The organism is Cognatishimia activa (assembly GCF_026016445.1).
GTDB lineage: Bacteria > Pseudomonadota > Alphaproteobacteria > Rhodobacterales > Rhodobacteraceae > Cognatishimia > Cognatishimia activa_B.
Window position 1 is genome coordinate 60,172 of sequence record NZ_CP096147.1, and the last position, 55,367, is coordinate 115,538.

Annotated in this window: 60 protein-coding genes, 1 tRNA gene and 1 riboswitch (2 of these 62 only partly in view); of the genes, 38 read left to right on the top strand and 23 right to left on the bottom strand. The window is 53.9% G+C overall.

What is annotated here, in order from left to right; all coding sequences use genetic code 11:
- Positions 1-969: the 5' portion of an ABC transporter substrate-binding protein gene (locus M0D42_RS00270; protein WP_265019628.1), read on the bottom strand. The gene continues 390 nt to the left of window position 1, outside the view; only the first 969 of its 1,359 coding nucleotides appear in the window; it begins with the start codon at positions 967-969; the stop codon falls past the left edge of the window.
- 223 nt (positions 970-1,192) lie between these two features.
- On the opposite strand from M0D42_RS00270, the gene M0D42_RS00275 reads away from it, so the two are divergent.
- The 5 genes from M0D42_RS00275 to M0D42_RS00295 all read left to right on the top strand — a co-directional run bounded on the left by M0D42_RS00275 (position 1,193) and on the right by M0D42_RS00295 (position 6,032).
- Complete coding sequence (locus tag M0D42_RS00275) at positions 1,193-2,224, top strand: LacI family DNA-binding transcriptional regulator (protein ID WP_265019629.1); 1,032 nt, start codon at positions 1,193-1,195, stop codon at positions 2,222-2,224.
- A 1-nt stretch (position 2,225) separates the two neighbouring features.
- Entirely contained in the window at positions 2,226-3,548 is a 1,323-nt protein-coding gene (locus M0D42_RS00280) for a GH1 family beta-glucosidase (RefSeq protein WP_265019630.1), read from the top strand.
- 29 nt (positions 3,549-3,577) lie between these two features.
- Positions 3,578-4,513 carry a glucokinase gene (locus tag M0D42_RS00285; RefSeq protein WP_265019631.1) on the top strand — a complete coding sequence of 312 codons (936 nt, stop codon included), beginning with the start codon at positions 3,578-3,580 and terminating at the stop codon, positions 4,511-4,513.
- Positions 4,514-4,624: 111 nt separating this feature from the next.
- Positions 4,625-5,371: a polysaccharide deacetylase family protein gene (locus M0D42_RS00290; protein WP_265019632.1), complete on the top strand. Its 747-nt coding sequence runs from the start codon at positions 4,625-4,627 to the stop codon at positions 5,369-5,371.
- A 49-nt stretch (positions 5,372-5,420) separates the two neighbouring features.
- Positions 5,421-6,032: a GntR family transcriptional regulator gene (locus M0D42_RS00295; RefSeq protein WP_265019633.1), complete on the top strand. Its 612-nt coding sequence runs from the start codon at positions 5,421-5,423 to the stop codon at positions 6,030-6,032.
- Here M0D42_RS00295 and M0D42_RS00300 read toward each other — a convergent pair.
- The 7 genes from M0D42_RS00300 to M0D42_RS00330 form a co-directional block, all read right to left on the bottom strand.
- Positions 6,029-6,790: a methyltransferase domain-containing protein gene (locus M0D42_RS00300; RefSeq protein ID WP_265019634.1), complete on the bottom strand. Its 762-nt coding sequence runs from the start codon at positions 6,788-6,790 to the stop codon at positions 6,029-6,031. The two genes, M0D42_RS00295 and M0D42_RS00300, sit on opposite strands and share 4 nt — an antisense overlap.
- Positions 6,787-7,407: a pimeloyl-ACP methyl esterase BioG family protein gene (locus tag M0D42_RS00305; protein WP_265019635.1), complete on the bottom strand. Its 621-nt coding sequence runs from the start codon at positions 7,405-7,407 to the stop codon at positions 6,787-6,789. Before M0D42_RS00305 ends, M0D42_RS00300 begins: the two co-directional genes overlap by 4 nt.
- Positions 7,407-8,687: an adenosylmethionine--8-amino-7-oxononanoate transaminase gene (gene bioA, locus M0D42_RS00310; protein WP_265019636.1), complete on the bottom strand. Its 1,281-nt coding sequence runs from the start codon at positions 8,685-8,687 to the stop codon at positions 7,407-7,409. The genes M0D42_RS00305 and bioA overlap by 1 nt, the downstream gene beginning before the upstream one ends.
- Positions 8,684-9,307 carry a dethiobiotin synthase gene (gene bioD, locus M0D42_RS00315; protein WP_265019637.1) on the bottom strand — a complete coding sequence of 208 codons (624 nt, stop codon included), beginning with the start codon at positions 9,305-9,307 and terminating at the stop codon, positions 8,684-8,686. The genes bioA and bioD overlap by 4 nt, the downstream gene beginning before the upstream one ends.
- Complete coding sequence (locus M0D42_RS00320) at positions 9,300-10,451, bottom strand: 8-amino-7-oxononanoate synthase (protein WP_265019638.1); 1,152 nt, start codon at positions 10,449-10,451, stop codon at positions 9,300-9,302. The genes bioD and M0D42_RS00320 overlap by 8 nt, the downstream gene beginning before the upstream one ends.
- Complete coding sequence (gene bioB / locus M0D42_RS00325) at positions 10,448-11,428, bottom strand: biotin synthase BioB (protein WP_265019639.1); 981 nt, start codon at positions 11,426-11,428, stop codon at positions 10,448-10,450. The genes M0D42_RS00320 and bioB overlap by 4 nt, the downstream gene beginning before the upstream one ends.
- Before the next feature lie 123 nt (positions 11,429-11,551).
- Positions 11,552-12,631, bottom strand: a complete 1,080-nt coding sequence (locus M0D42_RS00330) for a LacI family DNA-binding transcriptional regulator (RefSeq protein WP_265019640.1) — start codon at positions 12,629-12,631, stop codon at positions 11,552-11,554.
- A gap of 29 nt (positions 12,632-12,660) precedes the next feature.
- On the opposite strand from M0D42_RS00330, the gene M0D42_RS00335 reads away from it, so the two are divergent.
- Both M0D42_RS00335 and M0D42_RS00340 read left to right on the top strand, forming a co-directional pair.
- Positions 12,661-13,830: a phytanoyl-CoA dioxygenase family protein gene (locus M0D42_RS00335; protein ID WP_265019641.1), complete on the top strand. Its 1,170-nt coding sequence runs from the start codon at positions 12,661-12,663 to the stop codon at positions 13,828-13,830.
- A gap of 47 nt (positions 13,831-13,877) precedes the next feature.
- Positions 13,878-14,987: a THUMP domain-containing class I SAM-dependent RNA methyltransferase gene (locus tag M0D42_RS00340; RefSeq protein WP_265019642.1), complete on the top strand. Its 1,110-nt coding sequence runs from the start codon at positions 13,878-13,880 to the stop codon at positions 14,985-14,987.
- Here M0D42_RS00340 and M0D42_RS00345 read toward each other — a convergent pair.
- Positions 14,984-15,694, bottom strand: a complete 711-nt coding sequence (locus M0D42_RS00345) for a DUF1045 domain-containing protein (protein ID WP_265019643.1) — start codon at positions 15,692-15,694, stop codon at positions 14,984-14,986. The genes M0D42_RS00340 and M0D42_RS00345 overlap by 4 nt on opposite strands.
- A gap of 165 nt (positions 15,695-15,859) precedes the next feature.
- Positions 15,860-15,960: riboswitch (TPP riboswitch) on the top strand.
- A gap of 58 nt (positions 15,961-16,018) precedes the next feature.
- On the opposite strand from M0D42_RS00345, the gene thiD reads away from it, so the two are divergent.
- Genes thiD through M0D42_RS00400 form a run of 11 tightly spaced genes read left to right on the top strand, consistent with a single transcriptional unit; the run spans position 16,019 to position 24,060 of the window.
- Positions 16,019-16,816, top strand: a complete 798-nt coding sequence (thiD, locus tag M0D42_RS00350) for a bifunctional hydroxymethylpyrimidine kinase/phosphomethylpyrimidine kinase (RefSeq protein WP_265019644.1) — start codon at positions 16,019-16,021, stop codon at positions 16,814-16,816.
- Entirely contained in the window at positions 16,726-17,787 is a 1,062-nt protein-coding gene (locus M0D42_RS00355; protein ID WP_330221192.1) for an FAD-dependent oxidoreductase, read from the top strand. Before thiD ends, M0D42_RS00355 begins: the two co-directional genes overlap by 91 nt.
- Before the next feature lies 1 nt (position 17,788).
- Positions 17,789-17,986 (top strand): sulfur carrier protein ThiS, encoded by a 198-nt coding sequence (thiS, locus tag M0D42_RS00360; protein WP_265019646.1) that lies wholly within the window; start codon positions 17,789-17,791, stop codon positions 17,984-17,986.
- A gap of 2 nt (positions 17,987-17,988) precedes the next feature.
- Positions 17,989-18,762, top strand: coding sequence for a thiazole synthase (locus M0D42_RS00365; RefSeq protein WP_265019647.1), 774 nt, complete (start codon positions 17,989-17,991; stop codon positions 18,760-18,762).
- The gene (locus M0D42_RS00370; protein ID WP_265019648.1) at positions 18,759-19,355 is read left to right on the top strand and encodes a thiamine phosphate synthase; all 597 of its coding nucleotides are present in this window, start codon (positions 18,759-18,761) and stop codon (positions 19,353-19,355) included. Before M0D42_RS00365 ends, M0D42_RS00370 begins: the two co-directional genes overlap by 4 nt.
- Positions 19,352-20,323 (top strand): HesA/MoeB/ThiF family protein, encoded by a 972-nt coding sequence (locus M0D42_RS00375; protein ID WP_265019649.1) that lies wholly within the window; start codon positions 19,352-19,354, stop codon positions 20,321-20,323. Before M0D42_RS00370 ends, M0D42_RS00375 begins: the two co-directional genes overlap by 4 nt.
- A 21-nt stretch (positions 20,324-20,344) precedes the next feature.
- Entirely contained in the window at positions 20,345-21,280 is a 936-nt protein-coding gene (locus tag M0D42_RS00380) for an ABC transporter substrate-binding protein (RefSeq protein ID WP_265019650.1), read from the top strand.
- A gap of 2 nt (positions 21,281-21,282) precedes the next feature.
- Complete coding sequence (tenA, locus tag M0D42_RS00385; RefSeq protein WP_265019651.1) at positions 21,283-21,951, top strand: thiaminase II; 669 nt, start codon at positions 21,283-21,285, stop codon at positions 21,949-21,951.
- Complete coding sequence (locus M0D42_RS00390; protein ID WP_265019652.1) at positions 21,948-22,670, top strand: ABC transporter ATP-binding protein; 723 nt, start codon at positions 21,948-21,950, stop codon at positions 22,668-22,670. The genes tenA and M0D42_RS00390 overlap by 4 nt, the downstream gene beginning before the upstream one ends.
- Positions 22,670-23,323 carry a TenA family protein gene (locus M0D42_RS00395; protein ID WP_265019653.1) on the top strand — a complete coding sequence of 218 codons (654 nt, stop codon included), beginning with the start codon at positions 22,670-22,672 and terminating at the stop codon, positions 23,321-23,323. Before M0D42_RS00390 ends, M0D42_RS00395 begins: the two co-directional genes overlap by 1 nt.
- Positions 23,320-24,060, top strand: coding sequence for an ABC transporter permease (locus M0D42_RS00400; protein ID WP_265021068.1), 741 nt, complete (start codon positions 23,320-23,322; stop codon positions 24,058-24,060). Before M0D42_RS00395 ends, M0D42_RS00400 begins: the two co-directional genes overlap by 4 nt.
- Before the next feature lie 97 nt (positions 24,061-24,157).
- On the opposite strand, the gene M0D42_RS00405 is transcribed toward M0D42_RS00400, so the two are convergent.
- Positions 24,158-25,756, bottom strand: coding sequence for a phosphoenolpyruvate carboxykinase (locus tag M0D42_RS00405; RefSeq protein WP_265019654.1), 1,599 nt, complete (start codon positions 25,754-25,756; stop codon positions 24,158-24,160).
- A 347-nt stretch (positions 25,757-26,103) separates the two neighbouring features.
- On the opposite strand from M0D42_RS00405, the gene M0D42_RS00410 reads away from it, so the two are divergent.
- Genes M0D42_RS00410 through M0D42_RS00440 form a run of 7 tightly spaced genes read left to right on the top strand, consistent with a single transcriptional unit; the run spans position 26,104 to position 31,491 of the window.
- Positions 26,104-26,808 (top strand): response regulator transcription factor, encoded by a 705-nt coding sequence (locus M0D42_RS00410; RefSeq protein ID WP_265019655.1) that lies wholly within the window; start codon positions 26,104-26,106, stop codon positions 26,806-26,808.
- Entirely contained in the window at positions 26,808-28,502 is a 1,695-nt protein-coding gene (locus tag M0D42_RS00415; protein ID WP_265019656.1) for a sensor histidine kinase, read from the top strand. Before M0D42_RS00410 ends, M0D42_RS00415 begins: the two co-directional genes overlap by 1 nt.
- Before the next feature lie 2 nt (positions 28,503-28,504).
- Positions 28,505-28,963: an HPr kinase/phosphorylase gene (locus M0D42_RS00420; RefSeq protein ID WP_265019657.1), complete on the top strand. Its 459-nt coding sequence runs from the start codon at positions 28,505-28,507 to the stop codon at positions 28,961-28,963.
- 1 nt (position 28,964) lies between these two features.
- Positions 28,965-29,876 carry an RNase adapter RapZ gene (rapZ, locus tag M0D42_RS00425; protein ID WP_265019658.1) on the top strand — a complete coding sequence of 304 codons (912 nt, stop codon included), beginning with the start codon at positions 28,965-28,967 and terminating at the stop codon, positions 29,874-29,876.
- Entirely contained in the window at positions 29,873-30,265 is a 393-nt protein-coding gene (locus M0D42_RS00430; protein WP_265019659.1) for a PTS sugar transporter subunit IIA, read from the top strand. Before rapZ ends, M0D42_RS00430 begins: the two co-directional genes overlap by 4 nt.
- Before the next feature lie 7 nt (positions 30,266-30,272).
- Positions 30,273-30,551, top strand: a complete 279-nt coding sequence (locus tag M0D42_RS00435) for an HPr family phosphocarrier protein (RefSeq protein WP_265019660.1) — start codon at positions 30,273-30,275, stop codon at positions 30,549-30,551.
- A 52-nt stretch (positions 30,552-30,603) separates the two neighbouring features.
- A complete protein-coding gene (locus tag M0D42_RS00440; protein WP_265019661.1) occupies positions 30,604-31,491 on the top strand; it encodes a lysophospholipid acyltransferase family protein in 888 nt (295 codons plus the stop codon).
- A 9-nt stretch (positions 31,492-31,500) separates the two neighbouring features.
- On the opposite strand, the gene M0D42_RS00445 is transcribed toward M0D42_RS00440, so the two are convergent.
- Positions 31,501-32,376 (bottom strand): 3-hydroxybutyryl-CoA dehydrogenase, encoded by an 876-nt coding sequence (locus tag M0D42_RS00445; protein ID WP_265019662.1) that lies wholly within the window; start codon positions 32,374-32,376, stop codon positions 31,501-31,503.
- A 158-nt stretch (positions 32,377-32,534) separates the two neighbouring features.
- Between M0D42_RS00445 and M0D42_RS00450 the strand changes: the two genes are divergently transcribed.
- Positions 32,535-33,458: a DUF6473 family protein gene (locus M0D42_RS00450; RefSeq protein ID WP_265021069.1), complete on the top strand. Its 924-nt coding sequence runs from the start codon at positions 32,535-32,537 to the stop codon at positions 33,456-33,458.
- Between the two features lie 29 nt (positions 33,459-33,487).
- Here M0D42_RS00450 and M0D42_RS00455 read toward each other — a convergent pair whose 3' ends face one another.
- The 6 genes from M0D42_RS00455 to M0D42_RS00480 all read right to left on the bottom strand — a co-directional run bounded on the left by M0D42_RS00455 (position 33,488) and on the right by M0D42_RS00480 (position 37,698).
- Positions 33,488-34,417, bottom strand: coding sequence for an electron transfer flavoprotein subunit alpha/FixB family protein (locus M0D42_RS00455; protein WP_265019663.1), 930 nt, complete (start codon positions 34,415-34,417; stop codon positions 33,488-33,490).
- Entirely contained in the window at positions 34,417-35,175 is a 759-nt protein-coding gene (locus M0D42_RS00460) for an electron transfer flavoprotein subunit beta/FixA family protein (RefSeq protein WP_265019664.1), read from the bottom strand. The genes M0D42_RS00455 and M0D42_RS00460 overlap by 1 nt, the downstream gene beginning before the upstream one ends.
- A gap of 172 nt (positions 35,176-35,347) precedes the next feature.
- Positions 35,348-35,920, bottom strand: coding sequence for a cob(I)yrinic acid a,c-diamide adenosyltransferase (locus M0D42_RS00465; protein WP_265019665.1), 573 nt, complete (start codon positions 35,918-35,920; stop codon positions 35,348-35,350).
- On the bottom strand, positions 35,920-36,123 hold the full coding sequence (locus M0D42_RS00470; protein WP_265021070.1) for a twin transmembrane helix small protein: 204 nt from the start codon (positions 36,121-36,123) through the stop codon (positions 35,920-35,922). Before M0D42_RS00470 ends, M0D42_RS00465 begins: the two co-directional genes overlap by 1 nt.
- A gap of 84 nt (positions 36,124-36,207) precedes the next feature.
- Positions 36,208-37,035: an SDR family NAD(P)-dependent oxidoreductase gene (locus M0D42_RS00475; RefSeq protein WP_265019666.1), complete on the bottom strand. Its 828-nt coding sequence runs from the start codon at positions 37,033-37,035 to the stop codon at positions 36,208-36,210.
- Positions 37,036-37,104: 69 nt separating this feature from the next.
- Complete coding sequence (locus M0D42_RS00480; RefSeq protein ID WP_265019667.1) at positions 37,105-37,698, bottom strand: SH3 domain-containing protein; 594 nt, start codon at positions 37,696-37,698, stop codon at positions 37,105-37,107.
- Positions 37,699-37,852: 154 nt separating this feature from the next.
- Between M0D42_RS00480 and M0D42_RS00485 the strand changes: the two genes are divergently transcribed.
- From M0D42_RS00485 to M0D42_RS00495, 3 genes are all read left to right on the top strand, one after another.
- Positions 37,853-40,162, top strand: a complete 2,310-nt coding sequence (locus M0D42_RS00485) for a DNA topoisomerase IV subunit A (RefSeq protein ID WP_265019668.1) — start codon at positions 37,853-37,855, stop codon at positions 40,160-40,162.
- Between the two features lie 117 nt (positions 40,163-40,279).
- A complete protein-coding gene (locus M0D42_RS00490) occupies positions 40,280-41,521 on the top strand; it encodes a YjgN family protein (RefSeq protein WP_265019669.1) in 1,242 nt (413 codons plus the stop codon).
- On the top strand, positions 41,518-42,657 hold the full coding sequence (locus M0D42_RS00495; protein ID WP_265019670.1) for a M48 family metallopeptidase: 1,140 nt from the start codon (positions 41,518-41,520) through the stop codon (positions 42,655-42,657). Before M0D42_RS00490 ends, M0D42_RS00495 begins: the two co-directional genes overlap by 4 nt.
- On the opposite strand, the gene M0D42_RS00500 is transcribed toward M0D42_RS00495, so the two are convergent.
- Positions 42,654-44,000: a cytochrome P450 gene (locus M0D42_RS00500; RefSeq protein ID WP_265019671.1), complete on the bottom strand. Its 1,347-nt coding sequence runs from the start codon at positions 43,998-44,000 to the stop codon at positions 42,654-42,656. The genes M0D42_RS00495 and M0D42_RS00500 overlap by 4 nt on opposite strands.
- A 148-nt stretch (positions 44,001-44,148) precedes the next feature.
- On the opposite strand from M0D42_RS00500, the gene M0D42_RS00505 reads away from it, so the two are divergent.
- Positions 44,149-44,742, top strand: a complete 594-nt coding sequence (locus tag M0D42_RS00505; RefSeq protein ID WP_265019672.1) for a hypothetical protein — start codon at positions 44,149-44,151, stop codon at positions 44,740-44,742.
- 161 nt (positions 44,743-44,903) lie between these two features.
- The gene (gene tuf / locus M0D42_RS00510; RefSeq protein ID WP_265019673.1) at positions 44,904-46,079 is read left to right on the top strand and encodes an elongation factor Tu; all 1,176 of its coding nucleotides are present in this window, start codon (positions 44,904-44,906) and stop codon (positions 46,077-46,079) included.
- A 778-nt stretch (positions 46,080-46,857) separates the two neighbouring features.
- Here tuf and M0D42_RS00515 read toward each other — a convergent pair.
- A complete protein-coding gene (locus M0D42_RS00515) occupies positions 46,858-47,334 on the bottom strand; it encodes a fasciclin domain-containing protein (protein WP_265019674.1) in 477 nt (158 codons plus the stop codon).
- A 462-nt stretch (positions 47,335-47,796) separates the two neighbouring features.
- On the opposite strand from M0D42_RS00515, the gene M0D42_RS00520 reads away from it, so the two are divergent.
- From M0D42_RS00520 to M0D42_RS00530, 3 genes are all read left to right on the top strand, one after another.
- On the top strand, positions 47,797-48,285 hold the full coding sequence (locus M0D42_RS00520) for an HPP family protein (RefSeq protein ID WP_265019675.1): 489 nt from the start codon (positions 47,797-47,799) through the stop codon (positions 48,283-48,285).
- Positions 48,286-48,311: 26 nt separating this feature from the next.
- Complete coding sequence (locus M0D42_RS00525) at positions 48,312-49,688, top strand: ArsB/NhaD family transporter (protein ID WP_265019676.1); 1,377 nt, start codon at positions 48,312-48,314, stop codon at positions 49,686-49,688.
- A 166-nt stretch (positions 49,689-49,854) separates the two neighbouring features.
- A complete protein-coding gene (locus tag M0D42_RS00530; protein ID WP_265019677.1) occupies positions 49,855-51,819 on the top strand; it encodes a bifunctional 2',3'-cyclic-nucleotide 2'-phosphodiesterase/3'-nucleotidase in 1,965 nt (654 codons plus the stop codon).
- 106 nt (positions 51,820-51,925) lie between these two features.
- On the opposite strand, the gene M0D42_RS00535 is transcribed toward M0D42_RS00530, so the two are convergent.
- Genes M0D42_RS00535 through M0D42_RS00550 form a run of 4 tightly spaced genes read right to left on the bottom strand, consistent with a single transcriptional unit; the run spans position 51,926 to position 53,020 of the window.
- The gene (locus M0D42_RS00535; RefSeq protein WP_265019678.1) at positions 51,926-52,165 is read right to left on the bottom strand and encodes a hypothetical protein; all 240 of its coding nucleotides are present in this window, start codon (positions 52,163-52,165) and stop codon (positions 51,926-51,928) included.
- 45 nt (positions 52,166-52,210) lie between these two features.
- A complete protein-coding gene (locus M0D42_RS00540; RefSeq protein ID WP_265019679.1) occupies positions 52,211-52,450 on the bottom strand; it encodes a hypothetical protein in 240 nt (79 codons plus the stop codon).
- 45 nt (positions 52,451-52,495) lie between these two features.
- Positions 52,496-52,735 carry a hypothetical protein gene (locus M0D42_RS00545; protein WP_265019679.1) on the bottom strand — a complete coding sequence of 80 codons (240 nt, stop codon included), beginning with the start codon at positions 52,733-52,735 and terminating at the stop codon, positions 52,496-52,498.
- 45 nt (positions 52,736-52,780) lie between these two features.
- Positions 52,781-53,020, bottom strand: coding sequence for a hypothetical protein (locus tag M0D42_RS00550; RefSeq protein ID WP_265019680.1), 240 nt, complete (start codon positions 53,018-53,020; stop codon positions 52,781-52,783).
- A gap of 463 nt (positions 53,021-53,483) precedes the next feature.
- On the opposite strand from M0D42_RS00550, the gene M0D42_RS00555 reads away from it, so the two are divergent.
- The 4 genes from M0D42_RS00555 to secE all read left to right on the top strand — a co-directional run.
- Positions 53,484-53,559: transfer RNA gene (locus M0D42_RS00555), tRNA-Trp, on the top strand.
- 72 nt (positions 53,560-53,631) lie between these two features.
- Positions 53,632-54,288 carry a CatB-related O-acetyltransferase gene (locus M0D42_RS16015; RefSeq protein ID WP_330221181.1) on the top strand — a complete coding sequence of 219 codons (657 nt, stop codon included), beginning with the start codon at positions 53,632-53,634 and terminating at the stop codon, positions 54,286-54,288.
- Between the two features lie 176 nt (positions 54,289-54,464).
- Positions 54,465-55,127: a hypothetical protein gene (locus tag M0D42_RS00565; protein WP_265019681.1), complete on the top strand. Its 663-nt coding sequence runs from the start codon at positions 54,465-54,467 to the stop codon at positions 55,125-55,127.
- Between the two features lie 55 nt (positions 55,128-55,182).
- Positions 55,183-55,367: the 5' portion of a preprotein translocase subunit SecE gene (secE, locus tag M0D42_RS00570; RefSeq protein WP_265019682.1), read on the top strand. It continues 10 nt past the right edge of the window; the window shows 185 of its 195 coding nt (coding positions 1-185); it begins with the start codon at positions 55,183-55,185; the stop codon falls past the right edge of the window.

The window sequence follows — 55,367 nt, forward strand, 5'->3', positions numbered from 1 at the left end:
GAAATCAGTGTCGACACCAAATTCAACGTCTTCAGGGAAGAAGGCCGGAACGAAAGACGCCTGACGGTGCATGTAGCACTGAGGAGGAGAGGTGAAGAGGCCCTTCGGGCTGTCACGGAAGTCGGTTGTGCCAACAGCACCCGCGCCGCCTGCGACTTTTGCATCATCACGCGCAAACCAGCCGAACTCTTCGATCGCGGCTACAACGCGTGGATCGTCAAACGGAATGTCGTTTGTGGTCCATGCATCATATACATCAGTCGGCTGTGTGCGCAGCATCAGGTCTTCCACCCAGTCAGTTGCCGGCCAGCCAGTCGCCGCCCCAGAACCCAGGCCGATACACCATGGCACTTCACCGTCTGCAACGATCTGTTCGGTCAGGGCTTTCAGCTCTTCCATGGAGCCCGGCACGTCATAGCCTGCATCTTCAAAGTTTTCTGGGCTGTACCAAACCAGAGACTTAACGTTGACGTTATAGAAGAAACCATATGCTTGATCAGCGCCATTTGCATCCGCGTATGTGCCCAGATCAACCCAAGACTGGCCCGCCGCGTAGTTGTCCGCAACCCAGTCACCCATGCCTTCTGGTAGGGGATACAGTTGGCCTTTAGACGCCATAACGGCTGCCAGACCCGGCTGCGGGAAGACCGCGATGTTTGGCGCAGAGCCTGCTTCCGCGTCGATCACGATCTGCTGCTCAAAGGAATCAGAGCCTGTGTAGACCGCTTTCGCGCCGGTTGCGGCTTCAAAATATGCGAGCGCATTCTGGAAGTATTCGTTTTCAGGTGCCAGCCATGGACCGAACACGGTGACGGTTTGACCGGACAGGTCAGGCGCGGCCTCAGCCCAAGCATTATATGCATCCCAGCTGAATGGTCCCTCGCCTGGCGCAAATGCCAGGTGCCCATCAGCCATCGCCATATTGGCCGCCAGTGCCGCCGGGGCAACTGCCAACATCAGATTTTTCATGAATGATCCCTCCCTAGGATTACATGCTAGCTTCCGCGCTTGCAATTTATTCAAAGCGCTTTGGATGGCGCTAACATGTCAAATGAATCGACGAAGAGTCAATAATCATTTCAAAAAACCTTAGAAACATATCCTTATGGTCAAGTTTTTTGAGATTTTTCTTTGACGATTTTGAAACTCTGATCTATGCCTTTATAAAATTTGAAAGCGCTTTGGGTGAAAAATGAACCTTAAACAACTGTCAGAACTGCTGGGTTTGTCCCAAACGACAGTGAGTCGTGCGCTGAACGGTTACCCTGAGGTGAATCAAAAGACGCGAGAGCGTGTCATGGAGGCTGCCCGCCAGCATGACTACCGCCCAAACACGCGCGCCAAAGGACTGGCGACCGGGCGATCCATGGCGATAGGGCATATTATTCCGATTTCGACCAAGCATGAGATGGTAAACCCTGTTTTTGGTGATTTCATCGCTGGGACCGGGGAAACCTATTCCCGAAATGGTTACGATATGGTTCTTTCCGTCGTGCCGGATCAGGATGAGGAAAAGGCCTATCGAGACCTGCACCGCAAAGGCACGGTTGATGGCGTCATCGTGCATGGGCCACATATGGATGACTTCCGTATTCCCTTGCTGCTGGAGCTCGGCCTTCCCTTTGTTGTTCATGGTCGAGCCTCAAATATAGAGCGACCCTATAATTGGGTTGATGTGAACAATTATTCTGCCTTCCGGCGAGCGACAAATTTCTTGCTCGATCTGGGGCACAAGCGGATCGCTTTGATCAATGGCCTAGAGAATATGGACTTCGCCTACCGTCGGCGTAGGGCATTAGAATCAGCCCTGCTGGATCGCGGTGAGACGCTCGACACAAGTCTGCTGTTTCAGGGAGAAATGACAGAGGCTCTGGGCCATGATTGCATGCGCGAAATGCTCACCATGGCAAACCCACCCACAGCAGTGCTGACTTCTTCGATGATCACGGCAATCGGTGTGCGGCGCGCGATTGATGAAGCTGGGCTCAAGATGGGTAAAGATGTCTCGGTGATCACGCACGACGACGACCTCGGATACCTGAACAACGGTATCGATGAACCGCTCTTCACAGCGACGCGGTCATCCGTCCGCGCCGCGGGCCGACGTGCGGCTGAAATGCTGCTTGATGTGATCGAAAAGGGTGGTGACACCAAGAAAACAGAATGGTTGGAGGCGGATTTGATTGTTGGCAAATCAACCGGGCCGGCTCCGCAAAGGGGATAACATGGATTTTAAACGCAGCGACTTTCCTAAGGAGTTTATCTTTGGGGCCGCAACTTCATCTTATCAGATCGAAGGCCACAAATTTGGAGGCGCAGGCAAAACGCATTGGGATAGCTTTGCAGCGACCCCAGGCAATGTCGTGAGGTCTGAGACCGGTGATTTGGCATGTGATCATTTTCACCACTATGCAAACGATTACATATTGATGAAAGAAGCGGGATTTGACGCCTATCGTTTCTCAACAAGCTGGGCGCGTGTGTTGCCTGAGGGGCGCGGAGCGCCAAACCAAGAGGGGTTGGATTTCTACGACCGGCTGGTCGACAGTATGCTGGAAAATGATCTGAAACCCTGCGCGACGCTTTATCATTGGGAGCTTCCTCAGCCTCTCGCGGACTTGGGGGGGTGGCGCAATCGCGATATTGCCAAGTGGTTTGCCGATTTTGCAGAAGTCATCATGGGCCGCATCGGGGATCGCATGTATTCGGTCGCACCGATAAACGAACCATGGTGTGTTGCTTGGCTAAGTCATTTTCTGGGTCATCATGCTCCTGGGATGCGGGATATCCGAGCGACCGCGCGTGCGATGCATCATGTGCTACTGGCGCATGGAAGCGCCATTCAGGCGATGCGCGGATTGGGTATGTCAAACCTCGGAGGCGTTTTCAATCTGGAGTGGGCAACGCCTGTTGATGGCAGCAATGTCGCTCGCGCGGCTGCAGAACTTTATGACGGCTATTACAATCGCTTCTTCCTCGGTGGCGTTTTTAAAAAGGCCTACCCAGAGAATGTTTTGATAGGTCTTGGGCCGCATATGCCTGAGAATTTCGAGGATGATTTTGATGTGATCGGTACGCCGTTGGATTGGTGTGGTTTGAATTACTACACACGTAAAATCATCGCTCCCAACGATGGAGCGTGGCCGAGTCATGAAGAAGTGCCAGGACCATTGCCGAAGACCCAGATGGATTGGGAGATTTACCCAGAGGGCCTGTACAAATTCCTAAAGCGTACGCAGGCAGAATACACGGGTGATCTGCCATTGTTAGTGACTGAAAACGGAATGGCGAATCCGGATGTCCTGACAGATGGTCGGGTAAATGATGAATCTCGGATCGAGTATCTAAATCAACACGTGGCCGCGGCAAAACAGGCCATGACCGAAGGTGTGCCGCTTCAGGGCTATATGTTCTGGTCACTTCTGGATAATTATGAATGGGCGCTGGGCTACGAAAAACGCTTTGGATTGGTTCATGTGGACTTTGAAACACTGGAACGTACGCCAAAGCTGTCTTATGAAGCCCTGAAGATAGCGCTAACATCATGACCCTGGCACGCTAGAGTCGCGGAGCTTTTATGACTGATACATACCTCGTCGCTGACATAGGTGGCACAAATACACGCGTTGGACTTGCCGATGAGTCCGGTTTGATCGCTGAAACTACGCGGCGTTTCAAGAATCGCGAAAACATCAGCTTCGTTGCGGTCCTTGAAGCTTATTTGGATGAGTTCAAGCCTGGCAAACTGCGTGGCGCCTGTGCTGGAGCAGCAGGGCCGGTCAAAGACGGCGTTGCTGACCTCACCAATTTGGACTGGCAGATCAACCGTGATTCTATGCGACAGGTTACCGGAGTGGATGTTGCGGACGTGATCAATGACCTGCCTGCACAGGGATTGGCTCTGAACGATCTAAGCGAAGACTCCACACAGGTTCTAAAACCTGGTGATGTGTCTATGGGTCCGCGTTTGGTGGTTGGGCTGGGGACGGGGTTCAATATTGTGCCCGTCCATCAAGTTGGAGACACTCTTTTGGCGCCATCCTGTGAAGCAGGTCATGAGACTTTACCTTATCGGGCGGAACAGGCTGCGCTCTGCGATTGGCTGCGAGAAGAATGCAACTACCCATCGGTCGAAGTGGCCCTTGCAGGACAGGGGATTGAAAACCTCCATGCGTTCCACGCAAAATCCAGATTGCCTGCAGCTGAGGTGGTTGCCGGGTATCACAATGGCGACGCCAACTGCCAAGCGGCTATGCGCGACTATGTGGCATTGTTGGGGGCGGTCGTTGGCGATCATGCTCTCGTTCATTTGCCTTTTGGAGGAATTTACCTGACGGGGGGCGTCTCACGGTCCGTGGCTCCCATTCTTTTTGAACTCGGCTTTGAAGCGACTTTGAAAGACAAGGGGCGGTTTTCTGATCTGGCAGGATCATTTCAGATCAATCTGATCGATGATGACTTTGCCGCTTTGAAGGGGTGTGCCCGTCATTTACGCCAGTTGGTGGCTGCGTAGCACTAACTCTCGCTAAAGATGTAAGAATTGCAAATTGCCTGCGCTCCAATCAGATTGGTCGCAATCCAAACGGAAACTCGTTGTGTGAGCTATCCGATGTGAGGGCAGGCGATGAAGTTGGACTGGACACCAGTTCGAAATGAATTGGCGAAATGGCGTCGAGAAGGCCTCATGCTACCCATTTGGTGGCGTGATGATGACGCGACTGAGCCAACGGTCAAATTGGATCAGCTGATCCATATATCTGAAAAAATTGAGGTGCCATTGCACCTAGCCGTTATTCCGCGAGAAGCGACGCGCGCTTTGGGTGATCTGGTGTCTGACAATGAGATGGTCATCCCGGTGGTTCACGGTTGGTCCCACACCAATCATGAGGCACCAAAAGAGACGAAGTGCGAATTTGGAGAAGGCCGTTCCATCGAAACGCGTCGAGAGGAGGCGGCAGAAGGTCTGCGGCGTATTCAAACACTAATGGGTGATCGTGTGGCATCGATGTTTGTGCCACCTTGGAACCGCGTGCCGACCAGCTTTCTTCCAATATTGAAGGAGGTGGGCTATTCATGTTTCTCAACGTGTAACCCGCGATCGGAAGCAGAACCGATACCTGGATTGCTGCAGATAAACACACATATCGATCCGCTTTATTGGCGCCCATCCAAGAGGCTCTCCCACCCAGAATTGATCGTCGATAAGATCACTAATCTGTTGAAGCAAAGGCGTCAGGGTAAGACTGACAATTCAGAGCCATTTGGCCTCTTAACGCATCATCTCGCACATGAGCCTCAGGTTTGGGAGTTCTGCAATCAGTTTTGGCAGGAACTTTTGGAAGGACCTACAGAGGTTTATCGCGTCAGGTAACAGCGCTTCTAGGCTTGCGTCTTACCACAGTGCTTTCTAACAGTACTGCATGACGCAACCGACGAAATCGACAATTTCAGATCAAATCACGCAAGCGCTGACCGATCAAATCGTGCGTGGTGAATTGGCGTCGGACGAAAAACTGCGGCAGGACCATATCGCGAGGGAATTTAACACCAGCCACGTTCCGGTGCGCGAAGCGCTGCTGCGCCTTGAAGCGCGTGGTTTGGCCGTGAGCCAGCCTCGGAGAGGTGTACGCGTTGCGCCGTTTGATCCTGCAGATATGGTGGAAATTCGAGAAATGCGTTTAGCGTTGGAGCCGGTTGCGCTTCGGCACTCGATTTCGAACCTAACACCAAAACAACGTGCAGACGCCGAAGCAGCTCGCGTGGCCTGCGATGAAGCGCAGGATATTGTGGAATGGGATCTGGAGAACCGTGCCTTCCATTTGGCCATTTTGGCGGGATGTAATATGCCGCGGCTGTTGTCTGAAATCAGCGATCTACAGGTATTATCCGCGCGGCATCTACTGGCAACTTTCTCCAAAAGCTGGATGCGGCGCACAGACCGCGATCATAGTGCAATTATGCAGGCCATTCGCACCAAAGATACGGAAACAGCAGTGTCCGTTCTGCAAAGACACTTATCGCGGCTGGCTTAAGCCTTCTGCGCCAAGATCCACACCGGATCGTAAGTGAGAGGCAGACCTTCATTGGTACCAAAGCGCTCTGCGTATTCCGTTTCGAACCCTTGCAAGTCCTGAGTCGTCCAAGACCGATTGGTGGCGCCGTTCACACCAGTGTCCCGAAGGTGTTTTAAAAGCGAAAGTGCGCTTGGAAACCATTCGGTTGTTTGGGCTTGAGACAGATGTCGAATGGTCATGTTTTGAGGCAATATAAATCGCCAATCCGCGGCATCCATATAGTTCGGGGCAGCTGCAGTTGAACCCAAGGCACGGAGCTCATGGAATTGCTTGTGCCCAAACCCGGAAACGGCCAGCCAACCGCCGGGTGCAAGGACGTCAGAGAAACGTTCAAGCAAGGATGGCAGGTCTTCGACCCACTGCACGGTGCTTGCTGAACAGATGAGGTCGAGGTTTTGTGGCAGCGCCATGCTTTCAATTGGTCCACCAATGAACGCTGCACCTCTTGGCGCAAACTCAGCACAATCGCTGACCAGATCATTCAAATATAGGTGGTCTATCTTAGAGTTTTTGATCAGCACACGTGTCAGATGGCCGGTGCCGATGCCAAACTCTAATGCGCTGTTCATGTGATGTGGCAGATGCTGTGCCATCAAACCAGACAGGCGCTGCGCGATTTGGGCCTGTTGGGTTGCACTGTCGTGGTAAGTTTTAAGCCCACGTTGGAAACTCTGCGCCACTTTGCTGATCTGCATGGTCTGGTTCATATCCTTCATGCAATGACCTCCTGCCAGCTGTCCCAGGCGGAAAAGGGCACATGTGGCGCGTCAATAGATCGGATGACATCTTCTTGTCCACAAAAGGCGCGCGCAAGGTTTGCAGGTGGGAAAATCCGATCTTTTTGACTGATCCATATACGATCAAATGTGGGGCAACTGGCCGGACCGCGTTGCCGCACAGCTGCGAGTTCCTCTGTCCGGGCTGCGACATCAATCGCAATGTCTGGCTGTTTTTCACCGTAACAAAGTGCCGCGAAGCTTTGGAAATTTTCCTGAGACATCCCATTCTGCGTTTTCTGATAAACCATAGGCGGGATTCCCATACGACGATCCACGGGCGACGGGCTGCCGTTGATGGCAACAGTGCGATCGAACTGAGCCCTTTCGGCTGGGCAGAGATGTGCAAATGCCGACACGCCAAAGGAGTAAGCGACGGCAGTGCGGTTCTGATAGGAGGAGAGGTCTGGCAGGCCATCGAGATCACGATAATCATCGACAAACAAAACGTCTTGGGGACCCGAGAGATGAGCAAACATCTCCGCCCCCAAAGCCCAGCCGCCAAAGACGACGATGAGGTCGTTGTGACCATTATGTTTAAGCCAAACCGACTCCATTAAAGCACCTTTGCCAGCTTTAAGAGGGCAGCGGTGATCTGGCTGATTTCATCTTCGGAACAGATGAACGGCGGCATGGAGTAGATGTTTTTTGCAAAGGGTCGAAGGTAAACACCGTTTTCTTTTGCAAGGCCATGGGCGACATCTGCGCTAACGGTGTGGTCCATCTCGATCACGGCAATACCGCCGAGTACGCGGACGTCTTCAACGCCTTTGAAGGACTTGGCCGGAGCAAGTTCCTCGCTCATTTGCGCCTCAATCCGCTGCGTCTGACGGACCCAGCCTCCTTCCGATAGGATGTCCAAAGATGCCTTCGCAGCCACGCAAGCCAGTGGATTGCCCATGAAGGTCGGCCCGTGCATGAAGATGCCCGGTTCGCCGTGTCCGATCCCTTCTGCGACTCGGTCATTGGTCATTGTGCAGGCGAAACTGATGTGCCCACCAGTCAGTGCTTTCCCGAGACACAGAATGTCTGGCTCAATATTTGTGTGGTCCGTGCCAAACATCTGGCCGGTGCGGCCAAAACCCGTGGCGATCTCATCAAAGATCAACAGCACGCCATGCTCATCGCAAATGGCACGTGCCTGATTAAGGAATTCCGGGTGATAGAAATACATTCCACCCGTGCCCTGCACCACGGGTTCCAAAATGAATGCTGCGATGTCGTTGTGCTTTTCTAACGTTTCACGCAGTGCTGCCAGGCCATTTTCGGCCTCGTCTGGGTTCCAGTCTTCGTCGATGCGAATCTTTGGTTTGTCGATGAAATACTGGATCGACAAAGCACCCTGAAAAAGATGGTGCATACCGGTGACTGGATCGCACACGCTCATCGCTTTCCAGGTGTCGCCGTGGTAGCCGGAACGGATCGTCACGAATTTTGAGCGCTGCGTCTGGCTGACAGAATACTGGTACTGTACGGCCATTTTCATGCCGACTTCAACAGCCACGGATCCGCTATCGCAGTAGAAAATGCGTTGCATGGAAGGCGGCGACATTTCCAGCAACTTTCGCCCAAGCTCAATCGCAGGGTCATGGGTAAGGCCGCCGAACATAACATGGGGCAGCTTGTCGAGTTGCGCGTGTATTGCACCGGTAATGCGCGGGTTTCTGTGGCCGTGCAGCATGCACCACCAGCTCGACATGGCATCAATCACACGCGCGCCGTCGTCCAGTGTCAGCCATGCACCTTCGGCCTCGGTGACCCGGAAGGTCGGTCCGGGTTTGGCAACATTGGTGTAGGGATGCCAAAGGTGATGTTGGTCGAATTCGAGCGGGGTCATGCCATTGCCCTGCGGATGGTTTCGACGTCGATGTCTTCAAAGGCGGTTGCCAACGTCTCGGATGTCAGGGGATCAAGGCGCGGAAGGCGGCCAAGGTGCTGGGTCTCGCCAAATTGGACAATGGTCTCCTCGACTTCGGGCTCGGCGTCACCGATGAAGGCGACGCCCACCACAGGACATCCGGCCGCTTTGAGGGCGCGCAGAGATAAAAGACTATGGTTGATGGTGCCAAGTTGGGTGCAGGCACAGAGCACAACAGGGTATTGCCAGGTGGAAATCAGGTCGATGTAGAGAATCTCGCGATTGAGCGGTACCAATAGACCGCCAGCGCCCTCAATGACCATCGGTGACATGGTGCTTGGGAGAACAATTGCCGCAGGATCAATTGTGAGCCCTTCGGCCTCGGCGGCCAAATGCGGAGAGGCTGGTTTCTTCAGGCGGACAAGTTCCGGCAGGGTAGGGCGGCCAGTCAGGCGAGCAACTGTTTCACTGTCCGTTTCGCCTTCTAACCCGGATTGCACAGGTTTGAGGTACTCAGCGCCCAAAGCCTGCGTAAGGCCTGCGGCAAAGACGGTTTTCCCGATATCAGTGTCTGTTCCTGCTACGACAACTCTAGGCATGTTTGGTCTCCAGTAAGTCGGCGAGGTCAGTGAACATTTGAGTGATGATTTCCGGTGTCACATTGTTGGTGATCGAAATTCTTAGACGCGAGGTCCCACGGGGCACGGTCGGTGGGCGAATGCCACGGATGTCGTAACCCTTGGCCTGAAGCGCTGCGGCTATTTCCATGGTGCGGGCATCATCGCCGATGATCACAGGGAGGATTTGGGATTGAAATCCTTCAAGCCCACAAAGCCGAGCGGCTTCCCGATGCGCGTGGGCCACCGTGTCATGCGCGCGGCGCTGCAGCTCGGGGTTCTCTGCGAGGCATCTCAGGGCGGCACGCACGAGCGCGGCGTTCAAAGGTGATGGTGCGGTTGCAAAGATGAAGCCGCGGGCTTTGTTGATCAGAGTTTCAATCAGTGCCGCGTGCCCACAAATCAAAGCGCCGGACACGCCGAGGCCTTTGCCGCACGTATGCAGCGTTAGAAGTTTTGGGTGATGGGCGAAAGCGTGCGTGAGGCCGAGACCTGACGGGCCATGAATGCCTGTGGCATGGGCTTCATCGGCCACTAAAACTGCGTCGTGTTTATTGGCGAGTTCCGCGAAGTCGGCGGCAGGGGCCAGATCACCGTCCATGGAATAAACGGTTTCAATCGCGATCCAAATACGTCCTGCGAAGCCCTCGGCCTTTACTGCTTCGATCTTTTCAGCAGCATCGGCAACGTCGTTGTGGCCAAAGGCCTGCGTTTTTGCGCGGCCGAGTTTCATGCCGTCATGCGCGGAGGCGTGGATCAACTCATCATGTAGAATGATGTCTTCATGCCCAGGAAGCGTGGAGAAAATTGCGGTGTTGGCTTGGAAGCCACCGCCCATGAACAGCGCCCGTTCAGTGCCAAAAAGCGTCGCGGCTTCTTGCTCCAAAACTGCATGTTCCTTGTCATTCCCGCGCAGCAGCCGCGACCCGCCAGCGCCGACCGGAACGCCACGCGCCAAAGCTTCTTGCGCGGCGTCACGCAGAAGGTCGGAGCCAGCCAGCCCAAGATAGTCATTTGACGCGAAATCATGCCCCGCGCGGGGCATGAGGCTGCGATAGCGGGATCGCTTTTTTAACTGATCCAGAGCGCCTTGGTGTCTTGGGAAGGGCTGGGTGAAGACGGTCATCGCGACCCGTCACACCCCGCTTCCATCGCGGTGATGCCCAGTTTGTCAAAGAGAACGCTATCTTTGTCTTCTTCCGGGTTGTCTGCGGTCAACAGCGTCTCGCCGACAAATATTGAGTTTGCACCGGCAAAGAAACACATGGCCTGCATCTCATCCGTCATATCGGTGCGACCCGCGGAAAGGCGCACGTGGGACTTTGGCATCAGGATGCGCGCGAGTGCAATGGTGCGCACGAACTCAATTGGGTCAAGTTTCTCAACATCCGCCAGGGGCGTATCCGCAATTGGGATCAGCATGTTCACCGGAACAGAATCTGGGTGCTCTTTCAGCGTCGCCAGCGCCAGCAGCATATCCACACGGTCCATCTGCTTTTCACCCATGCCAACGATGCCACCTGCGCAAACCTTGATGCCCGCTTCGCGCACGCGGTTCAGCGTGTCGATACGGTCTGCGAAGGTGCGGGTGGTGATGATTTCTGAATAGTAACGTTCAGACGTGTCGATGTTGTGGTTGTAGTAATCAAGACCGGACTCTTTGAGGCGGAAAATCTGGTCATCTTCCAACATGCCCAAAGTCATGCAGGTTTCCATGCCAAGGTCTTTAACACCCTTCACCATGGCTTCCAGAACGTCCATGTCACGGTCTTTAGGAGAGCGCCATGCCGCCCCCATGCAATATCGGGTTGCGCCGCCTTCCTTAGCTTTCCGCGCTTCAGATAGAACACGTTCAACTTCGATCAGTTTGGATGCTGAGAGTTTTGCGCCATTGCGGGCAGATTGAGAGCAATAAGCGCAGTCTTCTGCGCAGCCGCCAGTCTTGATGCTGAGCAGCTTGGAGCGTTGCACCTGATTTGGGTCAAAATGCGCGCGGTGTACGGTATGTGCTCTAAAGAGCAAATCCATAAAGGGCAGATTGTAGATGGCGTCGGCCTCTTCGCGGGTCCAGTCGGTGCGGAGTTCGGCGGAATTGTCTAGCATGGGCTCACTTTATAGATAATTTTGATTCAGACGGCTTACTCGAGGTCTTTTTTATCTATTTTTAAATTTGGATCAAGCTTTCATACTCATGTAACGCGGCGGAAGTGGCAATTCGACGCCTCATTAGTCAAGCGCAGGGGGGACCAAGATGCGTAGAGAGTTATTTTTTGAGGAGGTTGGAGGCTTTGTTCCGAAGTGTTTAGATAGGATGACACGGCACGCGTTGCGGATGTCATCCTGGAAATCATGATAAAGTAAAAAGTCGATCTCGCCCGTCCCAAGCAGGGCTTGGTTGTCAGGTTCCAGATCATGTGCAATGACGATTTGGGGTCGAATCCCTTGCTGTGCCAGCGCATCAAGGATGGCGCGATTGCTGCCGCCAATGGAATACAGTGCGTCAATCCTTTGCATCGTGGCGATAGAAGAGATCTGCTCTAGAAATCGCGGGCGATCGCGGCCTTCAACCAATTCCAGTACCTCTGCATCGGGGCGACGCCCGGTGAAGGCCTGCCGAAATCCTTCCGCACGATCTTCTTCGCCTTTGAACCTTTCGTTGCGCAATGTCATGAGCACCGTGGGTTCTGCGACAGAAGCCAACCATTTATTCGCGACCCAAGCTGCGGTTCCACCGGCTCGGCGGTTGTTGAGGCCAACATAGGCCGTGCGGTTGGTGTCTTCCAAATCCGTGGCAAGCGTCACAACGGGGATTTTTGCCGCCTCCAGTCTATCCACCATGGTTTTGATGCGATCTGCGGCGGGAGACATAAGAATGACACCGTCGCTGCCGCGCCTGAGGACTTGTTCCAACCGTTTTTCCAAGTCCGCGACTGGGAAGCGCATGCGCAGATCGGACCGAAACCGAATAACAGCCGGGCGCATTAAAGGAAGCTCGCTCCGACAGGCGGTTTCCAAAGCTTCGATAAACGTTTGAGGCGCTTCTACCACAAGGTCCACAAGGATCTTACGGCCCGTCATGGCCAATTGCTGGCGCTGTTCTTCCAGCGCGACGATGGCTTGTTGCACGCGATCAATGGTCTGCTGACGTACGTTTCCGCGCCGGTTCAATACGCGATCAACCGTTGCAGGACCGAGGCCTGCCTGCAGGGCGATGTCTTTGATTAAAAACCGATGGGCCATAATGATGTGTTTTTGATGGTCTTCGAGCGCTGCGCTGACCCTATCGCCGATTATGTTTTCAGGCAAATGCAACGCGTCTGGGGAGGAAACGGACGATGCAAGAACAGGTTTGGTTGGATGACACATCCTGTGATTTGGGGGAATTCGCGCGGCATGTCTCGCAGGTCACAAAGGCGGCGGATTATCCTCACGCAATAGAAATTGCGAAGAACATTCCCGTCTACGACGGAGCCGCGCTTGTTGCTCAAAACGAGACGGATGAGGACTGGAAACCTGTCATGGCGGAGTGGAACCGGGCTTTCGCGTCGGGGCCGGGTATCATTGCCATTCGACGTGGGTACACGGACACGCAGTTGATTGATGACGTCACCGAAGTTCTAAACAGCATTATTGCCGAAGAAGAGGCAGATGGCGCTGGGCAGGGGGACCACTTTGCGGCGGCAGGTGCCAATAGCCGTGTCTGGAACGCGCATGAGAAGCTGGGGGTGAAATCTCCTGAATTGTTTGTGCGTTACAACGCCAATGAATGTGTGCGCCGTGCCAGTGAGGCGTGGCTTGGCACAGGCTATCAAATCACGACACAGGCCAATGTTGTACGCCCTGGTGGCAAAGCGCAAACTGCGCATCGGGATTACCATATGGGCTTTCAGTCCAGTGAAGACCTCAAGACCTATCCGGCCACGCAGCACGCGCTGTCTGCGCAACTGACACTGCAAGGGGCTGTGGCCCACTGTGATATGCCGCTGGTATCAGGGCCAACCAAACTGCTGCCGTATTCGCAAAGCTATTTGCCGGGATATCTCGCGGTTCTGCGAGATGATTTTAGGGGCTTCTTTGAAGAGAACTATGTGCAGATGCCGCTCCGGAAGGGCGATCTGCTGTTCTTCAATCCAGCGACATTCCACGCAGCAGGGGAAAACACCAGCAGCGACATTCAGCGTTTTGCTAACTTGATGCAGGTTGGGTCGGCCTATGGAAGATCCATTGAGATTGTCGATCGGGCGCGCTTGTCACAGGCGGTCTATGCGGATTTATCAGCCGCCGCGGTACAAGGACAGTTGACGCCCCGTGAAGTCGACAACGTTGTGGCGGCCAGTGCCGAAGGGTATCCGTTCCCGGCCAATCTAGACATCGACTCTCCGTTGTCGGGCATGGCGCCACCAAGCCAGCAAGACGTGATGCGTCAGGCTCTTGTCGAAGGCTGGGGGCCAGAGGCATTTGCTCAGGCGATTGCGGAACAATTGGAGCGAAAACGCTCCCATTAAGTGGCAAGTCTATTGGCAAGACGGGCGTTTCCACCTAGGGACGCTGCATGACTTCAGCGACCAAAATGCCCGTCTTCCTTGCTTGCCCTCCGGGGCTTGAAAAGACCCTACAGGCCGAAACACGGCGTCTGGGTTGGAAAAAGGCGCGATCCACGCCGGGCGGTGTCGAGTTTTTTGGCGACTGGACGGATGTCTGGCGCGCTAATCTGGAATTGCGCGGCGCAACGCGGGTTTTGGTGCGGATCGGTTCGTTCTCGGCGATACACTTATCGGAATTGGATAAGAGGGCACGGAAATTTGCTTGGGGCAATGTCTTGCGCGCAGACGTTCCGGTTCGGGTTGAGGCAGATTGCAAACGCTCCAAGATCTACCACGAAGGCGCCGCCAAAGAGCGGGTCGAGCGCGCTATTACTGAAGAGCTTGGTGCACCGATTTCGGCGGACGCGCTTGTCACTGTCAGGGTTCGGATCGAAAACAATCAAGTGACGCTCAGCATCGACAGTTCGGGAGAGCTCTTGCACAAGCGCGGCCATAAGGCAGCCGTTGGCAAGGCGCCGATGCGTGAAACGCTGGCGGCTTTGTTTTTGCAAGAGTGCGGATTTGACGGATCGCAGCCCATCTATGATCCTGTGTGTGGCTCTGGAACCTTTGTGATTGAAGCCGCGGAAATGGCGCTGGGTTTACAGGCTGGTCGGGCGCGCGAATTTGCTTTTGAACATTTGGCGACGTTTGATGCTGAAAAATTCGCGGAGCTGAAATCGGATAGTCAAGAAAGCACGGACCTTCAGTTCTATGGCTCTGATCGAAATGCAGGGGCGATCGAAAATGCGAGGGCCAATGCGGCGCGTGCTGGTGTCAGTGACATCTGCGTCTTCCGCCAAGCCGCCATCAGCGACATTGAGTGCCCGGATGGTCCTGCAGGAATTGTGATTGTGAACCCGCCCTACGGTTCGCGGATTGGGGATAAGAAGCAGCTGTTCGGGCTCTATGCCGCGATGGGCAAGCGCCTGAAAGAAGCGTTCAAGGGTTGGACCGTTGGGATTATTACAACTGACGCGGACCTTGCCCGCGCAACAGGGTTGCCAGACCTGCAAAATGGGCCGCCGATTCCGCATGGCGGCCTTAAGGTAAAGCTTTTTCAAGCCGGTCCGCTCTAGGCTTTTTCTGCGGATGCGGTCTGAGTAGCGAGGTTGAAGCGTCTAACCTCGTGGAATTGCCCCTGCTGGTCTTCGCCAGCGAGGGTCAGGTCGGCGATCTGAAACGGGATTGGCAAGACATTTGCCAAGGCGGGTTCTAGGATGTCGTGCACGGTCTTGGCGAGGTTTGGTTGCAAGCGCCCGGTCAAGGTCAGGTGGAACCGGAATTCCTCCATCACATAGGGGTACCCCCATTCCATCAGATAGGCGTCCTGACGATCAGAGAGGTTGGCTTTGCGTCGTTTGGCAAGCTCGGCATCTGTTGGTGGTGCACGGAATGCATCCAGAGACCGCACTACTTTTGATGCCAGTTCCGCGAGAGGCCTTGTCTCGCCGATTACCGTTAGCGCGAGAAACCGCCCAATTTGGGTCAGTTCCAATCCTTCCAGAGTGAGAGCATCAAGATTTCTGCACAGCCTTTCGGTGGCGGATGCAAGTTGTTCAACTGTTTTTCCTTCGGCCAATCTAAACGGGGGTTTGATCGTGCCGTGAAAGCCATATTTCCGCGGATTCTTGGTCAGGCTGCTGATATCTTCGTCAAGACCGCGGATGGGCGGATGATCAACGGGCTGACCCGAAGCAACATCCCAGCCGAGCCAAGCCGCGCCGAAGTCGGCCAATGGGCCCGCAGGTGCAGTGTAATAGATCGCGTATCGTTGAAAATCCATGTTCCCTCCGCTGGGTCAGGCTTAGTGTAAACGCTCGCCTCCTGCCAGATGGGCGTGACAATAGGATGACAGTTTCTTCGGAAAACCCGATCAGACCAGTCGATGTCCGATAGGAGTCCAGTCGTCGCCTCGACTTGCGCATGCCTTCTTTTGTTGCTACTTGAGCGCCATCCGTTGGGGTGCTTCAATGCAAGCTGAGAGGCGATAGCCAACCCATCGAACCTGATCCGGTCAGCACCGGCGGAGGGAACGGAACCACGGCTTGGCAGACGCCCCGACTAGGATCCCCCTCAGCTAAATGACCAAAACGGCGGAGGGAACGGTATGGCCAAAGCGGCTTTGACAATTGCGGGATCTGATAGCGGCGGCGGTGCTGGCATTCAGGCTGATCTCAAGACATTTTCCGCGCTGGGCGTATTTGGTACCAGTGCCATCACGGCGATCACGGCTCAAAACACTCAAGATGTGACTGCAGTTGAACCGATTTCCAACGAAGTCGTGGCGGCGCAGATCAAGGCTGTTCTCGATGACATCGACATCCATGCGGTGAAAATCGGCATGTTGGGGTCTCCGGCATTGATCGAGACCGTGGCGAGCTCTTTGGAAGGATTTGAAGGCCCAGTTGTGCTTGATCCGGTCATGCTGTCGAAGTCCGGCGTTGCATTGCTGCCCGATGATGCGGTGGATGCGCTGGTGTCGATCCTTCTGCCGCGTGCGACAGTGCTCACACCAAATCTACCGGAAGCAGCAAAGATACTCGGAGAGGACGAGGCCGTTGGCGACGATGCGGTCTTAGCACAGGGCCATCGTATTTTGGAGCTTGGTGCAAAGGCGGTTGTCATGAAAGGCGGCCACGCTGAGGGTGAAACCTGCCGAGACTGGTTGGTGACTTCCGAAGCTGCGATGCATCTGGACGCGCCGCGCATTGAAACACGCAATACGCATGGTACGGGCTGCACACTGTCGTCAGCCATTGCAGCTGAACTGGCCAAAGGGGTTGATCTGGAAGCGGCGCTGACACGCGCGCATGGCTGGCTGCATGGCGCAATCAAAGCCGCGGATCAAATCGACATCGGTCACGGTCATGGGCCGGTTCATCATTTCCACGAGGTCTGGTCGTGAGTAAGACCGTCACCATTCTTGGCTCCGGGGTCGTCGGGCTGACGGTTGCTGCCGAGCTGCACAAACGTGGCTGCAAAGTGACTGTCATCGATCCGAACGGTGCGCCGGGACCGCATGGATGCTCATGGTGGGCCGGTGGCATGCTAGCTGCCGATTGCGAAGGAGAAGTCGCCGAAGAAATCGTGGTGCGCCTTGGTCGTGAAGCGGCTGAATGGTGGCAATCCATGGGCGCGGCACTGACCTTCAAGGGCTCCGTGGTTGTGGCGCTTGGTCGAGACCGCCAGGAACTGGACCGATTTGCACGCCGCACAGAGAACCATGAGATGCTTGGCAAAGCAGCGCTGGGCGAGATCGAGCCATACCTGGCAGAACGTTTTGAACGCGCGCTCTATATGGGTTCTGAATCCCACCTAAATCCGCGCCCCACTCTGTTGGCGCTGCGCGAGCGTCTCTCCAATGAGGGCGTCGTTTTTGTTGCCGAAGGTGAATCCAAAGGGCAGGTCATTGACTGCCGGGGGCTGGCCGCAACAGGTGATCTGCCAGAGCTACGCGGTGTGAAGGGTGAGATGGTTATCCTGCGTACGTCTGATGTGACGTTGGATCGTCCTGTGCGCCTCTTGCATCCGCGGTTCCCGCTTTACATCGTCCCGCGTGGCGACGGTGTCTTTATGCTCGGCGCTACTCAGATCGAAAGCGGCGAACGCAGCCGGGCGACCGTGCGCTCTGTGGTGGAACTGCTAAACGCAGCCTATGCGCTGCACCCGGCCTTCGGCGAAGCAGAACTGTTGGAAATCGGCGTCGACGCGCGCCCAGCATTTCCGGACAACCTGCCTCGGATCACCGGAAAAGACGGCAAAATTTACGTAAACGGGTTGTTCCGTCACGGTTACCTGCTGGCCCCCGCGATGGCGCGGATGGTGGGCGAGTTGGTTGTGGACGGGAAAACCCCTGAAGTTTGGCATGAGGCCTGAAATGAAAATCATGGTGAACGGCGAAAAGGTCGAAGTGAATGCGACAACACTGGATGCCATCCTCGTCGAGTTGGGGCATGGCGAGGCCAAGGTCGCGACGGCACTGAACGAAGAATTTGTCCCGGCAACTCTGCGCGCGGACACCGAACTTGAAGCCGGGGATCGACTAGAGATCGTCGCGCCGCGGCAGGGGGGCTGATCATGCCAACGTTCTACGGTACTGAAATTCAATCCCGCTTGATGCTGGGCACGGCGCAATATCCATCGCCAGCCATTTTGGCGGATGCCTTCCGTCGCTCCAAAGCTGGCATCGCCACCGTGTCGGTGCGTCGCGAGGCGGGTGGCGAACAGGCTGGCCAAGCGTTTTGGGATCTGATCAAGGAACTCGATGTGGCGCTGCTGCCTAATACAGCGGGCTGCCATTCCGTGCGTGAGGCCGTGACCACCGCCCATATGGCGCGCGAGCTGTTTGACACGCCTTGGATCAAGCTCGAGGTAATTGGTCATTCCGACACCTTGCAGCCGGATGTCTTTGGTCTCGTTGAAGCTGCGCGCATTCTGTCTGAGGATGGGTTTCAGGTCTTTCCTTACTGCACCGAAGACTTGGTGCTGTGTGACAAGTTGCTGAACGCAGGGTGTCAGGTGTTGATGCCATGGGGCGCGCCCATTGGTACTGGTCTGGGGCTGAACAATAAGTATGGTCTACGCTCCCTGCGCGGTCATTTCCCGGATGTGCCTTTGGTCGTTGATGCAGGTCTTGGCGTGCCGAGCCAAGCCGCTGAAGCGATCGAGATGGGTTATGACGCGGTTCTGCTGAACACAGCCGTTGCCAAGGCTGGCGACCCGGCAGCCATGGCAGAAGGGTTTGCATTGGCGGTCGAAGCGGGTGCTTTGGCCAATCAGGCCGATCCCATGGAGCCACGTGACATGGCCGCGCCTTCTACGCCGGTTATTGGAAAGGCGTTTCTCGAATGAGCCTGCCTCGTTTCTATCCGGTCTTTGATGACATCCGTTGGCTTGAACGCATGTTGCCGCTGGGCGTGAAGCTTGTGCAACTGCGCATCAAAGACACACCGATGGCTGAGGTCAAAGCTCAACTGCAGGCTGGCAAAGAGCTCTGCGCAGAACACGATGCCATAATGGTTGTGAACGACTATTGGGAGCTGGCCATCGAACTGGGTTGCGACTGGCTGCACCTCGGTCAGGAAGACCTCAATGAGGCCGATCTGGATGCCATCCGTGCGGCTGGCTTGAAACTGGGTGTGTCTACCCATGACAATGCCGAATTAGACCGCGTGTTAGAGTTCAATCCAGAATACGTGGCATTGGGCCCGGTTTACCCGACCATTCTGAAGAAAATGAAATGGCACCAACAGGGTTTGGGCAAGGTGACAGAGTGGAAAGAACTGCTTAGTGATACCCCCCTCTGTGCCATTGGCGGTATGTCTGTTGAACGAGCGCCCGGGGCTTTCGAAGCCGGAGCGGATATCGTTGCGGCTGTCACGGACATCACATTGAATGACGATCCGGAAGCGCGCGTGCGCGAATGGCTGGAGGTTTGCAAGTGAGCCGCTACGCCCGCCAAATCCAAGTGCCAACTGTGGGACCGGAAGGTCAGGCGAAAATCCGGTCTGCCCGGGTGTTGGTGATTGGCGCGGGCGGTTTGGCAGCGCCTGTGTTGCAATATCTGGTTGGAGCCGGGGTCAGCTATATTCGCTTGGTTGATCCAGACATAGTTGAGGAGTCAAATCTCCACCGCCAGACTATTTTCCGCGAAAGTGACATTGGCAAACCCAAATCCGAAGCGGCTGCTTTACACATGGATCAGCTCAACCCGGCCTGCCATATCGAGCAATGGACCGTTCGGTTTGAACCGGCAAATGCCTGGAAACTTTGTACGGGTGTCGACGTGGTGATCGACTGCGCAGACAGTTTCGCGGCCTCTTACGTGGCCAGCGATCATTGTCTGGGTGCAAACATCCCTCTGATCAGTGCTTCAGTGGTTGGTACAGCAGGATATTGCGGTGGGTTTTGTGGCGCAGCGCCCAGCCTGCGCGCCGTATTCCCGGACCTGCCAGACCGGCTTGGCAGCTGCGATGCTGACGGCGTGCTTGGTCCGTCCGTTGGCGTGATTGGTAGCCTGCAGGCGCAGATGGCCCTTGCGGTGATCACCGGCGTAGATCCGAGTCCACTTGGGCAATTGGTGACCTACGACGCAGAGGCAATGCGCTTTGGGGGCTTCCGCTTTGATCGCGCGCACGAACCCCATCAACAGCACCGGTTTATTTCCGCCAAGTCCATCCGCGAAACGGATTTCATCGCGGACCTGCGTGCAGCAGATGAACCCGGCCCAAAGGTGCCGGACGCTCTGCGCGCAGTGGTCACAGATTTTGGCACAGAGAGCGGCCCAAAGCCGGAAGAGACACAACGCGCGGTACTGGTCTGTCGATCAGGCTTGCGCGCGTGGCAGGCAGCCGAACGCCTGTCGAAAGTATGGAACGGAGAAATAGCACTCGTCGCGATGGGCGATGTGTGAGGGATTCATCGGAGACGACACATGAAAAAGTTCTTGATGGCAGCAGCCATGCTGACTGCAACGCCGGCCTTCGCGGCTGACAAAATGACCGTCCTGCTGGACTGGTTCATCAACCCCGATCATGGCCCGATTATCGTCGCGCAGGAGAAAGGGTTCTTTGCAGACCAAGGCCTGGAAGTTGAGATCGTACCACCGGCAGACCCATCCGCACCGCCAAAACTGGTTGCTGCAGGTCAGGCTGATCTGGCGGTTTCCTACCAGCCACAACTGCACCTGCAGGTCGCAGAAGGTCTGCCTTTGGTGCGTGTCGGCACTCTGGTCGCAACACCTCTGAACTGCCTGTTGGTACTTGCCGACGGTCCAGTCAAAGAAGTGGCTGACCTCAAAGGCGGCAAAGTGGGTTATTCTGTTGCGGGCGTTGAAGAAGCGCTGCTTGGCACCATTTTGAAAACCCATGGTCTGGGAATGGACGACATCGAACTGGTCAATGTGAACTGGTCCCTGTCCCCATCCCTGATGTCCGGTCAGGTGGACGCAGTTCTGGGTGCATACCGCAACTTCGAACTGAACCAGATGGAAATCGAAGGCGTTGAAGGCAAGTGCTTCTACATCGAAGAAGAAGGCGTGCCGACATACGACGAGCTGATCTACGTGGCGCACAAAGACACCATGGATGCCGATAAAACCCGCCGCTTCCTGCGGGCAACAGAGCTGGCAACACAGTACATCGTGAACCACCCGCAAGAGAGCTGGGAAATTTTCGCAGGCACTTCTGCTGAGCTGCAAGATGAGCTGAACGAAAAAGCATGGGTAGATACTCTGCCACGTTTCGCACTGCGCCCGGAAGCGCTGGACGAAGGTCGTTATGTACGGTTCGAGCAATTCCTTGCGGACGCAAAACTGGTAGAGGGCACCCGTCCGGTGTCTGAGCTGGCTGTCGACCTTGGTGCTCAGTAAGCATGGCTTACGGTAAAACTTTCCCGCTTTGGCGGGACGCGGCGGGCCAGAACTGGCCCGCCTACGTGGATCATGAATTTGTCCGTGGTCTGAAAGACGGCTCGCTGTCACGCGAGGCGTTTTTGCATTATCTGGTGCAGGACTATGTGTTTCTGATCCATTTCTCTCGCGCTTGGGCCTTGGCGATCACCAAGGCGGATACACCGGAAGAGATGCGCCTCTGCGCTGGCACGGTGAATGCGCTGATCAACGAAGAGATCGCGCTGCACATCAAAACCTGTGCGGAAGCAGGCATTTCAGAAGAAGATCTGTTCGAGGCGGAGGAACGCCCGGAAAACCTCGCCTATACACGCTATGTGCTGGACGCGGGTCATTCTGGTGACTTCCTTGACCTGCTGGCAGCTTTGGCGCCCTGCGTTCTGGGGTACGGCGAGATTGGCGCAACGCTGATCGCAGACCATGCGTGTGACTATGCCGAATGGATCGGCACCTATGGATCCGATGAGTACCAAGGTGTCTGCAATGAGGTTGCTGCATTGATCGACGCAGCGGTCGAACGTCGATTGGGGACAAATCCAACCGAGAGCCCAAGATGGGCGGCCCTTTGCAAACGTTTCGATATGGCCACGAAACTGGAAGTCGGCTTCTGGGATATGGGGCTACGCCCATGACCAAAGCCCCGGCGCTCTATATGCGAGGCAGCGCGGAGATCGACGGTACGTCGATCTTCAAGACGCTGGACTTGCATGTCGCGGCGGGGCAGTGGACCTGTTTGCTGGGCTCCAGTGGTGTCGGCAAATCAACGGTCCTCAAACTCTTTGCAGGGCTTGCGGAACACGTCAGCTTTAATGGCGAATTCGGGTCAGATGCTGGCCCATTGGAAGGGCGCATTGCCCTCATGGCGCAAAGCGACCTGCTGCTGCCGTGGCTGTCTGTGTCTGAAAACGTCGCTCTCGGAGCGCGGTTGCGTGGAGAACGCTCCGATCAGGCGCGCGTGATGACCGTTCTTGACCGTGTTGGCCTTGCAGATAAAGCCAAGCGCAAACCCACGGAACTGTCTGGTGGCCAACGCCAACGCGTTGCATTGGCACGCACCTTAATGGAGGATCGCCCGGTGGTCTTGTTGGACGAGCCCTTCTCTGCGCTTGACGCCAAGAACCGAGCGCGCATGCAGGAGCTCGCCGCGGAGGTTCTTGAAGACCGGACCGTATTGTTGGTAACCCACGATCCGGCAGAGGCAGCGCGCCTTGGCCATGTCATCACTGTAATGACTGATCGTGGAATTGAAGCTGTCGCACCGCCAGATGGGCAGGTTCCCCGCGCTGTTGACGATGAAAATGTATTGAAGGTTCAAGCGGCTTTGCTTGCGCAACTTAGGGAGGACGCCTGATGCGGGTGACCGATAAATTAAAGAATAAGGTGGCCGAAGATTGGATGCTGGCAACGCGCCACCCATTCACGGCGGCATTGGCAGACGGAACGATCGAGCCCGATTTGATGCGTGGTTATCTACAGCAGGATTACCTTTTTATTGATCAATTCGTGCGTCTCCTTGCTACGGCCATTGCCCACGCGCCAACTCTGGCGGACAGTGTTCCCGCCGCGCAGTTCCTCGGTGTCATCACAGGCCCTGAAAACACTTACTTCCTTCGTAGCTTTGAGGCTCTCGGCATTCAGCCAAACGCTGATCCGGCACCGGAAACCGTGAACTTTCAAAACCTGATGGAAGAAGCGCGCCTATCTGGTCGATATGAGATCATGTTGGCAGTGCTTGTTGTCGCTGAGTGGGTTTATCTGGAGTGGGCGACGCCGTTTGTTGATCGTGTTGATGATCTGCCATTCTGGCTTGGCGAATGGATCACTTTGCATAGCGGCGAGGGCTTTGAAAGCGTCGTCGAATACCTCCGCGATCAACTCGATAAAATTTGGGATGGGCTTGAGGACCACCAGCAGGGAATGGTCGAGGAATACTTCTGTGAAGCGGTGAAACGCGAGCGCGCTTTCTTTGAAGGTGCATGGGCGGGCTTCCCAATCGCGTCATGAAGAGCTGGCAGGCAGGCATAGCTTCCGCCCTTTTGGGTATTGCGATCTGGCAGGCAATTGTCACGATTGGTGACCTGCAGAAGTTCATCTTGCCGGGGCCACTCCTTGTTGCCGAGACACTTTGGAAAAGCCGTGTCTTCATACTTGAAAACGCCTGGATCACACTGACCGAAGTCTTGCTGGGCTTGGTCCTGGGGGCATTGATCGGCGGGTTCAGCGCTATCATGCTGGCCTCGTCGCCCGTGGCCCGTGCTTTGGTTCGCCCGATGTTGGTGTTCACTCAGGCCGTGCCCGTTTTCGCCTTGGCGCCCATCCTGAACCTCTGGCTTGGATTTGGCCTGACGTCCAAAGTCGTCATGGCGCTGATTATTGTCTACTTTCCAGTCACATCCGCTTTCTTTGACGCTTTGATCCGAGTGAATCCGGATTGGCTTGGTCTTGCGCGAGTGATGGGAGCAGGAAAGTGGCGTGTGATGTGGCATATCCGCATTCCTGCGGCACTGCCCGGTTTTGCATCGGGCCTTCGCTTGGCTGCTGTCTATGCGCCCATTGGCGCCATAATCGGTGAATGGGTGGGGGCCTCCAAGGGGCTTGGCTACCTCATGCTCTTGGCGAATGGTCGCGCCAAAATCGACCTGATGTTTGCTGCACTAATTGTATTGGCGGTGATGACCATTTGCCTGCATGCGGCGACGGACCAGTTTTGTCGAAAGTTTCTGGACCGAACGGAAAGCTAGATCGTTCTGAGAGTTTCGATACCTTTATGGATGTCTGACAAAAGAAAACCCCCGGTCATTTCTGGCCGGGGGTTTCAGTTTTTATCGTGTCCGCGAGTTAGCCTATCGCGACGGCTTTCACGTCGTTGTCGATGAACGGAATGTATTGCTCAAAATTGTCTGCAAACATCTGAACAAGCTTTGCAGCCTGTGCGTCATAAGCAGCTGAGTCATCCCAAGTACGGCGCGGGTCCAAAAGAACCTCCGCAACACCTGGAACCGTCACAGGTACGTCAAAACCAAAGTTCACGTCCTTGCGGAACTCTTCATTTTCCAGGGAACCGTCCAAAGCAGCAGTCAGCAGCGCGCGGGTTGCGCGGATCGGCATACGGGAACCGGTGCCATATGCGCCGCCGGTCCAGCCAGTATTGACCAACCAGCACGTCGCGCCGTGCTTGGCGATCTTCTCGCGAAGAAGGTTGCCGTAGACTTCCGGGCGACGCGGCATGAAAGGCGCGCCGAAACAAGTGGAGAATGTTGGCTGAGGTTCTGTCACGCCACGTTCGGTTCCAGCCACTTTCGCGGTGAAGCCTGACATGAAGTGATACATCGCCTGTGCGGGGGTCAGACGCGCGATTGGAGGCAGTACACCAAAGGCATCACATGTCAGCATGATGATGTTCTTTGGGTGGCCGCCAATAGAGGTCTGGGACGCATTGGAGATGTAGTGCAGCGGATAGGCGCAACGCATGTTGGCCGCCAAACTATCGTCCTCGAAGTCCAGCTCTTTGGTTTCTTCATCAAAAACCATGTTTTCAATGACTGTGCCGAACTTGGTTGTTGTCGCGTAGATCTCTGGTTCCGCTTCCGCGTTCAGGTTGATTGTCTTCGCGTAGCAGCCGCCTTCGAAGTTGAATGTGCCCTGATCAGACCAGCCGTGTTCGTCATCGCCAATCAAAATGCGATCTGGATCTGCCGAAAGCGTTGTTTTACCGGTGCCAGACAGGCCAAAGAATACCGCTGTATCAACCGCGTTGCCCTTTGCGTGGTTGGCAGAACAGTGCATCGGCATAATGCCCTTTTCAGGCAGCAGGTAGTTCAGCAGAGTGAAGACAGATTTCTTGTTCTCACCAGCGTATTCAGTGCCACCAATCAGGATCATCTTGCGATCGAAGTTCAGCGCGATGACGGTTTCCGTGCGGCAACCGTGTTTCTTCGGATCAGCCTGGAAAGTTGGACAGTTGATCACGGTATAATCGGCGATGAAGTCGTCCAGATCTTCGCGGTCCGGGCGACGTAGCATGGTGCGGATAAACAGACCGTGCCAAGCCAACTCGGTGATCATACGCACATTGATCGAATGGCGCGGGTCCGCACCGCCGACCAGATCTTGCACGTGATAGTCTTTGCCCTTCATGTGCTCCAGCATGTCCTCGTAGAGGGCATCAAAGCCGGCAGGTTCCATCGGCGCATTGTTTTCCCACCAGATGGTGTCCTCAACGCTTTCGGAACGCACAACAAATTTATCGTTAGGGGAGCGGCCGGTGTACTTACCGGTGGCTGTCAGGAAAGCGCCGCCATTGCCGAGGGTGCCTTCACCATTTTTCAGCGCAGTTTCGATCAGCGCTGGCTCCATATAGTTATAATAGACATTTCCCAGTCCTTCGATCCCTTGATCTTCCAGGCGGAATTGCGGGTTTACCCGTCCAAATGTCATTGTCTAACTCCTGTAGCCGCGCTGGTCGCGGCGGTCCTTTAAACGTCGCTGGGGATTTCACCCGCGTCGATCCACCCCAAAACGGGGAAGATAGAGGGCTCTTAACATGGGGCATTTTGAATTGAACAGACTGATAGCGCTGCGTTAGCGCAACCAATGATATGTTATCGCAAACCCCACGAAACAAAATTTCATAAGGTGGCAGGATTAGCACGCGGTTAAAGATTTTCGAAAAAAATAGCGGTGCGAATGGGGTGATTCGCGGTTTGGGATTGATTGATCGGCAAAAAACGGCGCATAATAGTCGCAAAAAATAGATATAAAGAGCAGTAAAGAGGAATTGTCCTATGTCCAAGATTGCTTTGGTGGACGACGACAGGAATATCCTGACGTCAGTCTCCATGACTCTTGAGGCGGAAGGTTTCGAGGTAGAGACCTATAACGACGGCCAGCAGGCACTGGACGCGTTTAACCGCAAACTTCCCGATATGGCTGTGCTGGACATCAAGATGCCCCGCATGGATGGTATGGATCTTCTGCAGCGCCTACGTCAGAAGACGTCGATGCCAGTGATCTTCCTGACGTCCAAAGACGATGAGATCGATGAGGTTCTCGGCCTGCGCATGGGCGCGGACGACTACGTCAAAAAACCTTTTAGCCAGCGCCTTCTGGTGGAGCGAATTCGCGCACTTCTGCGTCGTCAGGAGGCACAAAGCGGCGCAATTGTCGCGGGCGAAACTGAAGAAACCAAAGTCATGGAACGTGGTGAGCTTTCCATGGACCCCCTGCGGCACGCAGTGTCTTGGAAGGGCAAGGATGTTACGTTGACCGTGACCGAATTCTTGCTGTTGCAAGCGCTGGCGCAGCGCCCTGGATTCGTGAAATCTCGCGATCAGCTGATGGATGTTGCCTATGATGATCAGGTCTATGTTGACGACCGCACCATCGACAGCCACATCAAACGCCTGCGCAAGAAAATGCGCACAGCCGACCCAGAATTCTCTGCGATTGAGACGCTCTATGGCATTGGCTATAGGTACAACGAAGAATAATGGCTCTGGCCGAAGGGATAAACGCAGGCAATATGGCGCATGGGCGTGATGGCGACGTCGTCCTAGGGGATGATTGGGTCGCACCTGAATCCACGGTTGAAAAAGAAATGCGGGGGCGACGTGAGCGCCGCCGCCTGACGCCATTGCGGCGTTCTCCTTTGACCCGCAAGATCATCACGTTCAATCTGATTGCCCTGCTGCTGATGGCGGCGGGCATTCTTTATTTGAATTCCAGCCGTGAAAACTTCGTCGAACAGCATCAAGACGCGCTAGTGTCTGAGGCAGAACTTCTTGGCGCTGCTATGGAAGTGCAGATGCCAGCCGGAGCGCCGGTTAATTTGATCACGGGTGATGGCGTAGATGTTCAGGGCACTTTGGATCGCATCCCATTGCGCGCTGGTGTCGGGGTTGTAGTCATAGACTTGGCCGGCAATCGTATTGCTGAGGCTGCTGGTCCTGAAGCAGCTGCCGTCGAAGGTCGCTCTACACCTTTGACCAATGCGATGAATTGGCTTTGGAATGCTGTCATTGGCTCTGACAACGCAACCGTCATCGGCGACACGTCCGGTCTTCTAGATGATTTTGCGCAAGTCGTTCTCGCTGAGGATTCTGCACGCGATGTTCTGCAGGCTGCAAATGGCGAAGCATTCTTTGCTGCGGGCTCTGTGCTTGATCAGTCAGGTCGAGATGTTGGGGTTATCATTCTAACCCAGTCATCCGCCGAGGTGGATCAGCTGGTGCTTGTGCAACGAGAGCGTGTCCTGCAGATGTTCCTTGTTGCAATTGTAGTCTCAATTGGTTTGTCGGTCGTGCTGGCATCAACGATTTCAAATCCGCTGAGCGATCTGGCAGCCGCTGCAGAAATTGGCCGGGACCGCGATGATCGTCAGGTGAACCCAGGGCGGGTTCGCATTCCAGATCTGACAGCTCGCCCGGATGAGATTGGACGCCTAAGCACAGCCTTGCGGGGCATGGTTGGCGCGCTTTATGAGCGTATCGACAGCAACGAGCAATTCGCAGCTGACGTGGCGCATGAGATCAAAAACCCTCTCGCGAGCTTACGCTCTGCAGTTGGGTCACTACGTATGGTCAAACGCGAAGATCACCGTGAGAAGCTTCTGAACGTAATTGAACATGACGTTCGCCGCTTGGATCGTCTGGTCAGTGATATTTCTAACGCTTCCCGACTCGACGCAGAGCTGGTGAAGGAAGAGGAAGAGCAATTCAACCTCGTGTCCATGATTGGCAATTTGACCCAGTACTTGGGGGAAGATGCCAAAAGCAAAGGCATCGACTTTATTTCTGATCTGCCGAGTAAGCCGATTGAGATTATGGGGCTTGAAGCACGTCTGGCGCAGGTTTTTGTCAACCTTATCACCAATGCGATTAGCTTCTGCGAAGATGGCGATGCGATCCGCGTCTGGGTTCGCAAGCGTCAGAACCGAGTTCTGGTCGTCGTTGAAGATACGGGCCCGGGAATTCCTGACCAAGCGCTCAACAAGATTTTCAATCGGTTCTATTCAGAGCGTCCGCATGAGGACTTCGGCAATAACTCAGGACTTGGCCTCGCGATTTCCAAGCAGATCGTGGAGGCGCATGGCGGTGTGATTTGGGCTGAGAATATTCGCCCGACAGAAGCTGACATCACCTCCGAGCCTCTGGGTGCACGATTTGTTGTGGGAGTGCCCGTCTGAAAATGAGCAATCCCAATGAAGAAGACATTCGGCCGTCCCCAGAAGGGGGCGGCCTTTTGCATGCATCCTGTGTCGCCGTTGATGGACGGGGAGTATTGATATCGGGCAGGTCCGGGAGTGGAAAATCCGCATTGGCGCTTGAGCTTATGAGCCGCGGTGCAAAGCTGGTATCGGACGACCAGACCGTTCTATGGGAACAAGAAGGCTGTCTTTGGGCTAAGGCTGCACCAAATTTGAAAGGGCAGATTGAGGCGCGGGGAATTGGAATTCTCAACGCAGCAACGATCGATGAGGCGCAGGTGTCATTGTGTGTTGATCTGGACAGACTGGAACCTGATAGACTTCCTCGGTGGCACACGATTTCGCGATTGAGTGTATCACTCCCCTTGCTTTTAAAAGTGCCGCACCCACATTTTGCATCTGCAATCCTGCAATATCTGACCCATGGGCGTAGCGCTTAAAATGACGTCAAAGACCAAAACTAATCCACGACTGGTGCTTGTGACCGGCCCCTCAGGGGCAGGGCGATCAACGGCGATTAAAGTGCTAGAGGATTTGGGATTTGAAACCATCGATAACCTTCCGTTTGGTTTGGTTGAACGACTTTTCTCTGGTCCTCGCCTGAGCCGCCCCATGGCGCTCGTGCTAGATGCTCGGAACAGAGACTTCACGCCTCAGGCCCTGCTTGATCTGATGAAGGAGCTCGATGTCTACGATCCGGAATTGCTTTATCTGGATTGCAGTCGTGAAATCTTGCAGCGCCGATACAGCGAAACAAGGCGGCGGCATCCAATGGCACCCGAGGAAAGTGCCATTGCCGGAATTGATCGGGAAAAGGAGCTGCTGATTCCCGTTCAAGATCGTGCAGATATTCTGATCGATACCAGTGAACTCACGGTGCACACGCTGAGGGAAGCACTGCAAAGGCAATTCGCACAAGATAGGCAAAACCTCCTGTCGATTACGCTCACCAGTTTCAGCTATAAGCGGGGGCTACCGCAGGGTGTTGATATTGTGCACGATTGCCGTTTCCTGAAAAATCCCTATTGGGATCCGGATCTCCGTTCTTTTGACGGTAGAAATGAACGCGTTGCGAACTACGTGTCTGAAGATGAGAAATTCGCACCCTTCTTTGATAAGTTGAACGAGATGGTCGCATTTCTGCTTCCGGCCTACCGGGATGAGGGCAAGGCGCATCTTAGCATTGGTATTGGGTGTACTGGCGGGCAACACCGTTCAGTATTTGTAACGGAAAAACTTGCCGAGGCCCTTGCACAGGAGGGCTGGCAAGTGTCAATTAGGCATCGCGAATTGGACCGGCGCGAAGGGAGGGGCGTGACCGGATCAGCTGGTAGCGGAGTGGCAAAAGCGTGATCGGAATCGTCATAGTGGCCCATGGGGGCCTTGCGCTGGAATATCTTGCAGCTGTAGAGCACGTGGTTGGCTCTCAGTCCGGTATTCGCGCCATCTCTATAAAGGCAGATTGCGACCGCGCCCTGAAGCAGGACGAGATTTGCACTGCCGCCAACGAGGTCGATTCGGGCGAAGGCGTTGTGGTCGTAACGGATATGTTTGGTGGATCTCCCAGCAATCTTTCTCTGCGCGCATGCGCCCCAGACAATCGACGCATCGTCTATGGTGCCAACCTTCCTATGCTGATAAAACTCGCCAAAAGCCGGCATTTGACGGTGCCTGACGCTGTGCGCGTCTCGTTGGAAGCGGGGCGTAAGTACATCGATAGTCAGAATATTAAGACAGGTTGAGTAACTTATGACCGAAAGCACGACCCGGACCCTTGAGATTGTGAATGAAAAGGGGCTTCACGCACGCGCTTCTGCGAAGCTTGTGGAGGTTGTCGAAGGATTTGACGCCACGGCAGAAGTTTCCAAGGATGGGTTGAGTGCTGGCGGCGACAGTATTATGGGGTTGCTGATGTTGGCAGCATCTCGTGGCACCTCAATCGAAGTACAGACTTCCGGACCTGATGCCTCTGCATTGGCAGACGCAATCGAAGCATTGGTCGCGGATAAGTTCGGAGAAGGCTTTTAGGTAGCCGCACAGGATGTCAGGCTGCCGAAAGAGACCGAACAGGAAGTAGAACGTGTTGGATAAGTCATCGCAAATACAAGACGCTGCAGGCGAAGACGGCGAAACTTATGATCGTCGCCAGCTGACCTATGCGAATTCTTTCGATGATGGCTGGACCACGACCGCGATCAAAACCATCGAGTGGTTTACCGGTAAGATCTCAATCTTGCGGATGGTTAACAAATTTGAACGCATGAATGCCGACCATCGAGGCCAGAGGTTCTGGGCCGGTGCTTTGGATGTAATGGGTGTCAAACTTACAACGCCGCAATCACAGGTCGATAATATCCCAACCGAAGGCCCTATCGTTGTAGTTGCGAACCATCCTCACGGTCTTGTCGATGGTATGGTTCTTGCGGAGCTGATTGGCCGCCGTCGTGAGGACTACAGAATTCTGACACGCTCTGTTCTGACAGGACTGGACGAAGCAGCCACGTCATTCATGATCCCAGTACCTTTTCCACATGATCCAGAAGCACAGCGCAAAATGGTTGAGATGCGCGCAAAGGCGATGGATTTCCTGAAACAAGGCGGTGTTGTTGCCCTATTCCCATCAGGTGTGGTTTCGTCTTCCGATACGATGTTTGGGCCTGTGATTGAGCGTGAGTGGAATGTCTTTACAGCTCAGTTGATCCGTCGTTCTGGTGCGCGTGTCGTTCCTATTTATTTCCCAGGCGAAAACACGCGTTGGTATCAGATTGCCAACCGGCTGTCCGCGGTCCTACGTCAGGGCCTTTTGCTGCGAGAGATTGTCAAATCCTGCAACAAGCCGCAAGGGCCGATTATTGGCAAGCCACTTAATGATGTGCAAATGGCTGAACTTCAGCGCAACCCGCGCGGCTTTATGGCTTGGTTGCGCAATCATACTCTGACATTGGGCGAAAATTCGGACGCAGTTTAAACCTGTGCCTTAGCGCGTTGGCACGGGTGTTTCCCCACGATAGTCATAAAAGCCTCGCTTGCTTTTGCGACCCAGCCAGCCTGCTTCCACGTATTTCGTCAGGAGCGGGCAGGGGCGATATTTCGTGTCTGCCAAGCCGTCGTGAAGAACGTTCATAATTGCCAAACAGGTGTCTAGGCCAATGAAGTCTGCGAGCTCAAGTGGCCCCATAGGATGATTGGCGCCCAGTTTCATCGCGTTGTCGATGGAAGCAACGTTCCCAACACCTTCATATAGCGTATAGCAGGCCTCATTGATCATCGGGATCAGAATGCGGTTCACAATGAACGCTGGGAAATCCTCTGCAGAGGCCGCGGTCTTATCCAAGCGATTTACGATACCCAGGCAAGTCTCGTATGTGTCATCATCCGTCGCGATGCCTCGGATCAATTCCACAAGCTTCATCAGCGGAACGGGGTTCATGAAGTGGAAGCCCATGAACTTCTCTGGCCGGTCGGTCCGACTGGCGAGGCGTGTGATCGAAATGGAAGATGTGTTGGAGGTCAGGATGGTGTGCGGCTGAATATGCGGTAGCAGGCCTTCGAAGATCTTGTATTTGATTTCTTCGTTTTCGGTTGCCGCTTCAACGATCAAATCCGTTTGCCCCACCTCTTCCTGCGCGAGCGTGGTTTTGATCCGGCCAAGCGCGTCGACTTTTGCGTCTGCTGTGATCAATTCACGCGAGACCTGCCGTTCCATGTTTTTGTCAATCCGGGCGACCGCAGCCTGCAGGCTGTCCTCCGAAATGTCATTCAGCACCACGTTATATCCGGCCAACGCCATCACATGTGCGATGCCGTTGCCCATTTGTCCCGCGCCGACCACGCCAACCGAAGTGATTTCCATGTGCCTCAACCTTTTCGCAGTTGCAGCGACTTTAAGCGTGGTGGCGGGGGAACCACAAGTGCCAGCGCTCGAAAGAATTTGTGTCGAATTGTCAGTTTAAGGAATTAGCAAATGGAATCGCCGAAGCTCCACATCGGGTGAGACTAAAGGTGGGCGATATGACCTTGCAACGAAATGACCAGCGGGTGCTGGATTATGCGCCGTGTCGCTATGGCAAAACGCGGGTAGACTTTCGTGGACCGCGCAAAACACTGCGCGGGCGCTATGTCGCGTTTCTGGGGGGGACCGAGACTTACGGGAAGTTTATCAAAACCCCTTATCCCCAGCTTGTAGAACGTAAGATCGGTTTGCCCTGTGTCAATTTCGGGCTCATGAATGCAGGTCTGGATGTTTTTTTGAACGAATCCGAGGTATTGAGTTTTGCCGCCAACGCCGAGGCCACGGTTATTCAGATTTTGGGTGCGCAAAATATTTCCAACCGCTTGTATCGGGTCCATCCACGGCGAAATGACCGGTTTCTTCAGCCTTCAGCATTGATGCAGTCGATTTTTCATGACGTGGATTTCTCTGAATACAACTTCACGCGTCACATGTTGCAGGGCGTGTCACATCAGGCGGTGGAAAGATTTTCATTTGTACGAGAAGAGCTGCGGTCTGCTTGGTCGGCACGCATGCGCTCTTTGCTGGATCATATACCAGGTCAGAAGGTGCTTTTATGGTTTGCTGATCATCCGCCTCCGACGCGGTTACCAAAGCGCTCGTTGGGGCGAGATCCCCTTTTTGTGGATAGCGGTATGATCGACGCCTTGCGGCCGTTTGTCAGCGGGGTGATTCAGATCAGGCTTAGCGAACAGGCACGTCGCGCTGGCACGCAGGGAATGGTCTTTCGTGATCTGGACCGGCAGGTTGCTGAGCAAATGCTTGGCCCTCAAGCTCATGAGGAAGCGGCTCTGAAACTGTCGCAGCATTTGGAGACAATACTCAGTGGGTCATCGAATAGAGAACCCCGCTTCGTGAGGCGAAAAAATCGAGTTCCGAACGAGAGAATGCCAGCGCATAAAACAAAAAAGGGCCCGCATTAGCGAGCCCTTTAGCGTAGGATTTTGGGGCTTTAGCCGACTTTGTCAGTCAGCTCTGGAACCGCTTCAAAGAGGTCCGCAACCAGACCGAAATCTGCAACCTGGAAGATTGGCGCTTCTTCGTCTTTGTTGATCGCAACGATCACTTTGGAGTCTTTCATACCTGCCAAGTGCTGGATCGCACCGGAGATACCGACGGCTACATAGAGATCAGGCGCAACAACCTTACCGGTCTGACCAACCTGCAGGTCGTTTGCTGCATAGCCAGAGTCAACCGCGGCACGGGATGCACCAACAGCTGCGCCCAGTTTGTCCGCCAGCTTTTCGATCAGCGCGAAGTCTTCTTCAGACCCAACGCCACGACCGCCAGACACAACGATGCCCGCAGAGGTCAGCTCTGGACGATCGCTTTCTGCAACCTTGTCTTCAACCCACTCAGACAGACCTGGGTTGTCAGCCGCAGAGATCGCCTCAACAGCTGCAGAACCACCTTCGCCCGCTGCGTCGAAGTTCGCTGTGCGGAAGGTCACGACTTTCTTCGCGTCAGAAGATTTCACAGTCTGGATCGCGTTACCTGCGTAGATTGGACGCTCGAATGTCGCGCCATCTACAACTGCTGTAGCGTCAGAGATGATCATCACGTCCAGCAGCGCAGCAACGCGTGGCAGGATGTTCTTTGCATCTGTGGTCGCCGGAGCAACGATATGCTCATAGTCGCCCGCCAGAGATGCGATCAGAGCCGCTGTTGGTTCCGCAAGGCGGTGGCCAAGAGATGCGTCTTCTGCAACCAGAACCTTCGCAACACCGTCGATTTTTGCGGCCGCTGCGCCAGCGTCTGCTGCGGATGCACCCGCCGCCAGAATAGTCACGTCACCCAATGCTTGCGCCGCGGTCACTGCCTTTGCAGTTGCGTCCAGCGCCAGTTCACCGCCGGTGACTTCAGCAAGAAGAAGTACAGCCATTAGAGTGCCCCCGCTTCTTTAAGTTTCGCAACCAGCTCATCAACAGAGCCGACTTTGATACCCGCAGAACGCTCTTCTGGTTCTGCTGTTTTAACAACTTCCAAACGAGGGGAGACATCCACACCGTAGTCAGCAGGTGTCTTCTCATCCAGAGGCTTTTTCTTCGCTTTCATGATGTTTGGCAGAGACGCATAGCGTGGCTCGTTCAAACGCAGGTCGGCGGTTACGATCGCTGGCATTTTCACCGCGATGGTTTGCAGGCCGCCGTCAACCTCACGGGTGACCTTCGCATTGTCGCCTTCGATGTCGATTTCAGACGCGAATGCCGCCTGAGACCAGCCCAGGATCGCAGACAACATCTGTCCGGTTGCGTTCATGTCGTTGTCGATCGCTTGCTTACCGGTGATCACCAGACCTGGCTGCTCTTCTTCCACAACCTTCGCCAGCAGTTTGGCAACAGCGAGCGGCTCGATGTCAGTGTGAACATCCTCAGCCGCATTGATCAGGATGGCACGGTCCGCACCCATCGCTAGTGCAGTGCGCAGGGTTTCCTGGGATTGCTTCACGCCGATGGAAACAGCCACAACCTCGTCAGCCTTACCCGCTTCTTTCAGACGGATCGCTTCTTCGACAGCGATTTCGTCGAATGGGTTCATGGACATTTTTACGTTCGCGAGATCTACACCGCTCCCGTCCGCTTTCACGCGAACTTTCACGTTGTAGTCAATTACGCGTTTGACAGGTACCAAGACCTTCATGGGCGTCAGACTCCTTAATATGTATGAGCCTCAATCGACTCACACGTTATGCTCTCAAGGTGAGTTGATATAGAATCGCGGCACTACGAAACAGACAAAAATCGTCACAAAAAAGCTTATGGACGTCGCGTTTTCTAAATGTTTGCTGATGTGATCACGTTGTTGGCGAGCATCAGCGGTTGGCGCCGGGCACCCACAATACGTCGTTTTCGCCATTCTCATTTGCAATACGCGCGGCGACGAAGAACCAATCCGACAGTCGATTGAGGTATGTGATCACATGTGGGTTCACTTCAGCATCGGTCGACAATTCGGTTGCCAAACGCTCTGCTCGGCGTGCAACGGTGCGGCACACATGCAGGTGTGCAGCCAATGCTGAGCCACCAGGAAGGATAAAACTGCGCAACGGAGACAGCGCGCCGTTCATTTCGTCAATTTCGGCTTCCAGTCGTTTTACCTGCGCTTCGACCATCCGCAGAGGCGGGTACTCAGCCTCTGCATCTTTGTCGAGGTCAGGGCGGCAGAGGTCCGCCCCAAGATCAAACAGATCGTTTTGGATGAGCGAAAGGCGCTCATCCATCGTGCCTTCTGCCGCGAGACGGGCAACACCCACAAATGCGTTCAACTCATCGCTTGTGCCATAGGAATTCACACGCGCATCATGTTTTGCAACGCGGTCACCATTGCCAAGCGCCGTGGTGCCCTTGTCGCCTGTTCGTGTGTAAATTTTGTTTAGAACAACCATCAGCTGCCTCCGCGCAGGAAGATAAAGAGCAGGATCAATGCGACGGCAACAGCCTGGGCCGCGATGCGCAGGCGCATGATCTTATTTGCGTATTTCCTGTTAAACTCTCCACCGCGGGCAAACCCGCCAATTCCGACCGCTAAGATGACCAAAACCGCCAAAGTGGCGATTGCGACAATGATGAAAAGCGGGTCTTGCAGCAGCATGAGAATATCCTTCAGGCGTTTGGTGACTACTTAATCGCTTTTGATGCAATTGCGATAGGAAAGAACGTCTCAGTTGAATTCTCAGCTTTTTGCCGTCAGCCAGTCGAGCGTACGCGATGGTACTACACGCCGCAAAGTGCCCATCAAATAGGTTGGTGTGGTCACATAATAGCGTGGTTTTGGGTTGGAGGATTCTAGTGCGCGGATGAGTTTGCGTGTCACAGCCTCTGGAGGGAGTTCAAACGGGTCTGGGCCGGTTTTTGTATAAAGGCGCTGCGTGAGTTTTTCATACTGCTCAGCGCGGGCGGAGGCCTTCCAATTAATCCACCGTTCGAAATGCGGGATCGCGTTTTCACGGATTTTCGACGTGACCGGTCCGGGTTCGATTAGAACTACATGAATGGGAGCATCCCGCATCTCGATCCTAAGAACATCGGTCAGCCCTTCCAGCGCATATTTGGTTGCGACGTAGGCCCCACGCCAGCGTGCTGGAATAAATCCGAGGATCGAAGAGTTGTTGATGATGCGCCCATAACCCTGCGCGCGCATCACTGGGATCACTTGTTTCGTTAACTCGTGCCAGCCAAAGAAATTAGCTTCAAATATGTTTCGAAGTGCATCTGTTGGAAGATCTTCAACGGCTCCTGGAACGGCAAAGGCGCCGTTGTTAAACAGTGCATCAAGCGTTCCACCGGTCGATTGCAGGACTTCAGTGAGCCCCGATTGAATGGAGGCGGTGTCCTGATAGTCGATCAAAGGGCTTTCAAACCCCTGTGCTTTCAGTTGCTCACAATCAGCTGACTTTCGGCATGACGCAAAAACGCGCCAACCGCGTGCTTTCAGACCCTGTGCCGCGTCCAAGCCAATGCCAGAAGAGCACCCTGTGATGAGTATCGATTTTTGGGACATTTTCTATCCTGCCGCTGTCTAGCGCGCAGGGTAGGATGCAATTTAGCGGCAGGCAATCGCTCTTGCAGATCAATAGTTCACTTTGGTCAGAAGTTTTGCTGACATCCACCCAATGCGCCCAGTTTCCAGGACCTGCAGTTTAACCCACCCAACACCCGGATCTTGCAGAACTTCAACTTCATCGTCTCGCAGAAGCTTTCCTACGACGGAGTATTGGGTCCCAGGTCCATTGCGCATGTTGACCCGATTGCCAGTCACGCGGCGAAAATCTGGAGCGATTTGGACTTCAGTTGTCAAACTCACTGGGATCACATCTGTGCTTCGACCCTCGGGCACATCGGATGGATCTGGACCAAGGGTTGTCTTTTGCAGATTAGGGGTCGGTTCCGAAGCGCCGACCAAACGTCGTGTTGTTGGAACAGCAGCAAGAACAACAAGAGGGTTTTCTTGTGGTTCAACATTGATTTGCGGCGCAGGTTTAGTGATTTCTTTTGCTTTGGTAACTTGCTGAACGGGATGAGGTTCAGGCTTAGCAATAGCATCCGTGTCCACTTTTGGAGCAGTAATCTCTCGCCATTGAGCCGGCTCAAAATCTGAACCACCACTTAATTCGTAAAATCCAAGACCCATGAATGCGAAGGTCAAAACGATAAACCTGATCATAACCATTTACTCCCAAACGGCGGCAGACAGTCCGCCATGAGCACCACGGGAATCACTATAGCAAATAGCTGCGTCGACATTCCGGCGGAAAAAAGAAAAGGTTTTCCCCGTAAGCTTGCTTGTCGGGATTCCAACGGGGTTGTATCACTCTCTCATGACTGATCTTCTTGATGATGATGACAGCCCATCGCTGGAGGTGGCAGAGCCGCTTCGCCGCGCGATTGGTGAGCGATATCTGACCTATGCCCTGAGCACAATTATGCACCGCGCGCTGCCTGATGCGCGCGATGGATTAAAACCTGTGCACCGCCGGATTCTCTATGCGATGAACCGGTTGAAGCTGGCATCTGGTGGCAAATTTCTGAAGTCCGCGAAGATTTCGGGCGACACGATGGGGGATTTCCACCCACATGGTGATGCTGCGATCTATGACGCAATGGCGCGCCTGGCGCAGGACTTCAACGTGCGGTACCCGCTTGTGGATGGCCAAGGTAACTTCGGCAATATCGACGGTGATAATCCTGCGGCGTCACGATACACGGAAGCGCGGATGACCTTCGTTGCGGAAGCGATGCTTCAGGGCCTTGAAGAAAACGCAGTCGATTTCCGTGACAACTACGATGGTCGTTTGACAGAACCTGTGGTTCTGCCTGCTGAATTCCCATCTTTGCTGGCCAATGGCGCTGCCGGTATCGCGGTTGGTATGGCGACCAATATTCCGCCACATAATATTGTGGAATTGATCGACGCCTGTATGCATCTGATCAAAACTCCTGATGCACGGGATGACACTCTGTTGAACTATGTTCCGGGGCCTGACTTCCCGACCGGTGGTGTGATTGTTGAGCCAAAGGAAAATATCGCGCAGGCTTACAAAACGGGTCGAGGATCGTTCCGTTTGCGCTCCAAATGGGAAGTTGAAGACCTTGGTCGCGGCCAGTGGCAAATCGTTGTCACCGAGATTCCGTACCAGGTCCAGAAATCCAAGCTGATTGAGAAGATCGCAGAGCTGATCCAGACCAAGAAGGTCCCGATCCTCGCTGATATTCGCGATGAGTCAGCGGACGACATTCGGATCATTCTGGAGCCACGGTCTAAGAACGTCGAACCAGACATCCTGATGAACATGATGTTCAAATCGAGTGATCTGGAAACTCGTTTCAGCCTTAACATGAACGTGTTGATCGACGGTGTAACGCCGAAGGTCTGCTCGATGAAGGAAGTGCTGCAGGCGTTCCTTGATCACCGTCGCGATGTTTTGAAACGGCGTTCCAGGCATCGGATGGACAAGATCGACCACCGATTGGAGGTCCTGGAAGGGTTTATTATCGCCTTCCTCAACCTCGATCGCGTGATCGATATCATCCGCTATGATGATGCGCCAAAGCAGGCGTTGATGGCTCAGGAATGGGGCGGAAAGTTCGCACGTGCGACCTCTGAAGATGACTATGTCTCTCCGCTACCTGCCAGGGGCGAAGGTGAACTGAGCGAAGTTCAGGCGGAAGCGATCCTGAATATGCGCCTGCGCAGCTTGCGTCGTCTGGAAGAAATCGAGCTTGTAAAAGAGCGCGATGACCTGATGGCAGAGCGCGCCGATCTGGAGGACCTTTTGGCAAGCGAAAGTCTGCAGTGGACCCGGATCAGCGACCAGCTGAAAGAGACTAAGAAGAAGTTTGGGAAAGACTACGATGGCGGTTCTCGCCGCACGCAATTCGAAGAAGCAGGTGAATTCGAAGAAGTGCCCATCGAGGCCATGATCGATCGAGAGCCAATTACAGTGGTCTGTTCGCAGATGGGCTGGATCAGGGCGATGTCTGGCCATATCGATCTGACACGCGAGCTGAAGTTCAAAGACGGTGATGGTCCACGGTTCATCTTCCATGCAGAGACCACAGATCGCTTGTTGGTGTTCGGCACGAACGGTCGTTTCTATACTGTTTCGGCGAGTAACCTGCCGGGTGGACGTGGCATGGGTGAACCACTGCGTTTGATGGTCGATCTGCCTAACGAGGCGGATATCGTTGATATTCTGATTCATGAGCCGGACCGGAAACTGCTGGTGGCCTCATCCGCCGGTGATGGTTTTGTGGTCGAAGAAAATGACGTTCTTGCGCAGACCCGGACGGGTAAGCAGGTGCTCAACGTGAAAGATGATGTGAAAGCGCTGGTTTGTAAGCCAATTGAAGGTGATACCGTCGCCTGTGTTGGCGAAAACCGTAAAGTTCTTGTGTTTGACTTGGATGAATTGCCGGTCATGGGGCGCGGCAAAGGTGTTCGTCTGCAGAAATACAAAGACGGTGGGCTGAGTGACGCCACAACCTTCACTCTTGATGAGGGGCTGAGTTGGAAAGATCCAGCTGGGCGTACGCGAAGCGAAACCGATCTGGCCGAATGGACGGGTAAGCGGGCCGGGGCGGGGCGAATGGCGCCAAGGGGTTTCCCACGCGACAACAAATTCAACTGATTTTGAAACCAGCCGGTACCACTCGGCTGGTTTTTTCCTGCAAGAACTTGAGAGGGTTCAGCATCGCAGCCTATTGTGGGCTGAGAAGGCTGATCTGAGGCCAAAGAGGGGAACGCAGTGCAGGTAATTTCTCCATGGGAAGTCGCGCGCCGCGATGAGGTTCCATCAAGCGAGCCTGCACAGACAGGCTTTTCCGGGCGTCGATGGAGATTGTTCTGGATGTCCCTACGGTTAGGGTTTCTGACTATCCTCACGCTTGGCTTTTATCGTTTTTGGATGAAAACGCGTCTGCGCCGTTGGTATTGGTCGTCATGGAGGCCGGGGGGTTATCCTCTGGAATATGTCGGTGATCCCTGGGAAAAACTCTTGGGCTTTCTGATCGCCGTGGTCTTCCTGGCGTTTTACATCGGAATCGTGAACCTCTTACTGATGTTTGCAAGCTTTTCGCTCTTTAACGGTAACGTAGCCGCCTATGTGCTCAGTTTTCTGGGCGTCATTCCACTGTGGTTTTACGCCCGCTATCGTGCACGTCGATATGTGTTGGCACGCACTCGCTGGCGTGGCGTGCGTTTTGGATTAGAACCAGGGGCCTGGGGATACGCGATACTTGCGTTATGGCATTGGTTCTTAACGTTAATAACGCTCGGCTTTCTGTGGCCTCGCAAAGCTTTCTACCTCGAGAAATACATTACAGATCGCACCTTCTTTGGCAGTCAGAGGCTCTCTCAGAGCGGAGACTGGAAAACTCTAATCCGGCCATTTCTGGGCGTTTGGCTTCCATTCATTGCATTGGCTGCGTCAGGCGTCGCCATGTTTGTTTATGAATCTGACGGAGCAGCCCTGGCCTTAGGTATATCGGCAATTATTGCGCCGTTTTGGGCACTTTTGGGTCTTGTGAACTACAACGTGAAACGGCTGCGATTTCTGACGTCTCACAAATCGGCGGGTGATGCGCGATTGGCGATGGCACCCCGGTTCTGGAAAGTCACAGGTGTTTACTTCTGGGGATATGCACTGGCCGGGCTTGTTGGGTCAATCATCATGACCCCGGTTGTGATCGGAGCGATCCTGATTATTGAGTCTGACGGCATGATTAAAATGGCTGGCGAGCGCGCCACGATTGAAGACTTATCTCAGCCAGTTTTGACGGCTATAGGTGTTGGGTTTTATTTCCTTTTGTTCCTCATGTGGTCGGTTTTAATGCATGCCTTCATTCGCTATCCTTTGATGCGCCATTTCGCATCGACCTTAACGATCACTCATTTGGATCAACTAGGAACTGTGCCGCAAAGACCGCGCGATGAGTTTGGCGAAGCAGAGGGATTTGCCGAAGCCTTAGACGTCGGGGCCGCAATATGAGCGATCAGACCACAATCCGCGTTGGCGAACGCCCTTCCGCTTTAGGTGCTTTGGGCACATTTTTTGATGGAGAAACCGCGGCAGCTCATCCAGCACGCCTGCGCATCGAAGAGTCCCGCGCGGCTTTGGTGATTGAGTTTTCTGGCCGTCATGAGATTTGGCCGTTGGCAGATATACGCAGGCTGCCCGATCAAGCTGAAAGAGGGGAGCTGGTCCTTGCGCTGGCAGGCAATCCCGTGGCGCGCCTGATCACCGAAGAGACCCGTCTTGCGCAGAGATGTCCAAACTTGGGGCACCGCAACACACATGTGAAACGGGGAAGGGTGGCGACTTGGGCCCTAGGCGCGCTGGCCTCTGTGGCACTCATCGTTTTTGTGCTGGTCCCCCTTATGGCGGACCAATTGGCGGAGTTTATTCCTCCTGAGGGTGAACAAGCTTTGGGTGAAGCCACGCTGAATCAGATTCGAACCGCTCTTGATGAAACCGGGTTTGGTGAACTGCCAACCTGTACCGATGAGGCCGGCACGCGTGCACTCGCGAAAATGGGTGAGCGGCTAGAGCAGCATGCTGAATTGCCTGTGGCGATGACAGTGCACGTTCTGGATCATGAGATGGTGAATGCCTTTGCGCTACCTGGTGGCCATATCGTCTTTTTCCGCGGTTTAATCGAAGCTGCGGAGACACCAGAAGAACTCGCCGCAGTTTTCGCGCATGAAATGGGACATGTGGACAGCCGCGATCCTACCCGCCACGCCCTGCGTTCAGCAGGGTCGATTGGTGTATTAGGCTTGCTCTTAGGAGACTTCGCAGGCGGAGCCCTGGTGCTGTTTCTGACAGAACGTTTGATTGAAGCACAGTATTCGCAAGCAGCAGAAAGTAATGCTGACAACTTCGCCATGGCCACCATGGAAGCCGCACAGATCGCACCCGGTGCCCTAGGCGATATGTTCCACCGGTTTGTCGAGGAATTTGGAGAAACCGAAGGCGTGCATTCGCATTTTTTGAGCCACCCCACCTTGAGCGCTCGCATACAGTCTTCCAAAGTTTGGCAAATGGACGCTGCCGAACGAGGTTTTGAATCGCTCCCTTTGTTAAGTCAAACCGAGTGGGAGAGCCTGCGTAGTATTTGTGACTAAGCAGGGGTTGCCTGTAGCCATACTCCGCCTTCTGGACGGGTCGTCAGGATCATCACGGGTTCTGGGTCACGCCCGGCGACAGGTTCGAATTTGAAACGTCCCAGTAAGGTTGCGAGAATGATCACAGCTTCCTGAAGAGCAAAACTTGCACCGATGCAAATGCGTGGTCCATCCCCGAAAGGAAGGTAGGCGTAGCGATCTATGGATTTGCGGTCTGCAAAGCGCTCAGGTTGGAAACTGTCAGGATTGTCCCACAAGGCTTCACTACGATGAAGCGCATAGATTGGGATCATAACCGTATCGCCACGTTTTACTTCGCGACCACAAAGAGTGTCATCTGACATTGCGGTGCGCGAAACAATTCCAGCTGGGGGATAAAGCCGCAATGCTTCATCAATAATCATGCGCACAAAGGGAAGTTTGCTGACGTCTTCTCCTGTTGCTGGGTTGTTGCCACACACCGATTTGATTTCTTGCCGAGCTTTGTCCTGAACCTCTTGATCAAATGCGCATAGATACAAAGCCCAAGACAAGCTAAGCGCTGTCGTTTCGTGCCCGGCGACAATGAATGTTAATAGATTGTCACGCAGCTCGGCCGTGTTCATGCTGCGTTTTGTTTCAGGGTCTTCTCCTGCGAGCAGCAAATCCAGCAAATCTGGCACATCGCGCGGCCCACGTTCTTGGCGAGCAGAGATGGCCTGGTCGGCAACAGCTTTCATATCGTTGACCGCATTCCCAAAAAACAACCGGCCCGGCCTTGGTAACCAGTCTGGCGCGCCAATCATGTCGAGGATCGATATCTTTCCAGCTTCCGCAATATAGGCATCGATCGCGGTATGAACTGCGCCAGCATCAAACGCGCCTTCCCCTGAGAAGGTGACGTCGGCGATCACATCAAACGTGGTGCGCACCATTTCGTCGAGCAAGTTTACCGCTGCCGGTGATTGCTCGGAAATACGGGTGCAACAGTCCTCTGCCGCGGCGGTCATAATCGGTGCCAGCGCGGAGACATTCCGATGCGAAAAAACCGGAGCGGCAGCGCGTCTTTGCCAACGCCAATCAGCACCCTCGGCGATAAACATGCTGTTGCCAATCGCGGGCTTCAGTAAATTTTTGGTGGCTTTTGATTTTGGGTAGTCTTCGACTTTTTCAAGCAGCATGCGCCGGATCGCATCCGGATCCATCACCATATGCCATCGAAGTCCGGTCTTTCCTGAGACCATGGGTTGCTTCACGGAAATGAGCGGCAGAATCTCAAGCAGGTTGCTGCGCGCAGCTTGCAGGCTTTGCCACAGCCCCAAAGGACGTGTTGCCAAGGCAGCGCGGACTGGCAGTTCAGACATTCGGCTCCTCCTCCTGCAACTGGAGTCTAGTCATCTGAGAGGTTTTTTCCAGCAACGGGCGAAATATTTCCGCTGAGCGTGCCGAGTATTTGCGCGGGAAGGCTCCTTCGGCTATGCCAAGAAAACCTTAGGGACAAGGAACACGATGATGACCCGACTTATTGCCATGCTTGCGCTTGCGCTGACACTGACGGCCTGCGCTCAAGAAGGCGAAACGCCCGAAATGTTGGATCTAGGTGACTTCACATTGGGCCATAACATCGTTGTTGCACCGGATCTGCAAAAGGGCCCGACCTCTCGGAATGCAACAGAGGAAGAGCTCATTGAAGCAGTGCAGACCCAGCTCGACAAGCGCCTAGGGCGTTATGAGGGTGAGCGCCTTGTGCATATTGGCGTTAATATCGGTGCCTATGTCCTCGCGCGTCGTGGTGTGCCACTGGTCTATACGCCGAAATCTGTGCTGGGTTTAACGGTCACAGCTTGGGATGACCGCGCGGGTGGAAAGTTTCACGAGAAGCCGAAGCAAATCTTCGCATTCGAGCAGTTTGGTAGCTCCCCAATTGTGGGTTCCGGCTACACAACGACTCGCGAAGAACAGATCGAAGCCCTGTCGATCAGTGCTGCACGTCAAATCGAAAAATGGCTGGCTGATAACGCACAGTGTATGACGGAAAATCCGTCAGAAGAGGTCTTGAAAGACTGCTGGAAAGACACGCCCCCGCCTCAAATTGACGAATCCTAAAAGTCATCGTGATGATCTAGGCACAACGCGGTTAAAAATTGCTTCTTCTAGACCGTAGAAGAGGAAACTCCCGCTTGATTTTTGGCGCGCAACGCAATATGTGCCGCCCGGAAGATTAATTGGGCCATATTGAGGCCCCTAAACATAGAAGGCGCCTCGAGATGGCAAAGGAAAAGTTTGAGCGTTCCAAACCGCACTGCAACATCGGCACAATCGGCCACGTTGACCACGGTAAAACAACACTGACAGCGGCAATCACCAAGCAATTTGGTGACTTCAAAGCGTACGACGAAATCGACGGCGCACCAGAAGAAAAAGCACGCGGCATCACCATCTCCACAGCGCACGTGGAATACGAAACCGAAGCACGTCACTACGCACACGTTGACTGCCCAGGCCACGCTGACTACGTGAAAAACATGATCACCGGTGCGGCGCAGATGGACGGCGCGATCCTGGTTGTGAACGCAGCTGACGGCCCAATGCCACAGACTCGTGAGCACATCCTGCTGGGCCGCCAGGTTGGTATCCCTGCGATGGTTGTTTTCATGAACAAAGTTGACCAGGTTGACGACGAAGAGCTGCTCGAGCTGGTTGAAATGGAAATCCGCGAGCTGCTGTCTGAGTACGAATTCCCAGGCGACGACATCCCTGTGATTGCAGGCTCCGCTCTGGCGGCTCTGGAAGATCGCGACGACAACATCGGCAAAGAGAAAATCGCTGAGCTGATGGCTGCTGTTGATGAGTACATCCCACAGCCACCACGTGCGACTGACCAGCCGTTCCTGATGCCAATCGAAGACGTGTTCTCGATCTCTGGCCGCGGTACTGTTGTGACTGGCCGTGTTGAGCGTGGCGTGATCAACGTTGGCGACGAAATCGAAATCGTTGGCATCAAAGACACTCAGAAAACCACATGTACTGGTGTTGAAATGTTCCGCAAGCTGCTTGACTCCGGTGAAGCGGGCGACAACATCGGCGCGCTGCTGCGTGGTGTTGACCGTGAAGCGGTTGAGCGTGGCCAGGTTCTGTGTAAGCCAGGTTCCGTACAGCCTCACACCAAGTTCGAAGCAGAAGCATACATTCTGACCAAAGAAGAAGGTGGTCGTCACACCCCATTCTTCGCGAACTACCGTCCACAGTTCTACTTCCGTACAACTGACGTAACCGGCACCGTAAACCTGCCATCCGGCACAGAAATGGTTATGCCAGGCGACAACCTGAAGTTCGACGTAGAGCTGATCGCACCAATCGCGATGGAAGCAGGTCTGCGCTTCGCGATCCGCGAAGGTGGCCGCACCGTTGGTTCCGGTGTTGTTTCTAAGATCACTGAGTAAGATCGTGGCTTGGGCCCGCTAGGGCCCAAACATGATCAGGCGGTAAGTGAATTGCGTAGCAATTCATTGAAAGCCAATCAGGTGATTGTGAATAGAGAAGGCCGCCCAATGGGCGGCCTTTTTCGTTTGGTGATTTTTAGGTCGTCACCGGCCGGTCAGAAAGCGTTGTGTAAGGTGTTTGGTAAGCAAACTATTTGACGTTCTAACTTAACGAATGTGTACTTGAGCAATTCATACGCCCGCAATGAGTTGAGATTGTTAAATTGTTTTATGAACTACCGCCGATTTTGAATTTTTTGGTTCTTGTTGCCCCAATTATCTGTTTTCGCATCAAGGATTTTTGGAACTTTCGAATATCTAAGCAGTTCCAAACTGAGCGTGAAAACTACGGAACGTATTGGTGGTATCGAACACGTGCCCCACGAAATCCGAACTTTGGTTTGTATTTCCTTCAAGCTGTATGGGCGGTAGTGTTGCTCATTCCCATCAGCTGACGTTGCTCTTGAGGCTAATTCCCGAAACTTGGAAAGCCCGGAACAAGGCCGTAGCGCCGCCGGGCAGCGCTCGACCTCCCGTCAAACCGAAGGTTTGCCTCCGGCAAAACGAGAGCGCTTTCGCAACGCTTCGCCATACGCGTCCTCAGATCAAAAGCGGATAAATAAACCACCCCACGAGAACGGCTCGATGCCTCCCTAGGTCGGGCGTTTCTCAGCGCCTCGGCATATTTAGGGTGCGTGAAATCACGCACCCTACGTTTGTGACCTGATAAAAAGCAGACTTAGCTGCCCGGCAGGATCACCTTGTCGATCACGTGGATCACGCCGTTGCTAGCGACGATGTCTGCTGCAGCAACGCTTGCGTCGTTGATCATGACGCCATTATCAAGATCGATTGTGATTTCGCCGCCCTGAACAGTCGCTGCGGTCATGTCATCAACCAGATCCGTCGACATCACTTTGCCTGGCACAACATGATAGGTCAGGATCGCGACCAACTGGTCTTTATTCTCTGGCTTCAACAGGCTCTCAACCGTACCGTCTGGCAGTGCTGCGAAGGCTTCATCAGTAGGAGCAAAGACGGTGAAGGGGCCATCGCCCTTGAGCGTATCCACAAGACCTGCAGCCTGAACAGCCGCCACCAATGTTCCAAACTGGCCAGCACCAACGGCTGTGTCGACAATGTCTTTTGAGCTGCCACCAGCGAGGGCAGGTGATGTTAGAAGTGCTGCGATTGCAAAGGTTGTTGCACGGATCATGTTCATTTCTCCCGTAAGATAAGATTCATCCGACGCCGAATGTGGCATCAAAGTCTCTACGACGGGATCCTGCGATTGGATCATTGGGAGTAAGTGGGTGACTGAAGATATCGGTATTGAAATATCGGAGATCCGCGCTAAGCCCGTGTCTTAGAAAATTTCCAGTCAATCTATTGTGATTGAGACCGGATCAGCCGGGTTTAAGAGCTGATTGGTACTCTGAGTGATGGATATTCCGTCTGCCGGACATTAATGTTCTCATTCAGTGAGCGTCATTAGGCTCAAAAATCATGTGAATTGCACAAATTAGCAAATAGGTTTCTGCAAGTGCGAAATTTCTGACATGGACATCTAGTATCTGCGAATTATGAGACTAGAAGGGCGTCAGTATTCTTGGGTAGATCGCGCGACTCGTTTTGCTATTGCCCTGAATCCACAACAAAAGCTTACAAAGGAAATCACATGGTTCTGACTTGCCAGGACGTCATGGTTTCACCTGACCGCCAAATCACCGTGACACCCGACACGAGTGTTCGCGACGCCTTTCAACTCTTTAAAAAACACCGAGCGCGTTTTCTGCCAGTGGTGGATGAAAGTGGGAAATATCATGGGGTCTTTACAGCCCCGACTTTGCTGAAACTGTTGCTGCCGCGCGCTGCGACCATTGGCATGAATTCTGAAAGTACTCGAGTGCCGATCGGCAGCCTTGGTTTCATGAGCCTCACGAAAGAAGATTTCCAAGCAGAGCTGGAAAATCTGAAAGACGAAACTGTGCGTGACAATATGTCGAGCCCGGTGAATATCCCTGTCGTGGCACCAACGACGCCGATCATGGAAGGTATATTCCTTTACTACAAATACAAACGCCACGTGGTTCTGGTTGATCCAGATACCGGTCGATTTGTCGGTACTGTCAGCAGCAACTCGCTGCTCGATAAAACTCTCGGCTAACGCTTACTTCCTATTCGGACCTGAAAATGTCTCAAACGTCTCATGCGCATGGCGCATCTTCGCATGGCGAGGGTTTTTCCTTGCCTGAATTGCTGGGTGTCGATCCACTTTGGGTGGCCACCGGTATTCTGATCCTGACCTACGCGGTTTTGATCACTGAAAAAGTGAACCGCGCAATCCTAGCGATGCTGGGCGCCTCGCTGATGGTGCTCTTAGGAATTATCAACCAAGCACAGGCTGTTGCCGGGGTGGATGCCAATACTTTGGCGCTGCTGATTGGTATGATGGTAATCGTAGGGATCACTTCAAAAAGCGGTCTGTTCCAATATGTAGCGATCGTTTCGGCCAAATGGGTGAAGGCCAATCCCACCGGCATTCTGATCATGTTGACCCTGATCACAGCTGTCTTCTCGGCCTTGTTGGATAACGTGACGACCGTTTTGTTGATTGCACCGATCACATTGCTGATCACGGATGCTCTGGAAACAAAGGTGTTTCCGTTCTTCTTGGCTGAAATATTGGCGTCAAACGTCGGCGGTACAGCAACTCTGATTGGTGACCCGCCAAACATCATCATTGGCTCTGCTGCGGATCTATCTTTTATGCAGTTCGTTTATAACCTCGCGCCGATATCTGCCATCTGCTTGGTGGTATTGACAGTCATTATCTACTTCATGAACCGCAAAGCTCTGGCGCGCATCCCACAATCCGCGCAAGAACGCATCATGCAGTTCAACGAGAAAGAAGCGATCACCGATCACGTTCTCCTAGTGAAATCACTGGCGGTTTTGGCCCTGACTTTGATTGGCTTCACAGCAGGTCATGGCCACGGTATTCAGCCGGGCACATCTGCGCTGGCAGGCGCGGGTCTGCTGATGCTTTTGGCTTATGGTCATCAGCACGGTGAGGAACAGTCTGAATCGGTTCATCACATCTTTGGTGAAGTCGAGTGGATCACCATTTTCTTCTTCGGTGGTTTGTTTGTTATTGTTGCAGGTGTGGAGCACGTTGGCCTGCTGGAGTTCTTTGGCCAGAAGGTTCTGGAATTCACCGAAGGCGACATGCGTATGACTGCGCTGCTGATCTTCTGGGCGTCAGGTATCCTGTCCGCCATTCTTGATAACATCCCATTCGTGGCAACCATGATCCCGCTGATTGAATCCACAGCCGACAGTTTTGGCGGACCGGATGCGATCGAGCCACTGTGGTGGTCCCTCGCTCTTGGTGCTTGTCTTGGCGGCAACGGTACACTGTTGGGAGCGAGCGCGAACCTCACGGTTGCAGCTTTCGCAGAGAAGGCCAAGCAACCTATCGGGTTCTTGAAATTCATGATGTACGCCTTTCCAATCATGCTACTGACTCTAGCGATGGCGCATTTCTACATAGATTGGCGCTATTTCTAAGATTTCATGAGACACAAGTTGAAGGGCGCCCTGCTGGGCGCCCTTTTTTTTGGCGCCAGTTAGCTCAAAGACGGGTTTTGCAAAAAATTCATGTGTTTTTTTAAATCCGTTGTCTAAGTTGGGTTTTTTATCTAACGGTCAAAATCAACTACAACGGGGTTCCCTCATGACTATTAAGCTTTCCCGTCGCGGTTTTCTTGGCACCACTGCCGGTGCTGGTTTTATCGCGCTTCATCCGTTCTCCGCACATGCTTCTGCCACCCAGGCGCACCTGCGCATTATGGAAACCACTGACTTGCACGTGCATGTCTTCCCTTATGATTATTACGCCGACAAAGAGCGCGACACCGTTGGCCTTGCGCGCACCGCTGCCATCGTAAAAGAGATCCGTGCCGAGGCGACGAACTCTCTGCTGGTTGACAATGGCGACTTCCTGCAAGGCAACCCGATGGGCGATTACATTGCTTACGAGAAGGGCTTGAAAGAGGGTGACGTGCACCCAGTCATCAAAGCGATGAACGTTGTAGGATTCGATGCCTCTACTCTGGGCAACCACGAGTTCAACTATGGCCTCGACTTTCTGATGAAGTCCTTGGCGGGTGCTGACTTCCCTGTCGTTTCCGCAAACGTTGCGAAAGAGCTGGGCTCTGATCCGACAAAAGACACCACTCTGATCAAACCATATGTGATCGTTGACAAAGAGATCGTCGACGGCGCTGGCATGAAGCACATGATCAAAGTTGGTATGATCGGTTTTGTGCCTCCACAAATCATGAACTGGGACCGCCGTCATCTGGAAGGCAAGGTTCAGGCACGTGACATCATCGCGACTGCAAAAGCCTATGTGCCTCAGATGAAGGAAGAGGGTGCTGACCTCATCATCGCGCTGTCCCACTCTGGTATTGGTGGTGCGGAAGCTGTGGACGGCATGGAAAACGCATCTGTGCCTCTGGCGCGCATTCCGGGGATCGATGCTATCGTCACCGGCCACCATCACCGTGTGTTCCCATCCAAGGACTACGGCGATGTCGCTGGTGTCGATGTTGAAAAGGGTACAATCGAAGGTGTTCCTGCCGCGATGGGTGGTTTCTGGGGCTCGCATCTTGGTCTGATCGATCTGATGATCGAACGTTCCGGAAATGAGTGGAAAGTGGTTGGTCACACCGCCGAGGCGCGCCCGATCTCCAAACGTAATGAAGATCGTTCCATCACTGCGCTTGTGGATAGCGAGCAATATGTTCTGGATGCGGTTCAGTCTGATCACGATGAAACCCTGGCCTATGTGCGCCGTGCGGTTGGTAAGACTGATGCGCCTCTGCACAGCTACTTTGCTCTGGTTGCGGATGATCCATCCGTACAGATCGTTTCCATTGCGCAGAGCTGGTACATCAAAGAGATGATGAAAGGCACCGAATATGAAGGTCTGCCAATTTTGTCTGCAGCCGCTCCGTTCAAAGCGGGTGGCCGCGGTGGTCCAGAGTATTACACCGATGTGGCCAAGGGCGATGTAGCGATCAAAAACGTCTCTGACCTCTACCTCTATCCAAACACTGCGCGTGCAGTTCTGGTGACGGGTCAGCAGGTGAAAGACTGGCTTGAGCGTTCTGCGGGTATCTTCAACCAAGTTGAAGCTGGCAAATCGGATCAGGTCCTGCTGAACCCTGAATTCCCTTCATACAACTTCGACGTCATGGACGGGGTGACCTATGAGATCGATCTGACGCAACCGTCGATGTTCGATCCGAAGGGTAACCTAGTCAATCCAGATGCAAACCGTATTGTGAACCTGATGTATGATGGCAAGCCGCTCGATATTGAGCAGAAGTTTGTCATCGCGACCAATAACTACCGTGCGTCTGGCGGGGGTAAGTTCCCAGGTGCACTTGGAGATACCATTATCTTTGAAGGTCCTGACACAAACCGCGATGTGATTGTGCGCTATATTGTTGAGCAGGGTACAATTTCCCCTTCTGCAGATGCGAATTGGAAATTTGCACCGGCGCCGGGAACATCTGTGTTGTTTGATACAGGGCCAAAGGCAAAAGGATATGCGGCAGATGTGAAGGGCGTGAATATCGCGCCTGCGGGTGAAGGCCCAGACGGCTTCGCACGTTTCCGCATCGATCTGTAAAGTTAAGCGATCTGAAAAGTATGAAAGGCGGCCCTTTGGGCCGCCTTTTCAATCGGACCCGCGCTATCTTGGGAGGTGAGAAAGCGCGGGTTATTGGCAAGTCATATTAGTTCAAGTGCTTTAGCAGCGAACGAACTTGCGCTTGCGTTTGTACGAATGTGTCGTCGTTGCCTTCAGTGATGGCGCTTACGATGTGAGCGATTGCTGCGTCAGAGTAACCAGACAGGTCTGCATCAGGAGCAAACTTTTTGACGGTGTTTTCGTGTGCAGAAGCGGATGTCATTGCGGAAGCTGCGCCAGTCAGAACAACAAGAGCTGCTGCGGAGGTTGCGATAATGCGTTTCATGGTGATTTTCCTTTTTCAGTTGGTTTCAGTCTTGGGGAGTGGGTCTTAGTTCAGGTTCTTCAGCAGGGAGCGAACTTGCGCTTGCGTTTGCACGAATGTGTCGTCGTTGCCTTCAGTGATAGCGCTTACGATGTGAGCGATTGCTGCGTCAGAGTAACCAGTCAGGTCGGCTTCAGGAGCGAATTTCTTAACAGTGTTTTCGTAGGCTGATGCTGCGCCCATTGCGGAAGCTGCGCCGGATAGAACAACAAGAGCTGCTGCGGAGGTTGCGATAATGCGTTTCATGGTGATTTTCCTTTTTCAGTTGGTTTCAGTCTTGGGGAGTGGGTCTTAGTTCAGGTTCTTCAGCAGGGAGCGAACTTGCGCTTGCGTTTGCACGAATGTGTCGTCGTTGCCTTCAGTGATAGCGCTTACGATGTGAGCGATTGCTGCGTCAGAGTAACCAGTCAGGTCGGCTTCAGGAGCGAATTTCTTAACAGTGTTTTCGTAGGCTGATGCTGCGCCCATTGCGGAAGCTGCGCCGGATAGAACAACAAGAGCTGCTGCGGAGGTTGCGATAATGCGTTTCATGGTGATTTTCCTTTTTCAGTTGGTTTCAGTCTTGGGGGGTGGGTCTTAGTTCAGGTTCTTCAGCAGGGAGCGAACTTGCGCTTGCGTTTGCACGAATGTGTCGTCGTTGCCTTCAGTGATAGCGCTTACGATGTGAGCGATTGCTGCGTCAGAGTAACCAGACAGGTCTGCTTCAGGAGCGAATTGCTTGATTGTGCCTTCGTATGCAGATGCTGCGCCCATTGCGGAAGCTGCGCCGGCGAATGCTGTCAGAGCAACTGCGGATGCGAGAAATACTTTTTTCATTGTCGTGTTCCTTTCGGTTTGTTTGGTTCGTTTTGTAGTTTGTTTGCGGTGTGTCCCGCTGACACCAAACAAATTAGGATCGCTGATCGGCGAGTTGAATTCACGAAATCGCACACGCTCGATCACGGTTTTCTTCCTTGAAAGGAGTGGGTGGTGAACAGGAGGCTGTGCATCCCTGCATGTCCTATGTGCACGTCAATAAAATAAGGAGAATATGCGCATACATGCCGTGTGAAGCCGCGAGGTTTTCGAGAGAATTGGGGCCAAAAACGAGCCGTCTTTTTATGGGTCACAAAAAAGTGCGTAAGAAAAAATGTTGATTTGTTTCAATGGGCTCACGGGTTTGAAAACTCCCGTTGGTGATCCGGTGTTTGTGCGTGAGCAATCTGTGAGGATAATTACAGCGGATTCGCATTTTTACCTTGCACCCACTCCGACTCTCTCTTAATCCAAGCGTCACCGTAGGGGTATAGCTCAGTTGGTAGAGCGACGGTCTCCAAAACCGTAGGTCCCGGGTTCGAGCCCTGGTGCCCCTGCCACTTCTTCTAGGAGCAAGGACAATGATTATCGCGATCTGAACGAATTCACTGAATTTCTGACAGGAGCAAATCATGCCTTTTCCAAATCCCAATACATTTCATCCGATCAAACTGCGCGATGGCACTGCGCATCGTGGGACTGTCTTTTTGAAAGCAGCCATCGATCACCCGCGCATTGAGGTGGGAGACTATACATATATGTCGTCCCATCAGCCGCTGGAGGAGCCTGGTGACATTGTGCAGCGGCTTGCTCCATATCTTTGGGACTTTGCTCCTGAAAAGCTGATTATTGGGAAATTCTGCCAGATCGCCCACGGCGTACAGTTCATTACCTCTTCTGCCAATCATCGGATGGATGGGCTGTCGACTTTCCCGTTTCTGGTTTTTGGCGGCGGCTGGGATGACCGTGCGAGCAAGCCTGAGCCTGGGGCCAATACGAGAGTTGGTCATGATGTGTGGCTCGGTACCGGAGCTATGATCCTGCCCGGTGTCACAATTGGGGACGGGGCGATCGTGGCGGCAGGAGCTGTTGTCGCAAAAGATGTTGCGCCCTACAGCGTTGTCGGGGGGAACCCGGCCAAAGAGATCCGGCGGCGGTTGTCTCTGAAAGACGCTGAACGCATGCAAGCCTTAGCATGGTGGGACTGGCCGATTGACCATATCGTAGCCCACGAGGTTGAGATTTGTGGCACGAATCTGGTCGCATTGGAGGCCTCGGCCCCAAAATAAGTTAACAATTGGTCGCCGATTTTATGTCAGTGGGCTGCATAAGTTGTTGATTGTTTCCGCTTGAGCGACAGAGACATTATTTTGCCTTTTTTCAGCCCTAAATCCGGCAAATCTCAAACTGAAAATCGCCTCAATGTCTCGTGTCTGCGAGAATCCGGGGGCGGATTGGATGAGATATGACCAAAGACAATGCGCTGCCAAAGCCTGCCAAGATGCTGGAACGCGAGCTGAGCCAAGAAACGCTGATGGCGATTAAAGCCATCGTGCGCGAGGATCGGCAAGCCAAAACAATGCCTGAGAACTCGTTAGATATTCCGGGCCGTCAGAGGCGCCGTGCGCGTGCTGAAAAGAAAGCTGCAAATAAGAAGGCTGTAAATAAAGAGCATTCTACGTTGCGCCTTCGGGCATCTCCTTTAGCTGATAAACCAGAGAATACATCATTACGAAACTCGTTCCTGACATGGGTGACGCCTCGACGCTTGGCAATCGCGACAATTATCGCCGCGATCCTGATTGAACCGTGGTTCATCCCAACGGTCCTTTTGATTGCGGTTTTTGTAACGTCGTTCATCGCTCTGGCCCTGGGGCCGGATCGGATCAGGCATTATTCTGAATTGGGTTGGAAGCGCTATTCAAAACGGAATCCAAAGAAAGCTCAGCGTTTACAGAAAAAAGCGATGGCTCGCATGGAAAGGTTGCAGAAACGTTTGGACAAGTTGCCGCTGAATATTGATCTGCCACAGATGCAGACCGAAAAAGAGCAATCTGCAGCCGAAACCGCCCATTCACGGCGCATGGCGCGTATTGCGCAAGAAGAAAGGCAGCAAAGCTACTCTTGAATTCGGTGCTTTTGCGGCGTATGTCAGCCACTGATCCTATCAAAGAAGACACATCATGGCCCGTACGAACCCAGCACAGTTTATTCAGCAGACGCGCGCAGAGATCTCCAAGGTTGTTTGGCCAACCCGTCGCGAAGTTGTTCTGACCACGGTGATGGTCTTTATCATGGCGGCTCTGACGGCAGTTTTCTTTGCGCTGGTTGATCTGGGTATCCGCAGCGCGCTAGAAGCGGTTCTGAA

Bases quoted from the DNA above. Each gene is read 5' to 3' on its own strand.
- M0D42_RS00290 (WP_265019632.1), top strand. From the start codon at position 4,625: ATGAAGTTGGACTGGACACCAGTTCGAAATGAATTGGCGAAATGGCGT.
- M0D42_RS00280 (WP_265019630.1), top strand. From the start codon at position 2,226: ATGGATTTTAAACGCAGCGACTTTCCTAAGGAGTTTATCTTTGGGGCC.
- M0D42_RS00450 (WP_265021069.1), top strand. From the start codon at position 32,535: ATGACCTTGCAACGAAATGACCAGCGGGTGCTGGATTATGCGCCGTGT.
- M0D42_RS00415 (WP_265019656.1), top strand. From the start codon at position 26,808: ATGGCTCTGGCCGAAGGGATAAACGCAGGCAATATGGCGCATGGGCGT.
- M0D42_RS00405 (WP_265019654.1), bottom strand. From the start codon at position 25,756: ATGACATTTGGACGGGTAAACCCGCAATTCCGCCTGGAAGATCAAGGG.
- M0D42_RS00390 (WP_265019652.1), top strand. From the start codon at position 21,948: ATGACCAAAGCCCCGGCGCTCTATATGCGAGGCAGCGCGGAGATCGAC.
- M0D42_RS00275 (WP_265019629.1), top strand. From the start codon at position 1,193: ATGAACCTTAAACAACTGTCAGAACTGCTGGGTTTGTCCCAAACGACA.
- M0D42_RS00475 (WP_265019666.1), bottom strand. From the start codon at position 37,035: ATGTCCCAAAAATCGATACTCATCACAGGGTGCTCTTCTGGCATTGGC.
- M0D42_RS00395 (WP_265019653.1), top strand. From the start codon at position 22,670: ATGCGGGTGACCGATAAATTAAAGAATAAGGTGGCCGAAGATTGGATG.
- M0D42_RS00465 (WP_265019665.1), bottom strand. From the start codon at position 35,920: ATGGTTGTTCTAAACAAAATTTACACACGAACAGGCGACAAGGGCACC.
- M0D42_RS00480 (WP_265019667.1), bottom strand. From the start codon at position 37,698: ATGATCAGGTTTATCGTTTTGACCTTCGCATTCATGGGTCTTGGATTT.
- M0D42_RS00300 (WP_265019634.1), bottom strand. From the start codon at position 6,790: ATGAAGGATATGAACCAGACCATGCAGATCAGCAAAGTGGCGCAGAGT.
- M0D42_RS00295 (WP_265019633.1), top strand. From the start codon at position 5,421: ATGACGCAACCGACGAAATCGACAATTTCAGATCAAATCACGCAAGCG.
- M0D42_RS00445 (WP_265019662.1), bottom strand. From the start codon at position 32,376: ATGGAAATCACTTCGGTTGGCGTGGTCGGCGCGGGACAAATGGGCAAC.
- M0D42_RS00505 (WP_265019672.1), top strand. From the start codon at position 44,149: ATGACCCGACTTATTGCCATGCTTGCGCTTGCGCTGACACTGACGGCC.
- M0D42_RS00345 (WP_265019643.1), bottom strand. From the start codon at position 15,694: ATGGATTTTCAACGATACGCGATCTATTACACTGCACCTGCGGGCCCA.
- tuf (WP_265019673.1), top strand. From the start codon at position 44,904: ATGGCAAAGGAAAAGTTTGAGCGTTCCAAACCGCACTGCAACATCGGC.
- M0D42_RS00530 (WP_265019677.1), top strand. From the start codon at position 49,855: ATGACTATTAAGCTTTCCCGTCGCGGTTTTCTTGGCACCACTGCCGGT.
- M0D42_RS00500 (WP_265019671.1), bottom strand. From the start codon at position 44,000: ATGTCTGAACTGCCAGTCCGCGCTGCCTTGGCAACACGTCCTTTGGGG.
- M0D42_RS00550 (WP_265019680.1), bottom strand. From the start codon at position 53,020: ATGAAAAAAGTATTTCTCGCATCCGCAGTTGCTCTGACAGCATTCGCC.
- M0D42_RS00400 (WP_265021068.1), top strand. From the start codon at position 23,320: ATGAAGAGCTGGCAGGCAGGCATAGCTTCCGCCCTTTTGGGTATTGCG.
- M0D42_RS00370 (WP_265019648.1), top strand. From the start codon at position 18,759: ATGAGCCTGCCTCGTTTCTATCCGGTCTTTGATGACATCCGTTGGCTT.
- M0D42_RS00485 (WP_265019668.1), top strand. From the start codon at position 37,853: ATGACTGATCTTCTTGATGATGATGACAGCCCATCGCTGGAGGTGGCA.
- M0D42_RS00285 (WP_265019631.1), top strand. From the start codon at position 3,578: ATGACTGATACATACCTCGTCGCTGACATAGGTGGCACAAATACACGC.
- M0D42_RS00495 (WP_265019670.1), top strand. From the start codon at position 41,518: ATGAGCGATCAGACCACAATCCGCGTTGGCGAACGCCCTTCCGCTTTA.
- M0D42_RS00335 (WP_265019641.1), top strand. From the start codon at position 12,661: ATGCAAGAACAGGTTTGGTTGGATGACACATCCTGTGATTTGGGGGAA.
- M0D42_RS00365 (WP_265019647.1), top strand. From the start codon at position 17,989: ATGCCAACGTTCTACGGTACTGAAATTCAATCCCGCTTGATGCTGGGC.
- M0D42_RS00305 (WP_265019635.1), bottom strand. From the start codon at position 7,407: ATGGAGTCGGTTTGGCTTAAACATAATGGTCACAACGACCTCATCGTC.
- M0D42_RS00460 (WP_265019664.1), bottom strand. From the start codon at position 35,175: ATGAAGGTCTTGGTACCTGTCAAACGCGTAATTGACTACAACGTGAAA.
- M0D42_RS00320 (WP_265019638.1), bottom strand. From the start codon at position 10,451: ATGACCGTCTTCACCCAGCCCTTCCCAAGACACCAAGGCGCTCTGGAT.
- M0D42_RS00380 (WP_265019650.1), top strand. From the start codon at position 20,345: ATGAAAAAGTTCTTGATGGCAGCAGCCATGCTGACTGCAACGCCGGCC.
- thiD (WP_265019644.1), top strand. From the start codon at position 16,019: ATGGCCAAAGCGGCTTTGACAATTGCGGGATCTGATAGCGGCGGCGGT.
- M0D42_RS16015 (WP_330221181.1), top strand. From the start codon at position 53,632: ATGCCTTTTCCAAATCCCAATACATTTCATCCGATCAAACTGCGCGAT.
- bioD (WP_265019637.1), bottom strand. From the start codon at position 9,307: ATGCCTAGAGTTGTCGTAGCAGGAACAGACACTGATATCGGGAAAACC.
- M0D42_RS00540 (WP_265019679.1), bottom strand. From the start codon at position 52,450: ATGAAACGCATTATCGCAACCTCCGCAGCAGCTCTTGTTGTTCTATCC.
- bioB (WP_265019639.1), bottom strand. From the start codon at position 11,428: ATGCTAGACAATTCCGCCGAACTCCGCACCGACTGGACCCGCGAAGAG.
- M0D42_RS00435 (WP_265019660.1), top strand. From the start codon at position 30,273: ATGACCGAAAGCACGACCCGGACCCTTGAGATTGTGAATGAAAAGGGG.
- M0D42_RS00340 (WP_265019642.1), top strand. From the start codon at position 13,878: ATGACTTCAGCGACCAAAATGCCCGTCTTCCTTGCTTGCCCTCCGGGG.
- M0D42_RS00410 (WP_265019655.1), top strand. From the start codon at position 26,104: ATGTCCAAGATTGCTTTGGTGGACGACGACAGGAATATCCTGACGTCA.
- M0D42_RS00515 (WP_265019674.1), bottom strand. From the start codon at position 47,334: ATGATCCGTGCAACAACCTTTGCAATCGCAGCACTTCTAACATCACCT.
- tenA (WP_265019651.1), top strand. From the start codon at position 21,283: ATGGCTTACGGTAAAACTTTCCCGCTTTGGCGGGACGCGGCGGGCCAG.
- rapZ (WP_265019658.1), top strand. From the start codon at position 28,965: ATGACGTCAAAGACCAAAACTAATCCACGACTGGTGCTTGTGACCGGC.
- M0D42_RS00455 (WP_265019663.1), bottom strand. From the start codon at position 34,417: ATGGCTGTACTTCTTCTTGCTGAAGTCACCGGCGGTGAACTGGCGCTG.
- M0D42_RS00520 (WP_265019675.1), top strand. From the start codon at position 47,797: ATGGTTCTGACTTGCCAGGACGTCATGGTTTCACCTGACCGCCAAATC.
- M0D42_RS00420 (WP_265019657.1), top strand. From the start codon at position 28,505: ATGAGCAATCCCAATGAAGAAGACATTCGGCCGTCCCCAGAAGGGGGC.
- M0D42_RS00535 (WP_265019678.1), bottom strand. From the start codon at position 52,165: ATGAAACGCATTATCGCAACCTCCGCAGCAGCTCTTGTTGTTCTGACT.
- M0D42_RS00565 (WP_265019681.1), top strand. From the start codon at position 54,465: ATGACCAAAGACAATGCGCTGCCAAAGCCTGCCAAGATGCTGGAACGC.
- M0D42_RS00525 (WP_265019676.1), top strand. From the start codon at position 48,312: ATGTCTCAAACGTCTCATGCGCATGGCGCATCTTCGCATGGCGAGGGT.
- M0D42_RS00545 (WP_265019679.1), bottom strand. From the start codon at position 52,735: ATGAAACGCATTATCGCAACCTCCGCAGCAGCTCTTGTTGTTCTATCC.
- thiS (WP_265019646.1), top strand. From the start codon at position 17,789: ATGAAAATCATGGTGAACGGCGAAAAGGTCGAAGTGAATGCGACAACA.
- bioA (WP_265019636.1), bottom strand. From the start codon at position 8,687: ATGACCCCGCTCGAATTCGACCAACATCACCTTTGGCATCCCTACACC.